The 44548-nt window shown below is 64.0% G+C and carries 54 protein-coding genes and 5 pseudogenes; 27 read left to right on the top strand and 32 right to left on the bottom strand.

Annotation, left to right across the window (positions count from 1 at the left end; all coding sequences use genetic code 11):
* Positions 1–542, bottom strand: a pseudogene (locus MKK75_RS11180) (phytanoyl-CoA dioxygenase); the annotation flags it as partial.
* Positions 543–860: 318 nt separating this feature from the next.
* Here MKK75_RS11180 and MKK75_RS11175 point away from each other — a divergent pair.
* Positions 861–1193: pseudogene (locus MKK75_RS11175) on the top strand (transposase); the annotation flags it as partial.
* Positions 1194–1708: 515 nt separating this feature from the next.
* On the opposite strand, the gene MKK75_RS11170 reads toward MKK75_RS11175, so the two are convergent.
* The gene (locus MKK75_RS11170) at positions 1709–2050 is read right to left on the bottom strand and encodes a hypothetical protein (protein ID WP_244042650.1); all 342 of its coding nucleotides are present in this window, start codon (positions 2048–2050) and stop codon (positions 1709–1711) included.
* A 218-nt stretch (positions 2051–2268) separates the two neighbouring features.
* Here MKK75_RS11170 and MKK75_RS36080 point away from each other — a divergent pair, with 218 nt between their 5' ends.
* Positions 2269–2637 carry an SDR family NAD(P)-dependent oxidoreductase gene (locus MKK75_RS36080; RefSeq protein WP_313901853.1) on the top strand — a complete coding sequence of 123 codons (369 nt, stop codon included), beginning with the start codon at positions 2269–2271 and terminating at the stop codon, positions 2635–2637.
* A gap of 109 nt (positions 2638–2746) precedes the next feature.
* Positions 2747–3046: an SDR family oxidoreductase gene (locus MKK75_RS36075; RefSeq protein WP_313901852.1), complete on the top strand. Its 300-nt coding sequence runs from the start codon at positions 2747–2749 to the stop codon at positions 3044–3046.
* A gap of 13 nt (positions 3047–3059) precedes the next feature.
* Here the strand turns inward: MKK75_RS36075 and MKK75_RS11160 are convergent, their stop codons facing one another.
* The 4 genes and pseudogenes from MKK75_RS11160 to MKK75_RS11145 all read right to left on the bottom strand — a co-directional run.
* Complete coding sequence (locus MKK75_RS11160; protein ID WP_279593795.1) at positions 3060–3959, bottom strand: alpha/beta fold hydrolase; 900 nt, start codon at positions 3957–3959, stop codon at positions 3060–3062.
* 900 nt (positions 3960–4859) lie between these two features.
* Entirely contained in the window at positions 4860–5684 is an 825-nt protein-coding gene (locus tag MKK75_RS11155; protein WP_244042648.1) for a hypothetical protein, read from the bottom strand.
* Between the two features lie 633 nt (positions 5685–6317).
* A pseudogene (locus MKK75_RS11150) lies at positions 6318–6859 on the bottom strand (IS5/IS1182 family transposase); the annotation flags it as partial.
* Between the two features lie 34 nt (positions 6860–6893).
* Positions 6894–7246 (bottom strand): annotated as a pseudogene (locus MKK75_RS11145) (transposase); the annotation flags it as partial.
* 62 nt (positions 7247–7308) lie between these two features.
* On the opposite strand from MKK75_RS11145, the gene MKK75_RS11140 reads away from it, so the two are divergent.
* Genes MKK75_RS11140 through MKK75_RS36345 form a run of 4 tightly spaced genes read left to right on the top strand, consistent with a single transcriptional unit; the run spans position 7309 to position 10009 of the window.
* On the top strand, positions 7309–8247 hold the full coding sequence (locus MKK75_RS11140; RefSeq protein WP_244042647.1) for an IS1595 family transposase: 939 nt from the start codon (positions 7309–7311) through the stop codon (positions 8245–8247).
* Positions 8238–9398, top strand: coding sequence for an XRE family transcriptional regulator (locus MKK75_RS11135; RefSeq protein WP_244042646.1), 1161 nt, complete (start codon positions 8238–8240; stop codon positions 9396–9398). The genes MKK75_RS11140 and MKK75_RS11135 overlap by 10 nt, the downstream gene beginning before the upstream one ends.
* Positions 9382–9840: a DUF4411 family protein gene (locus MKK75_RS36350; protein ID WP_409567551.1), complete on the top strand. Its 459-nt coding sequence runs from the start codon at positions 9382–9384 to the stop codon at positions 9838–9840. Before MKK75_RS11135 ends, MKK75_RS36350 begins: the two co-directional genes overlap by 17 nt.
* The gene (locus MKK75_RS36345) at positions 9830–10009 is read left to right on the top strand and encodes a hypothetical protein (RefSeq protein ID WP_409567550.1); all 180 of its coding nucleotides are present in this window, start codon (positions 9830–9832) and stop codon (positions 10007–10009) included. Before MKK75_RS36350 ends, MKK75_RS36345 begins: the two co-directional genes overlap by 11 nt.
* 289 nt (positions 10010–10298) lie before the next feature.
* Here MKK75_RS36345 and MKK75_RS11125 read toward each other — a convergent pair.
* The 9 genes and pseudogenes from MKK75_RS11125 to MKK75_RS11080 all read right to left on the bottom strand — a co-directional run.
* Positions 10299–11051: pseudogene (locus MKK75_RS11125) on the bottom strand (IS630 family transposase); the annotation flags it as partial.
* A 295-nt stretch (positions 11052–11346) separates the two neighbouring features.
* Positions 11347–12507, bottom strand: a complete 1161-nt coding sequence (locus MKK75_RS11115) for a hypothetical protein (RefSeq protein WP_244042644.1) — start codon at positions 12505–12507, stop codon at positions 11347–11349.
* A gap of 97 nt (positions 12508–12604) precedes the next feature.
* A complete protein-coding gene (locus MKK75_RS11110; protein WP_244042643.1) occupies positions 12605–13864 on the bottom strand; it encodes a tyrosine-type recombinase/integrase in 1260 nt (419 codons plus the stop codon).
* Positions 13861–14133 carry a helix-turn-helix transcriptional regulator gene (locus MKK75_RS11105; RefSeq protein ID WP_244042642.1) on the bottom strand — a complete coding sequence of 91 codons (273 nt, stop codon included), beginning with the start codon at positions 14131–14133 and terminating at the stop codon, positions 13861–13863. The genes MKK75_RS11110 and MKK75_RS11105 overlap by 4 nt, the downstream gene beginning before the upstream one ends.
* A gap of 4 nt (positions 14134–14137) precedes the next feature.
* Positions 14138–14419 (bottom strand): hypothetical protein, encoded by a 282-nt coding sequence (locus tag MKK75_RS11100; protein WP_244042641.1) that lies wholly within the window; start codon positions 14417–14419, stop codon positions 14138–14140.
* Positions 14420–14556: 137 nt separating this feature from the next.
* On the bottom strand, positions 14557–15852 hold the full coding sequence (locus tag MKK75_RS11095) for an ATP-binding protein (RefSeq protein WP_244042640.1): 1296 nt from the start codon (positions 15850–15852) through the stop codon (positions 14557–14559).
* Complete coding sequence (locus tag MKK75_RS11090) at positions 15852–16682, bottom strand: toprim domain-containing protein (RefSeq protein ID WP_244042639.1); 831 nt, start codon at positions 16680–16682, stop codon at positions 15852–15854. The genes MKK75_RS11095 and MKK75_RS11090 overlap by 1 nt, the downstream gene beginning before the upstream one ends.
* Positions 16683–16771: 89 nt before the next feature.
* Positions 16772–17164 carry a hypothetical protein gene (locus MKK75_RS11085; protein WP_244042638.1) on the bottom strand — a complete coding sequence of 131 codons (393 nt, stop codon included), beginning with the start codon at positions 17162–17164 and terminating at the stop codon, positions 16772–16774.
* A 359-nt stretch (positions 17165–17523) separates the two neighbouring features.
* Positions 17524–17724 (bottom strand): helix-turn-helix transcriptional regulator, encoded by a 201-nt coding sequence (locus MKK75_RS11080; protein ID WP_244042637.1) that lies wholly within the window; start codon positions 17722–17724, stop codon positions 17524–17526.
* Between the two features lie 136 nt (positions 17725–17860).
* Here MKK75_RS11080 and MKK75_RS11075 point away from each other — a divergent pair, with 136 nt between their 5' ends.
* On the top strand, positions 17861–18547 hold the full coding sequence (locus MKK75_RS11075; protein WP_244042636.1) for a hypothetical protein: 687 nt from the start codon (positions 17861–17863) through the stop codon (positions 18545–18547).
* Between the two features lie 453 nt (positions 18548–19000).
* On the opposite strand, the gene MKK75_RS11070 is transcribed toward MKK75_RS11075, so the two are convergent.
* From MKK75_RS11070 to MKK75_RS11060, 3 genes are all read right to left on the bottom strand, one after another.
* The gene (locus MKK75_RS11070) at positions 19001–19237 is read right to left on the bottom strand and encodes a hypothetical protein (RefSeq protein WP_244042635.1); all 237 of its coding nucleotides are present in this window, start codon (positions 19235–19237) and stop codon (positions 19001–19003) included.
* 119 nt (positions 19238–19356) lie between these two features.
* Positions 19357–19779: a hypothetical protein gene (locus MKK75_RS11065; protein ID WP_244042634.1), complete on the bottom strand. Its 423-nt coding sequence runs from the start codon at positions 19777–19779 to the stop codon at positions 19357–19359.
* Between the two features lie 127 nt (positions 19780–19906).
* The gene (locus MKK75_RS11060) at positions 19907–20077 is read right to left on the bottom strand and encodes a hypothetical protein (RefSeq protein ID WP_244042633.1); all 171 of its coding nucleotides are present in this window, start codon (positions 20075–20077) and stop codon (positions 19907–19909) included.
* A 153-nt stretch (positions 20078–20230) separates the two neighbouring features.
* On the opposite strand from MKK75_RS11060, the gene MKK75_RS11055 reads away from it, so the two are divergent.
* Both MKK75_RS11055 and MKK75_RS11050 read left to right on the top strand, forming a co-directional pair.
* Positions 20231–20716 (top strand): hypothetical protein, encoded by a 486-nt coding sequence (locus MKK75_RS11055; RefSeq protein WP_244042632.1) that lies wholly within the window; start codon positions 20231–20233, stop codon positions 20714–20716.
* Between the two features lie 24 nt (positions 20717–20740).
* A complete protein-coding gene (locus MKK75_RS11050; RefSeq protein ID WP_244042631.1) occupies positions 20741–21262 on the top strand; it encodes a hypothetical protein in 522 nt (173 codons plus the stop codon).
* A 106-nt stretch (positions 21263–21368) separates the two neighbouring features.
* Here MKK75_RS11050 and MKK75_RS11045 read toward each other — a convergent pair whose 3' ends face one another.
* The 5 genes from MKK75_RS11045 to MKK75_RS11025 all read right to left on the bottom strand — a co-directional run bounded on the left by MKK75_RS11045 (position 21369) and on the right by MKK75_RS11025 (position 23615).
* Positions 21369–21686, bottom strand: coding sequence for a hypothetical protein (locus MKK75_RS11045; protein WP_244042630.1), 318 nt, complete (start codon positions 21684–21686; stop codon positions 21369–21371).
* 488 nt (positions 21687–22174) lie between these two features.
* Positions 22175–22447 (bottom strand): hypothetical protein, encoded by a 273-nt coding sequence (locus MKK75_RS11040; RefSeq protein WP_244042629.1) that lies wholly within the window; start codon positions 22445–22447, stop codon positions 22175–22177.
* A gap of 86 nt (positions 22448–22533) precedes the next feature.
* On the bottom strand, positions 22534–22866 hold the full coding sequence (locus MKK75_RS11035; RefSeq protein ID WP_244042628.1) for a hypothetical protein: 333 nt from the start codon (positions 22864–22866) through the stop codon (positions 22534–22536).
* Positions 22867–22939: 73 nt separating this feature from the next.
* Positions 22940–23224: a hypothetical protein gene (locus MKK75_RS11030; protein WP_244042627.1), complete on the bottom strand. Its 285-nt coding sequence runs from the start codon at positions 23222–23224 to the stop codon at positions 22940–22942.
* A gap of 94 nt (positions 23225–23318) precedes the next feature.
* A complete protein-coding gene (locus MKK75_RS11025) occupies positions 23319–23615 on the bottom strand; it encodes a hypothetical protein (RefSeq protein WP_244042626.1) in 297 nt (98 codons plus the stop codon).
* 97 nt (positions 23616–23712) lie between these two features.
* Here MKK75_RS11025 and MKK75_RS11020 point away from each other — a divergent pair, with 97 nt between their 5' ends.
* From MKK75_RS11020 to MKK75_RS11010, 3 genes are all read left to right on the top strand, one after another.
* The gene (locus MKK75_RS11020) at positions 23713–24000 is read left to right on the top strand and encodes a helix-turn-helix domain-containing protein (RefSeq protein WP_244042625.1); all 288 of its coding nucleotides are present in this window, start codon (positions 23713–23715) and stop codon (positions 23998–24000) included.
* A complete protein-coding gene (locus MKK75_RS11015; RefSeq protein WP_244042624.1) occupies positions 23963–24640 on the top strand; it encodes a hypothetical protein in 678 nt (225 codons plus the stop codon). Before MKK75_RS11020 ends, MKK75_RS11015 begins: the two co-directional genes overlap by 38 nt.
* 953 nt (positions 24641–25593) lie before the next feature.
* A complete protein-coding gene (locus MKK75_RS11010) occupies positions 25594–26613 on the top strand; it encodes a DNA cytosine methyltransferase (RefSeq protein WP_244042623.1) in 1020 nt (339 codons plus the stop codon).
* On the opposite strand, the gene MKK75_RS11005 is transcribed toward MKK75_RS11010, so the two are convergent.
* Both MKK75_RS11005 and MKK75_RS11000 read right to left on the bottom strand, forming a co-directional pair.
* Positions 26614–27285 (bottom strand): MAE_28990/MAE_18760 family HEPN-like nuclease, encoded by a 672-nt coding sequence (locus tag MKK75_RS11005; protein WP_244042622.1) that lies wholly within the window; start codon positions 27283–27285, stop codon positions 26614–26616. It lies immediately after the preceding gene.
* Positions 27282–28385 carry a DUF262 domain-containing protein gene (locus tag MKK75_RS11000; RefSeq protein ID WP_244042621.1) on the bottom strand — a complete coding sequence of 368 codons (1104 nt, stop codon included), beginning with the start codon at positions 28383–28385 and terminating at the stop codon, positions 27282–27284. Before MKK75_RS11000 ends, MKK75_RS11005 begins: the two co-directional genes overlap by 4 nt.
* A gap of 45 nt (positions 28386–28430) precedes the next feature.
* On the opposite strand from MKK75_RS11000, the gene MKK75_RS10995 reads away from it, so the two are divergent.
* Positions 28431–28868 (top strand): very short patch repair endonuclease, encoded by a 438-nt coding sequence (locus MKK75_RS10995; RefSeq protein ID WP_244042620.1) that lies wholly within the window; start codon positions 28431–28433, stop codon positions 28866–28868.
* Here the strand turns inward: MKK75_RS10995 and MKK75_RS10990 are convergent.
* The 5 genes from MKK75_RS10990 to MKK75_RS35680 form a co-directional block, all read right to left on the bottom strand.
* Positions 28865–30037 (bottom strand): DUF3800 domain-containing protein, encoded by a 1173-nt coding sequence (locus MKK75_RS10990; RefSeq protein WP_244042619.1) that lies wholly within the window; start codon positions 30035–30037, stop codon positions 28865–28867. The two genes, MKK75_RS10995 and MKK75_RS10990, sit on opposite strands and share 4 nt — an antisense overlap.
* Before the next feature lie 35 nt (positions 30038–30072).
* Entirely contained in the window at positions 30073–30381 is a 309-nt protein-coding gene (locus tag MKK75_RS10985) for a helix-turn-helix domain-containing protein (RefSeq protein WP_244042618.1), read from the bottom strand.
* A gap of 93 nt (positions 30382–30474) precedes the next feature.
* Positions 30475–30837, bottom strand: coding sequence for an addiction module toxin RelE (locus MKK75_RS10980; protein WP_244042617.1), 363 nt, complete (start codon positions 30835–30837; stop codon positions 30475–30477).
* Positions 30838–30931: 94 nt separating this feature from the next.
* Positions 30932–31477 (bottom strand): hypothetical protein, encoded by a 546-nt coding sequence (locus MKK75_RS10975; RefSeq protein WP_244042616.1) that lies wholly within the window; start codon positions 31475–31477, stop codon positions 30932–30934.
* A gap of 43 nt (positions 31478–31520) precedes the next feature.
* Complete coding sequence (locus tag MKK75_RS35680; RefSeq protein WP_279593793.1) at positions 31521–31649, bottom strand: hypothetical protein; 129 nt, start codon at positions 31647–31649, stop codon at positions 31521–31523.
* Between the two features lie 168 nt (positions 31650–31817).
* Between MKK75_RS35680 and MKK75_RS10970 the strand changes: the two genes are divergently transcribed.
* From MKK75_RS10970 to MKK75_RS10960, 3 genes are all read left to right on the top strand, one after another.
* On the top strand, positions 31818–32117 hold the full coding sequence (locus tag MKK75_RS10970; RefSeq protein WP_244042615.1) for a hypothetical protein: 300 nt from the start codon (positions 31818–31820) through the stop codon (positions 32115–32117).
* On the top strand, positions 32114–32557 hold the full coding sequence (locus MKK75_RS10965) for a hypothetical protein (protein WP_244042614.1): 444 nt from the start codon (positions 32114–32116) through the stop codon (positions 32555–32557). The genes MKK75_RS10970 and MKK75_RS10965 overlap by 4 nt, the downstream gene beginning before the upstream one ends.
* A gap of 120 nt (positions 32558–32677) precedes the next feature.
* Complete coding sequence (locus tag MKK75_RS10960) at positions 32678–32872, top strand: hypothetical protein (protein WP_244042613.1); 195 nt, start codon at positions 32678–32680, stop codon at positions 32870–32872.
* 139 nt (positions 32873–33011) lie between these two features.
* On the opposite strand, the gene MKK75_RS10955 is transcribed toward MKK75_RS10960, so the two are convergent.
* Positions 33012–33764, bottom strand: coding sequence for a GntR family transcriptional regulator (locus tag MKK75_RS10955; protein WP_244042612.1), 753 nt, complete (start codon positions 33762–33764; stop codon positions 33012–33014).
* Positions 33765–33930: 166 nt separating this feature from the next.
* Between MKK75_RS10955 and MKK75_RS10950 the strand changes: the two genes are divergently transcribed.
* The 8 genes from MKK75_RS10950 to MKK75_RS10915 all read left to right on the top strand — a co-directional run bounded on the left by MKK75_RS10950 (position 33931) and on the right by MKK75_RS10915 (position 41034).
* The gene (locus MKK75_RS10950) at positions 33931–35355 is read left to right on the top strand and encodes an MFS transporter (RefSeq protein WP_244042611.1); all 1425 of its coding nucleotides are present in this window, start codon (positions 33931–33933) and stop codon (positions 35353–35355) included.
* 370 nt (positions 35356–35725) lie between these two features.
* Positions 35726–36517 carry a sterol desaturase family protein gene (locus tag MKK75_RS10945; protein WP_244042610.1) on the top strand — a complete coding sequence of 264 codons (792 nt, stop codon included), beginning with the start codon at positions 35726–35728 and terminating at the stop codon, positions 36515–36517.
* Between the two features lie 64 nt (positions 36518–36581).
* A complete protein-coding gene (locus MKK75_RS10940) occupies positions 36582–36971 on the top strand; it encodes a hypothetical protein (RefSeq protein ID WP_244042609.1) in 390 nt (129 codons plus the stop codon).
* 28 nt (positions 36972–36999) lie between these two features.
* Positions 37000–37218, top strand: a complete 219-nt coding sequence (locus MKK75_RS10935; RefSeq protein WP_244042608.1) for a hypothetical protein — start codon at positions 37000–37002, stop codon at positions 37216–37218.
* On the top strand, positions 37215–37511 hold the full coding sequence (locus MKK75_RS10930) for a DUF6166 domain-containing protein (protein ID WP_244042607.1): 297 nt from the start codon (positions 37215–37217) through the stop codon (positions 37509–37511). Before MKK75_RS10935 ends, MKK75_RS10930 begins: the two co-directional genes overlap by 4 nt.
* Positions 37512–38538: 1027 nt before the next feature.
* Positions 38539–40272, top strand: a complete 1734-nt coding sequence (locus MKK75_RS10925; RefSeq protein ID WP_244042606.1) for a thiamine pyrophosphate-binding protein — start codon at positions 38539–38541, stop codon at positions 40270–40272.
* Positions 40273–40276: 4 nt separating this feature from the next.
* Positions 40277–40753 carry a hypothetical protein gene (locus MKK75_RS10920; RefSeq protein ID WP_244042605.1) on the top strand — a complete coding sequence of 159 codons (477 nt, stop codon included), beginning with the start codon at positions 40277–40279 and terminating at the stop codon, positions 40751–40753.
* Between the two features lie 14 nt (positions 40754–40767).
* Positions 40768–41034 (top strand): hypothetical protein, encoded by a 267-nt coding sequence (locus tag MKK75_RS10915; RefSeq protein WP_244042604.1) that lies wholly within the window; start codon positions 40768–40770, stop codon positions 41032–41034.
* Between the two features lie 144 nt (positions 41035–41178).
* Here the strand turns inward: MKK75_RS10915 and MKK75_RS10910 are convergent, their stop codons facing one another.
* Entirely contained in the window at positions 41179–42543 is a 1365-nt protein-coding gene (locus MKK75_RS10910; protein WP_244042603.1) for an amidohydrolase family protein, read from the bottom strand.
* Positions 42544–42718: 175 nt separating this feature from the next.
* Between MKK75_RS10910 and MKK75_RS10905 the strand changes: the two genes are divergently transcribed.
* Both MKK75_RS10905 and MKK75_RS10900 read left to right on the top strand, forming a co-directional pair.
* Positions 42719–43681, top strand: coding sequence for a TAXI family TRAP transporter solute-binding subunit (locus MKK75_RS10905; RefSeq protein ID WP_244042602.1), 963 nt, complete (start codon positions 42719–42721; stop codon positions 43679–43681).
* 95 nt (positions 43682–43776) lie between these two features.
* Positions 43777–44548: 6-bladed beta-propeller (locus MKK75_RS10900; RefSeq protein ID WP_244042601.1), on the top strand; the 772-nt coding region annotated here is incomplete at its 3' end.

Here is a 44548-nt window from a genome sequence, read left to right as displayed (position 1 = left end):
AAGTTGTCGTTTTGGAAGTTGGTCTGCGGGTCCGGCGGGGCGTCGCTGACGAGGGACAGGTTCGTCTGCACGGTCGGGATCGGCTCGCAGTTGAAGCTCGGCACACAGCGCAGCAGATTCTTCCAATCCAGCATCGCCAGGGGCTGGCGCATCGCCTGCATCCGCTTCAACGTCTCCGGGTCGAGGGGGCTGCGGCGGGGGACGGTGTCGCCCTGGACCTGCTCGCGGCCTTCGGCGGCCACGCTGGTGACCTCGGCATAGACCGCCTTGTGTAGTTCGGCCGGCATGAAGTCGGCGCGCCGGATGAATCCGTCGCGGGCGAAGTCAGTCCTGTCCTGGGCGCGGACCAGATGAGCGAGCTGATGGCGACGGAAGCCCGCCATGGCATGAGCAAAGCGCACCCGCACTGTGTGCAGACCAACTTTGTTCAAGCGTTCAGAGCCAAGAATTGGGTTGTCGACGAATGACTTAGAGCCAGTCGCCAGCTGGGCCAGCCATAGGGGTGTCATCAATGTGCCGCGAAACATCTGCGCGATTGACATAGGTGCTGCCCACGGCTCGCTGCGCCGACCCATGCATTGCCGGCACCATAAGTACAGCGTCGAAGCAGGGCGAAATCGCGACACGAGATACCGCGTAGCGCCTGTTGAAACCTCACGATTGCGTCATGAGCATAGGCCTCTACCTCATCGACGACCTGGAAGCAGACCTATCTAGGGCGCGCGGTGGGTCACGCAGGCCGTAAAACGCCGCGGCGTTCCCTAAGCTGCCCGACACTGTTGGCGAAGTGAGCGTGGCCAGCCTGAGGGGCGTTGAGAAGGTTTCCAGTCCGGAGGCCGCCCATGTCGCTCCGTTCACACCCATCCCGGACGTGCTGCACGTCGGCCCGCGGGCAAGGGCGGCAGCTAACGCTGCACCCGCGCGCCGAGCACGAGGCGCTCGTGGCGGCCCGGGCCCGGCAAGCCGGCGAGACGAGGCATCTCTATGCCCAGCGGCGCGGTGTCGAAGGCACGATCGTCCAGGGCGTGCGCGCGCTCGGACTGCGCCGCTGCCGTTACCGCGGCTTGGCCAGGACCAGCCTGCAGAGCCTCGCCACCGCGGCCGCCCTTAACCTCGATCGACTCGCCGCATGGCTCGCTCGGCGCCGCCTCGCGACAACCCGCACCTCTCGTTTTGCTGCCCTCGCCGCGTAGCCGCTGACTTCGTCAACAGTGTCCTGCCCTTATGCGAACAATTGGTCGCGGTCGCTGGTGTCCGCCTATTGGACCGGGTCAAAGCCGTCTGAATGACCGAAACGGGCGCATCACCGCCATAGCAACGGCCTAGGGTACGTCTGCTTTCCGGAACAGCACGGTCACGCGTGAACGACTAAGTTGGGTCGAGGCTGTGTCAAAACTCAAGGGCATTGCGAGCCCGGAGAAGAAATGCCTTTGCATCGTTCGTAAGCGATCCCCGAAGCGGCTGTCGGGGGGCAACACGAGTTTCGCTCGGCCGGTGTCACGCGCCTTCGGGGAAAAATTGGCGACAGCGACCGATGACATCCGAGTTTTGACACAGCCTCGGTGAATAGGAGGCCGTCCGCTTTCCAGTGGGCCTGCTCCGAAGCAGACAGGCTGCTTACGGCCACAAGCAGTCGACCGCCGCCACTCGAAAGTAGCGGTCGCCCCATCCTAATCGCGGCTGCCGAGCCGGCGGTCCCCAGCAGCCTTCAGAGATCATCGGAAGCACCGGCCGGCGCCCACGTCAGGGTCCCATCGTCCGTCTCGGTAACGTGTCCCGCGCTCGGCTCGCCGGGACAAAGCTGGGCGAGCTTGAGAACATCGGCGAGCATGACGGCGCAGGCGGCGATGCCCCCTCGCGTCTCCTCAGTAAGAGCTTGCTCGCGGAAGGTCTTGAGCTCCAGTTCCTTCAAGTCGAAAGCGGCGTCGGCCAACAGCACCGTAGCGCCCGCCAACGGCGAGTCGGCGCGCAAACCGAGGTCGTACCGTTCGACGATGTCCCAAACCCATTCGGCGAAATCGTCGGCGTCGAGAGGTGTGTTGTCGTTCATCGGCGTAGCTCCGTCGCGCACGACGCCGGTCGCCGTGCCTAACCCTTTACGCGAGCGATCGCAGGGTAAAGCGGCTGAGCGGCCTAACGAGATCGGCGGGCGCGTGGACCGTCGCGGCAGGTTCTCAAACCGCATCACCGCGGCGGAAGAGGCCGCGCAATTGCTGATCCGAACACGAACGCGATGTGAGAGGCCGGCGTCGCCGAAGGGACAGAACGATGGAACTGGACCTCAACGGTAAGGTCGTCCTCGTCACCGGCGGCTCGAAGGGCATCGGGCTGGCCTGTGCCCGCGCCTTCTGTGCCGAGGGCGCCAAGGTCGGGATCGTCTCCCGCTCGCAGGCCAACCTCGACCGAGCGCGCGAAGTGCTTGGCGAAGTCGCGGGGTACGCCGCTGACCTTGGCGATCCAACCCAGGCGCTTGCCGCCCTCGACGCGCTGGAGGCCGAACTCGGCCCAGTCGACGTGCTGGTCAACAGCGCTGGCGCCGCCCGCCGGACGCCGCCCGACGAGTTGACCCCGGAGCACTGGCGCGCCGCCTTCGACGCCAAGCTGTTCACATCGTCAACATGTTCAATCCGGCGGTGAAGCGCATGGCAGCCCGGGGCAGGGGTGTGATCGTCAATATCTTCGGAAATGGGGGCAAGGTGGCGGCGCCGACCCATCTCGCGGGCGGGGGGCGGCCAACGCGGCGCTGATGCTGGCCACGGCCGGTCTGGCGCAAGCCTACACCGGCCGCGGAGTACGGGTGGTCGGCGTCAACCCCGGGCTGACGCGCACCGACCGGGTTGCGGAGGGCATGCAGGCCGAGGCGAGACTGCTCGGCATCGGCATCCACGAGGCGCAGGTTCAGGCTGAGGCGGGCATCCCACTGGGGCGCATGGCCCAGCCGGAGGAGGTGGCAGCGACGGTGGTGTTCCTGGCCTCGGCGCGGGCCAGCTACGTGACTGGTGTGACGGTGACAATGGACGGTGCCAAGGTCGCAACCGTGGTCTGAGCTATAGTGCGGGCTAATGCTCCGAGAGGAATTCGAGAACGGCCTTGTTGAACGGTTCCGGGTTCTCGCGGTTCATGGCGTGCGCGGCGTTCGGTATCACGATAGGCGCCGGGGCGGCGGCGTTGCAGCGGTGAGCGGCGGCGAAGGCCTCGGCGTAGCGCATCGGGCTGCGCTCGCCGGTGAGCGTTAGAACCGGGACGTCGAACTTCGAGATGTCGGCGCAGGTGATGTTGCCGCGCTCGCCGCTGTCCACACCAGTGCCCATGTTGTCGAGCAGGATCTGCCGCTGGGCCGGCGAGCGTTTGGCCCAGGTCCCGGGTCCGCCCAAGCCATCCGTGAACTCCTGGGCTGCCTTCTCGACGTTGCCGTCAGCTAGATTGCGGCGCAGCTCAGCGACCAGCTCCTTGGTCTCAGTGGCCATTTTCCTGCTCTCGAGCGTGTCGGGCAGCAGGCTCTCCATGCCGCTCGCATCCTCCAAGACCAGGGTTCTGATCAGTTCGGGATGCTCCTTGGCGACCATCAGCACGACGGCGCCCCCACGCGAGTGCCCGAGCAGGTGCACCTTGTCCAGCCCGAGCTGTTTGATCAGGGCCGCGACGTCGGTTGCGTGCTGGCTGACGGAGAAGTCATCGCCCTTGCCGTCCCATTTTTCAGGGTAGTAGTGGCGCAGGCTCATCGTGATAACACGGTACTTTCTCGCAAATTCCGGCACCTGCGCGTACCAGATTCGGTAGTCGTTCAAGGACCCGTGTACGAGGACGAGGGGCTCGCCGGACCCGGTCTCCTGGTAGGTGATCGGGTACCCATTCACCTCGACCCGCTGGGTACCTTCCGGTGAAAGCCAGTCTGGTTGAGCTTGTACAGCAAACAGGACGCCAAGTGCTAGCGCCAGAACTGGCAGAGATCTCACCATCGCCTCCCTGATCTACCTTTTCCGGGAAGTCTGGCGCAAACAGCCATGCTTGTCACTAAATCGGCTATTGGCACCGCTCGCGTGAGGGTGCCGTCCTGCATGTGAGGGTTTATCAGGTGTGATTGAGGACTTTGCCGGCTTCGGCCTTGACGAGCCGTTCAAGGGGCATGCGCATCAAGGTGGTGCCGGCATGCCTCGAAGCTTGTTAGGGCTTCTGGTGGACAGGTGACACTCCACTGCTCTGCCAAGCTTTGAGCGTAGCGCAACCTCGCCGCGCTCAACGGTCGGTCCGCCCCGGATTATACTTCGATATTTTGTCGCCCCCTTGATGAGCGCCATAAGAGTAAAAGTTTCGCTCCTCAGACCAGTTGTTTCGCTTGCGGAGGCCAAGCTGCGTAATACCGCAGTGAGCGGCCAACCTTTATAGGCGGGCCGGTCCGGCAATCCTCGTGTCATAGCCCTCGCACCTACTGTCGTAGTGGCGTATGCTGTTGCCCAACAGGAGAGCAATTATGTCGGGCTCAAAACGTGAATTGGAACGCTTGGAAAGTTTGCGTGATTAGGCCACAAACGTTCTAAAACAGAATGAGGCGATTGTTTATTGCCCCAAATGCGGTGAGCTTGAGATCAACAATCTCGATGAGGACGGAGTTGAATACTTATATTCTCAGGTCACAAACGACTTTAAGCGCGGCAAAATCGATGGAACTCTACAAGAAATTCGTGACGCAATTCATAGTCCAATTGAGAACGTTGATTGAGAATGCCCCAACCGCGCGCGCAGCACTTTTGGTGAGTAGGACATGTAGCGCCTGATATTGAACCCAGATTTGCCATTCTAACCGATGATCCGGTTTAGCGCCGGCGGTGCATGAAGCGGGCGTCATAAATCTCACTAAATCATCTTTCCTTCATATAGCCTTGTTGCGCCTCCCAGCGATCAAACGCGGCCAGTGCCTGCGCATTGATTCCACGGAGAATTTGGCGACCATCACCAGCGGCAAACGCTAGTTGAGTAAGATCCCGCTCAGCGAAAACCACCGACATGTGAATCCAATCGCCGGGCCTGATCGGCCGGCTCCTCACCCTGAAGCGACCGCTGAAACTTTGAAAGATCTCCCCAGTTTCGCTGTCGAAGCACTCTTCCCTGCGAGCCCATACCCGGTATTCGGTGAGGGGCGCCTTGCAGACATAAAGGCTTCGGCCGAAGACATCCTCTTGCTTTAACGCACGGTAATGAGCAGCAGGCACACCCTCGACCACGGTGACGTAACGCCCGTTGATCTCATTGCAGCGGGCGGCCAGCTTAGCTTCAGTGATGCCCCATAGCAAAACGTGAGTGTGCCACGAGACATGCCGGCGCTCGAAAGGGTCGCGCAACCGCAGGTTTGAGAAATAGGCGGCCTCGACCATGCCCACATAGCTGGTACCGTGGAGAACCTGATGAACCCAGCCCTTGACGCGGGCGATGTCGAACGCTGCAGCCGCCTTCCGGGGGACCGTGTGCTCGCGGTTGACGAGGGTAACGAGGAAGATCGGTTCACCCGCAGTAAGCCGAGCAGCGAAGCGTTTGAGGTGTTCTGCGAACGCCCCCGCGTAGCGCACGCGCGCCCACATGTTGTTAGCGGGCAGGAAGAGGGCTTGCCGTTGTTCGAGGGTAGCCTGCGTCGCTCTATCGAGCGACGGCCGGCTCTTGTAGCCGAGGTGCAGGTAATCGCGGCGCACCCAATGAGCCTCCATATGGGCAGCAACGAACGTGTTCCAGGTAGTGAAAGCGCTCAGGTTGACACGGTCGACAGGGGGCTGGGGGGTGGTAGGGGCTGTTTTGCTGCCTTGGCGTCTGGTTGGGGGTGACGGTGGGGTAGTGGGTGCGGTGGGCGATGTCGGGGTGCGAACGGCGGGGTCAGGTTGTATTACAAGGCGAGCACCAGCATTTTCATCATTCTGAATATCGTTTCGCAACGAAACAACCCTGAAATTTTTTAATATATTATAGCGCTTTACAATATTATGCGGGAGATATAAAAAAATCATCGCTATGCTCCGTGTTTTTACGATATTAATTTATCCGCGCTCAGCCAAATAGCTTCAAAATCTTGATCAAAGGCCCGCGACTATATTTACCTGAGCTCTCATTATATTGATATGTCCCGTTGGCACGGAACAAGCGGCAGAGGTTTGGGAAGCCGCTCAAACTGGCGAGATCACTGAGGCTGAAGACCCCCGTACATGCGTCGAAAAGCTGACAACGTGGTATAAAGCCACGATGCCATCCAAACTTCCCGGTCAAATTAGCAACGCAAAACGGGAAGTATAGTTGGTGAGGAAAAGCCGTCCCGCCTAAGCTTGAATCAGAGCTCAGGCAATAGTGGTAAAGACGAGAAGAAAATTGGCGTGTCGCTTCTTGCGGATTGCAAAGTGGCGGAGCCGGGCCAGCCATGCTGGCCGGCGCTTCAAGATTCAGCGATAGCTGACGAGGTCCTCGCAGCTCTCGATGCCGCGGCGTGCAATGCGCGGTTTGATGCTGCGGGCGACGATGATCGTAGTTCCTGTCAGCGTGCAACTTGTCGGGTCTTCGCCAGGAGCAACCACGCTGGCCGGGGCACTCCCCCGGTATCGTGTCGAGCGTGGTCGCCAGCATACGGCTGTCATGGCAATTGGACACGCCCAGCCTCAGGCAGATAGTTCGACAGGCTCACTATTCGGGCGTGCCACTTCCGAACACGACGAGATAGCGCGTCAGGCCCGCCTTGCTCCACTCCGTCGGGTTCGGGCCCGTCGCTGCGCTCCCTTCTCAATGGCAGGTTCGCGATGTCGAAGGCCGCGCGTGCCCACTGGAGCGCATCTGCGTCCTGAAGCTGCTTGAAAATAGTGAGGTGGCAGGCCGCCCAGACGCCGGCCGTCAACTACGCGCCTCATACCAATCCTCATCGATCAGGACCCATGGGCCCATGGGCGCCATCCGATGGACATGATGCGCCAGGGCCGGTCGATGAGGGTGTTCCAGGCGTGGCATCAGTGATCGAGGATGTCGGCGTAGGAGTTGAAGATCCGATTGCCGAGCCAGTTGTCGCGCATGAACTGCTACAGGTTCTCGACGGGGTTCAGTTCGGGGGAGCGAGCCGGCAGTGGCAAAAGGGTGATGTTGTCGTGCACGACGAGTTTCTTGGTCGTGGGCCACCCGGCCTGATCGAGCAGCAGCACGGTTGCGCGCCGGGCGCGACGGCTCGGGCGATCTCGGCCAGATGCAGCCCCATCGCCTCGGTGGTGCAGCGGGGCATAACCAAGGCGATTATGCCTTTGACAAACACAAACGGCTGAGATAGGTTGTCGGACAGAGGGTTAGGCCATGTCCGTCCTGTCTCAGCCGCACTTTCACGATGAGGTTGCCGCCGTCGCGCGGCTAGAGGCTATCGTGTGGCCGAATGGCCCCGTCTGCCCCCACTGCGGCAACGCCGATCCCAAGCGCGTCTACTCCATCAAGGGCAAGACGGCTCGCCCCGGCCTGCGCACCTGTGCCGAGTGCCGGAAGCAATTCACGGTCAAAGTCGGCACCGTGTTTGAGGACAGCAAGGTTCCGCTGCACAAGTGGTTTCAGGCCGCCCACCTTCTTGCGTCCAGCAAGAAGGGATTTAGCGCCCACCAGCTTCATTGCGTCCTAGAGGTCACGTATCGAACGGCTTGGTTCATGATGCACCGCCTGCGTGAGGCGATGCGTGAGGGCTCCCTTGCCCCAATGGGCGGCGTTGATGGCATGCCCGGCGCCTCTGGCACCGTCGAGGCTGACGAGACCTTCATCGGCCGTGAGCCCGGCGCCCCGAAGAAGCGCGCGTATCACCACAAAATGAAGGTGCTGTCCCTTCTCGACCGTGAGTCCGGTCAGGTCCGTTCCGTCGTGGTTGACGACATCAAGCCCGAGACGATCCGGCCGATTATTGAAGCCAACATCGTCAAGGAAGCGAGCCTCTACACCGACGAGTCCAGCATCTACACGAAGGTCGGCGCCACCTTTGCCGACCACCAGATGACCGCTCACGGCGCCAAGGAGTACGTCCGTGGCATCGTCCACACGAACACAATCGAGGGCTACTTCTCCGTGTTCAAGCGCGGCATGAAGGGCGTCTACCAGCACTGCGGGAAGCAGCACCTGCACCGCTACCTCGCCGAGTTCGATTTCCGATACAACCACCGGATTGCGTTAGGTATTCATGATCCTGAGCGGACAGAAAGGGCGCTCCGTGGTATCGTCGGGAAGCGCTTAACCTACCGGGACTCACTATGGCGGTGATTGCCGTCAAGCCCGCATTGATCGTCTGGGCACGGGAGCATCGGGGTCTCACGCGTAGTGAGGCCGCGGTGAAGCTTTCTATTCCGGAGCCGGATCTTTTGGCGCTTGAACAGGGCAAGAAACCGCTCAACCTGACCCAATTCAAAAAAATATCTGACCGGCTTCGCGTTCCGCGGGCGACTTTGTTGCGACAAACGCCGCCTAATATTCCGCCTATGCCGACTGATTTCCGCACGATTGATGGGCGCCGCCCTCGCATCGATTTCGATACACGTATAGCGATCAGCTACGCACAGACTATCAACGCCAATATATTGGAATTGGTTGAGGCAGGCGCGGCGCCGCCGACGCCTGTGCTAGCTCGCGTCAGCCTGACAGAGAACGCAAGCGAGGCAGGCGAGCGTGAGCGCGAGCGGCTCGGCATTTCTCCGGCCACCCAATTTGCGTGGCCGTTCAAAGATGCCGCCAACAACTGGCGTAGCGTTATCGAAAATCTCGGCGTATTCGTTCTTCTACAGAAGTTCGATCTAGAGGATTGTCGCGGATTTACAACGTATGAGAACCCAAATTCTCCGATCATCGTTCTCAACAAGAACGAGCCTCACGAGCCTGCAAGGATTTTCACTTTAGTACATGAATACTGTCACTTGCTCCTCCGGCAGCCTGGGTTATCCGATCATAACGATCGCAACCCAGTCGAGGCATTCTGCAATAGGTTCGCGGCAGGATTTCTTATGCCCCGAGCGGCCCTTCGGGCGGCCCTTCCGACTTGGCCCAACCAGCCTATAGAGTGGGAATTTGAAGACATCCGCAATTGGGCTAGGAGGTTCAAGGTAAGTCAGCAGGCATTCGCATTGCGGTTGGAGGAACTAAACTTAGCCCCCGCCGGATACTACGCTCGCTTTGTCGCGTCCCAACAAGAGATAACTTTGAGGGAGCAGTCCGGAGGCGATCACGTAGCCACTCAAATGAGCGAGATGGGCGCCCGCTACCTGCAAACAGTGATGAGCGCGACCGACGCTGGTCAGATTGGGCAGGTTGAAGCAACAGATATGTTGCAACTTTCTCCGCAGCATTTTGACCGCGTTCGGGAGCAAGTAGCGAGACGGTTTAGTCGCATAGGCGCGATCCCTAGTGTCGTATCTCATTGATACCGACGCAATTGTTCACGCCAGCCTTCGGCCAGATGCCGAGACCATCCTCTGTGGTATAGAGCATCAAATTGACTGCGATAAACTTAAAACTGTCGAGCAAGTGTTGGATGAATTAAGGAGATGGCCGGACCTTAGGTCAAGATTAGTCCGAAGGAAATCAAAGTTCGTTATTAAAAACCAATATGGCCCGGGGATCGCTGCAATTGCCGGCTCGATATCGGACGACTTTGAGTTTTTGTTCGACATGAGCGGCTCTCGCAATCCGGATCCGGCGGACCCTTGGCTCATTGCAGCCGCGAAGCATCATGGGTGGTGTGTCATCACAGATGAAAGGCAAGCCAGTACAAAGAAAATTCCCTACGTTTGTCGGCAGCAAAGCTTATTGGTTCGCTGCATCGACGGGCCGTCTTTCTTTGCGGAGGTTGGAATTGTCACGTAAGAAAGTCGAACCGGAAGAACAGTACGCTCGTTTTATCGAAGCCGCCAAAAAAGCGGGTGCGGATGGCGAGAGTTCCGCTGCCGATGCATTGATGGGACGATTGGCAAAGACGAAGCCTGCCCCGAAAACTAAACGCCGCCCACCAAGCGGCGAGCGGCGTTCGGATTGAGCCCGGCGTCCTGACCGCTAGACCAAGCCCCGTCATGGTCGGGGCTACGGGGATCGAACCCGCGTCTCCGGGTAGCTCTCGCCCGACACACTTTGTCGGGAAACTCGGTGAGGAACGCAGGATCAGTTGCGGGCTGGCAGCCGGCCATCTTCTTGTGACGGAAGCATGGGTGCCGGAGCGCTTAAAAGAGCCCCCGCGCTTTTTGCTCTGAGTGTTCCTCAGGCAGTCAACTCAAGCGAGCCAATCCAGTTCCGGCCGACTTCGTTGTGTTTGTCAAAGGCATAATCGCCATAACCAAGCCCGCCCCTTTGTCGAGGGTGGGGCAGATCGCGCCGAAGATATAGGCCGAGGCTGTGCGCTGGTCCTTGGGTGCCGTGGGGCGCGTGCCGCGTTTGGCCCAGTGCCGGGTGATCGTGTTCCTCTGGCCGACCCGAGCCTCGTCGGCGAACCAGACTTCTGTCGACTTGCCTCCGACGGCCTGCGCGTTCTCCGCCAAGCGGGCGGGGAAGCTTTTTTAAAATCCGGGATGGCGTCCGGGTCCTAGGCGTGGTGGCGCGGACGGGCCGAGAGCTTCCGATAGCCCATGCTCCGCAGCACCCGGCTCAGCGTCTGTTCGGACACCGAGACGCCGTGATCCTCAAACAGGATCTAGGCGAGATCGATCAGCCGCCAGCGCACCACCCCGTGGGCGGCTGGCATTGGCCCCTGCTCGACCAGCGCGCGCAGCGCCTCGCGCTGCGCGGCGTTCAGGCGCGGACGCGCAACCGGGTGCCTTGCCGCCGATCAGCCCGTCCGGACCGGACGCATTGAACGCCATGACCCAGTCCCACACCGTCTGAAGCCCGATTCCGCCGAACGCGGCGGCTTCCGTACGCGAGCCACCCGCATAGATCGCAGACAAAGCCAGCTGGCGACGGGTCTGAGCGGGATCGCATGCGCCCTTGGCCAGGATGCGCAAGGCTTCGGCGTCGAAGTCCGAGCGCAGCGGCACCGGAGCGGCCATGCCATCCTCCTCCGGCTCCAAACCCAAGGACAGAATCACCAACGGTCCGCCGCCGCTACCCCTCGTGAGTCCCACTCAACGAGGGTTGGTATAAATGCCGCCAGAGTGTCTTGACACTGCGTCCTCGTCAGAAGCTGCGGGTGCTTCCGCAACATGCCGGTGTGCAGCACGATAATGATGCCCGCCAGCGCCGCCCGATCTGAGGCAGGCGGCGGCCCAGTCTTTGACTTCTGAGGATCGGGCGGCAGAAGCAATACAACCACCGCCCGCAGGCCATCGAGAACACTAGCGTTTGTGGTCTCCTAATACGCTAACCGCGTCTATGTGCCAGTTTTTAGACCTCAAACAGAAGATTACGAAGCGCGACAATATCGGAACATAAAGATACCGTCAGAGCAAAAGCATCTTTCTGTTGAGTAGAATCAAGATTTTTCTTTGAAATTTTTTCTCCAACTAACATTGCTTTCAGCAGTATATCACCCAAATTGCTGTCAATAACTTCCCCGTCAATAGTTTCGTCAAGATCGTCGCTGATTGATTGGCCCTCGGTTAAAAGCTTATTTTGATCTTGAGTTCCGTCGGAACTACCAGAATTTGATTTAAGAAAATTGGTCCCATCAACTAATTTCTTATTATGCTCTAAATTGGGTTCATTATTCGGGAGCTCCGCCGGTAAATCAGGTTGGTTGCTCGAATTTGGATTGATCCAAACACCCCCAAGTGAATTTACGGAACTTCGACCCGACTGATCATCATCGGCAAGCGTGGCATTGTCCTGCCGTATTGCGGCCTTCTCCTTTAACAAATCGGCTACGATCTCATCGATATCTAACGATGCCGTGATTTGGGAAGGTCGATCTGCTAAATCTCGCGCATTGGAAGCGGTTTTCCACTTACCTGCAGCTTTATAAAGCAGCGTCGGGCCATGTGACAAAAGACGATGCCTCACCTCTTCATAAGTCAAATTCGAATCGAAATAGGGCTGCAGTGCCTCTGCATATCGTGTCGCACGGTCGCGAGTTACTAGTCCACTTTGATGAAATATGTATATAAACAGGTAATGAAGGAGAGAGTTTTCAACTTTAGCGGGATCAAATCCCGATTTGCGTCGATTATCGATCACCTCTTCCGTAAGAAATTTAATTTGATTCGGCCTTCCTATAAATTTCCTTGCGATGTAAAATCCTACGCACAAATATTCACGCAACCGGCGCTGATGGCCCGCGTTGAGATCTCGGCAAGCTAGGTGGCAGATCTGTGCCGCCATCATTGGCGTTTCTTCAGTTGCTGCCATAATTCGTAGTGGATGTAAAAACGATCCATTTACGACTGATTGCGACCCATACCTTTTTTCAAGCACTTCTGAGCGAAATTTTTCTAAGAGGGTCAGGTCCTGCGGATCGCCGCCAATCGCTACTTCTTCGAACTTGGGCGTTGAGCCTTTGGATTTGTAAACTCTATCGAGTCGAGGGTTAGTCATGGCTGTGCCTACCATCGCTGGCGAGATCGCCGAAGGTCGAGATTCGGTGAGTCGCAACGATCTATCAAGTAGCTTGCGCTTGTTGTCTGCATACAGGACTGATATACACGGCTTAATCGGATTGCTCGTAAGTGCTTGATATCAATGCACATGATAAAACGGGTGGCACAGTCCTTTCCTGGGCACCAATCGCTGAAATCGACGCTGATTTCATTGCGGTTTTCCCACTGTAAGTCCCACCGGCTCGTTGAGCTTCTAAAAGTGGGACACTACCTGAGCCCGAACAATCCAGGTCGATCAGGTGCATGGCACCGCCGGCGAGCCGCTTCTGCTCCGCTTTACGGGTGTAGTGCTCTGCCATCTTGGACGTCCTCCAACCAAACATCGCCATCAACTGCCGCTCGGTCGCGCCGTTCTCGGCCGCGAGGGTCGCGCCGGCCTTTCGAAGCCCGTGCGCCGAGCAGTGGGGCAGCGCAGCTTCCCGGCACCGATCCTTGAACCAGTTGCCGAATCCGTTCGACGTGAACGGTTGGCCGCGCTCGGTCACGAGGAACGTTAGGTTCTGATTCGGGCACGCCTCGATCGCCGCGCGCAAGATCGGCAGCATCGGCACCTCCAGCGTCATCGGCTTGGAGTTCCGGCCCTTGTGTTGCGTGTACCGGAGCCAGGCACCCTGCAGGTGCTGGCGACCGAACACGACAGCGTCGGACCGACGGCCGCCGGCGAACAATAGCAGGCACAGCGCGAGGTAGGCGCGACTGCCCGGCGGATGGCGTGCGATGTAGCGCAGCACCTCGTCGACGCTCCAGGTGTGGAAGCCCTCCGACGCGGTGGCGATGTAGGCCACGTCCCGCGCAGGGTTGTGCTGGACCAGGGCCACCTCCGGGTGGATCGCCCATTTGAATACGGCCCGGATCGCCTTGACCGTGTTGTTGGCTCCGTCCGGCACGTCGGCCTTACGGTCGCGCAGGATCCGAATCGCGGCTGGCGTCAGGCGGGCGAGGGGGAAGTCGGCGAACACAGTCTTGGCCCCGGGCTTCGTCGGCTCCTCGTAGGTGGCCTCGAGGAGCGCGCGGCGCCGCCGCTGGGTGACGGGGTCGAGACCCTTGAACTTGGTCGAGGCGAGGTACTGCTGGCACAGCCATCTCCAGCTGTCGGCCTGCGTCGCATGCCGATCGCGAGGTTTATCCTCGGGCGTGCCATCGAGTGCGGCCCGGTACGCCTCCATGAACAGCTCGGTCCACGGGAGGCCCTGGATCCGGACCTTCGGCCAGCCCTTACGGCGCAGGTAGACCCGCACATTCCCGTGCCGGTCCACGTCCTCGACGCAGTAGCGGGGAAGACGCCCCGGCATGTCGACCTCGATGCTCATACAGCGAGATCCCCCCAGGCGTCGGGCACCTTCGAAGCGGTCTCGTGGTCGCCGTCATCGGGCAACGCCAAGAACGCGGCGTCAAGACGGAGCCGATCCCAGACCGTGCGGGCGTTGATCCGCTTCGGCGGCGGCATGCGGCCATCCTTGACCATGATGTCGAACAACGAGGCCGAGACGCCGACGTAGGCGGCCGATTCAGTGCGCGACAGCCCGCGAGGCGGCAGCGAGACCGGCAGCACGTCGGCATGGTGGCGCTCGCGAGACATGGCGCTATCGGCCTCCCGCGGTGAGCGTGGGATCGGACCGGGCGAGCGCGGCGTAGGCGGCCCAGATCTGGCGGCGATCGTTGGCGGCCATCGCATTCAACGCGCGGTTCGCAGACTCCAGGGACGCCGGGTCGGTCTCGGACCGGGCGAGGAGGCGGCAGGGTTCGACCGCGCACGGACCTGCCAGCAGTCGAGCGGTCGCCCGGAGACCGCGAAGGCAGGCGCGGCGTTCGGCCTCGTCCAGATCCTTCCGGAATGGGCCCCAGCGATCGGCAGTGGGGATCATCGGGCGTCCCCTCGTGGACAAACCGGACAAAGCGGACAAAATCCGGAATATCCGACCCGTCCGAGTGGACCGGACATTTTGGACGGACAGGACACGAACACTAGAGAGTGTCCTGTCCGTCCGGGCCACGAACCGCATCACGGGACATTGGCGATGATCCAGTAGTGGTCGAATCCGCTCATCTCGCAGCACCCGATCAGCCCACTCTCGGTGGCCACCAGCACCGCTCGATCAAAGGCCTTCCGCTTGGCGTCGGACCTTTTGGCGTCGGTGTCGGATGCAGCCGCAGGGTAGCGGGCGACGAATTCAGCGCGGACCATCGCGGCCTCAGCGGCGACCTGCTCGGCCCCCTCGCTTCCGAACGGCCGAATGCGCTTGCCGCGGCTGGCGACCGTCGCCTCCAGGGCCGTGCGGAAGAGCTGCAGCTTCTTCGGCCATGGATTGCGAGCGGGCGGCGCTGGTGCGTTCCCGTGCTCCCGGTCCTGCCAGTTCACGACACAGGTCGTGACCGGCTCGCGATTGGAGGACTCGCCGATCTGCACCACGTCGAGGGTGTAGGGCGTCTCCATCCCGATCCGGCCACCGCGGAGCTTCCGGACGGCCATGCGGGTGTTGCTGACGTTGCCGGCCTCATCCCGGTTGGCGAGGAAGGCCAACACCGTGTCGGCGGCGCCCTCTTTGGCCGAGCTGCCTCGGGTGCCGGTCTCGCTTGTCTTGCCGAAGTGGTCGACGCCCATAACGAAGGCACCGGTCTCGCGGCTGAGCGCCTGCATGGCGTCCATCACCTTCTGGGTTTCGGCGGCACTGTTCTCGTCGTTGAATCCGGCTCCGGCAGCGATCGTGTCGATGATGATGAGGACGAGCGGCAGGTCGAATTCCTGGCGCAGACGGTCTCGAACTTCATTGCCGACGGTCAGCAGCGTCGCGAGGGCACTCCGCTCGACGAGACGAGGGCATTCTTCGATCCAGGCGAAGGGCAGGCGGTCGAGCGACGTCGGCTGGCCCGTCATCGCCCTCGCCTGTGTGAGCTTGCCTTCGATCAGGCCGCGCAGGCGGATCGGGATCTCGAAGGCGCCCTCCGGCGCGATGAAGAGGACGCCGCCCTGACGCTCCGTGCGGCGGTTGGCAAACTTGGTCAGCGTCATTACCGAAGCCGACAGGTCGAGCGCACCGAAAGTCTTGCCCGCCCCCCACTGTCCAGAAATCAGGCCCTTGCCGGTTTCCGGGACGAGATCCCGCACGAGCCATGGGCGATCAGCGTGAGGGTCAGCATCGCCGTGCCAGAGGATTTCAGGGATCTTCGGCGCTGAAGCGGTGGGTTGCCCTTCGAAAGGAGGAAACCGCCCGTCGTCGGGTTCGGCGTCCTGCTGTGCGCGTCGGAACGGGTGGACGATTGCCGAAGCATCGAGGTCGGGCTGCTTGGGCGCGTCCATCAGCGGTTCGCCTCCCGGATCGCATCATTTAGGTCCGAGCCGTGGCGGGGACGGCAGATCCGCACCTCGCGCCCAACCTCGGTCCAGCGGTTGCCGACTTCCTCAACGGCCTTCTCGCTGGCGGGTCCGGTCTCGGCGCAGATCGTCAGGGCCTCGATGCCGGACAGGACCGGGAAGGCCGCTATCCCGCCGACGCTGCCCATGGCCCACATCGGCACGAGGCCGAGCGCCATGCCGGCAAGCGCGGATTCGACGCCTTCGGCCAGGGCGAGGCCCATCGTTACCTCGGCGTCGGGGGTAAGCTTGATCGCCGCGCCATTGGCCCGGCCGAGCATCTTCCGGCCGACCTTCCGGCCGGTAACAGGGTCGAGGCGGGTGCGATGCAGGCCCACGACATCGTTCGTGATGATGTCCCGGTAGGCGCAGAGCATCATTGGGACGCGCTCGCCCTCCCACGGGCCTCCCGGGTGAAACCGGATCGCGTGCCCGCAGACGCCTTCAGGAAGGATGAGACCGCGCTCTTTGTTGAGGTACGGATCCTCTACGAGGGTCCCGCGCGGGTCGGCCCGCGCCTCATGCCAGATCCGCACGACGCGTTCGGCCTTGATCCGGGCTTCGGCCTCGCGGGCGACTCGCTGCTGCTCCTGGGCCCGTTCCTGACGGGCGAGCTCGCGCGAGTTCGGCTCTTGCCGACGCTCACGCTCCTCCCACCGGGGAAGGCCACACTGTGCGTCGATGAAGTCGCGCAGGGACAACGGATCGTCGCCCGCGAACGACGTGACGGTGTAGCCGTTGCGCTTGTCGGCTGCGGGCAGGATCCGAGCCGACATGTCGCCAGCGCCGTGCCCTGGGGCGCGGAACGAGACGCCGTCACTGATGACGCGCCCTCCCGGCAGGCAAGAGGCCGCATGGTGCAAGTTCAGCACGCGCGCCGGTCCTCCCATACGAGGCGGTCGGTGAGGGCGGCGAGGCAGTCGCCCTGGCGGAACGTGAGGTTGCCGTGCTGACGGGCGATGCCGTCGAGGAACCCGCGCTCCCGCGGCGTCAAGCGCCACGAGCGGCTCTGGCAGAAAGCGACCCGGGCGCGGTGCTGCTGTTCCTGCCGCGACGTGTAGGCCCGGCGCAACCGGTACGCATGGAACTCTGGGACGGTGGCGGCCGGGGTGCGGACGGGCGTCTTAGGTGTAAAAGTTTTTACGCCCTGAGCGATCGAAGGTGCAGGAATCGCGGCGGCGAGGTCGGTGAACCCAAGCCCTGCGCCGTCGAGGACGCGCCCGATCGCCCGCGCGGCGCCGAGGGCTTCACCATCCATCGGTGAGCCGAGGACGGGGATGAGCCGTTGAACCTTCGTGTGGATCGAGCGCGTCCGAGTCATGCCTTAGCGCCCCAAGTCTCGGGGACAGCGTAGGCCAGTGTCGCGACAGCAGCGGCGACGGAGGGACTGAAATCGAACTGAGACCGCAGTCGAGCAGTCTGGATTTCGATAGGATCGGGTGCTAAATCCGAGGTGTCGAAAGCGCCAGCAACGACATTCCCCGGAGCCCCCGAGCGCTTGCCCGCGCCGGGGGTTCCTTCGTTCCGAGACATGAGGCAATTGACCTCGTGGTGAGCGCGTCGGCCGCATCGACGCGGGAATGAGCGGCCCGCGGGGCTCGCCCGCGGATGGTGGAGTCAGGCGGCGACAGCGCCCAGCTTCTCGGCAATCCAAGTGGTCGGGACGCGGTACTTGCGAGGTCCGAACTTCACGCACGGGATCGTCTCGTCCCGAATGCCCCGCCGGACAGTTTTCTCGCTGAAGCCGATCGCTGCCGCGGTCTGCTTCACGTCGGCTGTCGTCTTGAGCAGCAGGCGCTTCAACTCATCCTGATTCATCACGGGCCTCCGACGCGGTAGAGCGGCGGACTTTCATGCACGCGCTACAGAAACGGAAACTAAGGGAAGTCGAGGCCCAGGTCTAGCCTTTCCTGCACTTTTCTTGTAACGGTATGTGGACACGATGGGGCCACGAATGACCGACGATGCCGACGCCACTCCCAAGAAGCGCATGGGCCGCCCGCCGAAGCCGGCTTCGGAAGTCAAGCGGCATGGCGTTGCTTTCCGGGTCAACGACCGGCTGCGGGAACAAATCCACAAGAGCGCTGAAGAAAATCAGCGGTCGGTAGCCGAGGAGGTGGAATATCGCCTCCAACTTTCGGCTGCGATTATTCCGTTGGTCGAGGAAATGTCCTCCGACAAGATTACGAAGGAGCTGTTTCGGACGATTTCCAAGACTTTGAAGAACGTTCGAATCATTGCGAAGCGCGCCAACCTCAATGAAATTGATACACGAGTGGCTTTGAAGCGAGCTTTCGACCATATCAGCGACATCTATTTTTGGACCGGTGGAGAAATCGCTTCGCCGCCCACAGATTACGCCGGAAGCATGGACCGGCATCCCCGAAAAAAACACGAGATGTCGCCGGCCTCGATTGGCTTCTCGGCGGCGTCCGAGATCATGATCTCAAATTCGATCTGGGACGAGTGCGTAGCAATAGACGACTTCAACGAAGCCATTGTCGACTACTGGTCCGGCGATGGCAAAACGTCCTTGAACGTGCAGCCTGTTTCGGCGCCGGAGCCTTCGGGGCGGTCCCTCGAAGAGATCTTGGCCGAAATAAACCCTCGCGACCGCAAGCCCAGCGCAGAAGGGGCGTAAAACGCCGTCACGCTCCAAATACAATAGGGTCACGATAGGACCCCTTCGTGTTCTACTCAGTTGCTGATCGAGCGATGGAGTAGACGAACATGCGCCCGGCCCGGTTCCCCACCTTAATCAAGCTGAAGTGCGAGCCAGAGCTGCAAGACGCTATCGAGGCCGCGGCCGAGCGCGACCATACGACAGTCTCTGAATTCCTGCGTCGCGAGCTACGAGCCATTGTGCGCGCAGCCTGATCGCGACCTGCCCCCGCCAGCCGGCCCCGCCGCCGCAATGCGGGTTGCCGCGTGATGAGCGGCCCCGGCGACCTGCCCGAGGGATTCGTGGTCGACGAGGCGCCCGCCTCGGCCAGCGAGAGCGAGGACCTGAACGTCAACGCGCTGCTGCGCGAGGTGGAGGCGATCCCTGAGCTGCAGTCGATGCACGAGAAGGTGGCTGCAAAGCATCGGAGCCTCACGCCTGGCAGCAGCGCCACCCGACCGCGGCGAAGGCCAGGAACGCCGGCTGCGGATTCGCGGGCTTGTAGAGAGCACTGGCGACGAGCGCAGAGACGGCGAGGAACACGACAACGGCGACGCCCCTCACCATGCGCCCCGCATTGGTCCAGCCGATCACACCCCGCGGCGGCGGCTCCTGCGGGTCATAGGTTTGGCCGCGATGGTCGGGCATCACATGAAGATGGCCCCTCATCTCGTGTTCGACAAACCGTCCGGCTTCAGGCGCTCAGCGCATGGCTCGACCGCCTTCACCACCCGCGCTGATTCTTGTGCGGTCTGATCGGTTGAGGTCGCCCGCTGCGGGCGTAGCCGCTACTTCCTGCGTCGACCGCTCCTGCTCTTCCGCTCGATCCGTTGGCGCTCGTGCACCTCTGCGGGAATGGCTGGGAAGGTCATGGACTCCGCACGCATATCTTCGAAGGTCGGCCGGGTCGTCGATGCGTTGGCACGCGAACCGTTCTCAGGATCTCCAGGCCGATCGGCGGCACGGATCAGGCGCGTCGTCGGCTCGAACGGCTCGCGGCACTCGCCGGTGACGTAGCCGGGCAGGTGCCTCACGCGTCGATGACGGCGACGCTCGGCAGCCTCGGCAGCCTCGGCAGCGGCGGTATCTGCCTGGGCCCTGCGGTCCCGTCGGGCCTGCACGGACATCCCTTCGGCGACGAGGCGTAGGTTGAATTGGCGCCGCAACAGGTGCGCGCGGGCCTCCCGGCCCTGGTCGGGGATCTTGGGCAATTCATGGTCCTCGGCAATCGGATCAGCGCCCCTCGAAATGCATGGGGGCGCGGTCACCGACCGTGATGCCAGCCCAGGTCGCGCCGGGTCAATATTCTTCTGCCAGCGGGCCGGCCGTGTCGGCCGCCTACGGCATCTCGGCCTTCAAATCCCGGATCTTGGCGGCTGATCGGGTGCGCTCGTCGGCGACGCGCTGCTGCAACCGCTGCTGGCGGCCGCGGCGCTTTTCCGCCTGGGCCGGCGTCAGCGGCTTGATCGGCTTAATGATCCCGGCCTCAAGTATCTCGCGCAGCGTCATACAATTATTTAGCCGCTGCCCGTGGTGCGGCAGACCGCCGCGGCGTGAAATTAAAATGGACGCTGGGCGTCGCGACTCGGTAAGCAGAACCCACGTGCCGTTGCGGCGCGGATCACCTCATATTTTAAAACTATCCATTTTCAGGCAGCGATTATGAACGAACTTAATCTTGATATTTCCAAGATGTGGGCGGATGTGCGAGCGAACCTACCGCGCGCCACTTATTTTGTCCTGCAGGCTTACACGGAATTTGGGGATCACGACCTTCTGGCCTCGATCGAGGACGCAGAGGATGAAGGTGGGTTCGCGATCCATGTCGGGCTGCCTGACCGACCGGATCACCGCTATGCGATCCTTCTCAGGAGCTTTGAGGCTGGCGTGGTCGCGCTCGCCGCCTTCCGCTCAACACACCCCCACGCTGGCCTGTGGCTGTCAACGCAGGAATTGCTGGCCGAAATCCAGGGCGCCGACCTGTGGCGCGGCGTCGTCGAGGCCCGGGCAAGCTGCGATCCGACCGATACCGACTGCGACTGGAACCTGCTCGCGGCCGCCGTCGCCACCAAGGCCGTCACCGGCGCGCCGATCACCGTACACCCGTCCGCCCATCCGGTGATCGCCGGTCTCGCGGCGCGGCTCTGAACCTCGATGATCGGAGCCACAGCCATGATGACGACCCTCGACAATGCCACCGTCGCTGAGATGCGGCAGAGCGCCCCCGACTTGTTCGCTCAAGTCGACGCCTTGCGCGCGGCAGGCAAACCGATCGCCCGTGTCGTTCTCGACGAGGACACCGGCGAGGTCTTTCTGAGTGAAGGACCGGACCAGCCTTACGTGAAGGCGAACGGGATAATCCGGGAGATGATGACCGGCATCCCTTGCCCTCACCCGGGCCGGCTCAACCCCTTGGCGTCCAAACGCGCTCTGGGGGATCCAGGCCGCAAGGCGCGCCACGACGCGAAAGCCCGATCGATGCTCGTCGATCTCGTCGAGTACTACGCGCCGAAGCTGGCCCGTGACCCACGGGCGGGCAAGGTCTTCGACATCATCGTTGCCAGCATTGAGCGGAACCGCTCCGTCCTCACCGGTCTGCTGAACAACTACGCGCGATGGGAGGTGATCGTCGAGAACACCATAGACCTGCTAGAAGGGATGCAGGCCGCTGGGCCGGTTCAGGCAGAGGACTGATCAGGCCCTGCGTAGGGCGCGGAAATCCTCAGGGCGACCCGCACATGCGCGACCTGCGGTGGCTCCGAGCCGCCGGCTGCGGCCTGACAATGACGGGTGGGGCCAGCTAGGGCCGCCCCCGCTCCGCAACCACCGCTTTGAGCGCGGCTACGACGGACCGGTCGTTGTCCTTCTGGACGATCGTCACCTTGATCCGATGGGGTGGCGGCCCATGCTGGCAGGTGTGGGCGATCTCGCCGGATGTCAGGTCCGTGCACCGAATGTAGCCCATCAGCATCGGACGCGGGGAAGCGACTCCCACGCCGCCACTGGTGCTGCCGTAATGCAGCCCGTCCAGGCACCGGAACGGCACGGTGCCCTGCTTCCAGTCGTTCCAGTGCCGGCGAACGGTGATGGGGGTTTCTGGATCCAGCATCACGGTCATGGCCTCCGCATTGTGTCTCGTACCTGGGCAACCTCTGGCAGTTCAGGCGTCCTGAGAAGGGCGCTCATCGCCTCGTGCGTTTCCATCCAGCGGTGCGCCGTGGCGAGCAGCGCCGGGCCGGCGGCGTCGAGGCCGTCACGTTCTACGCGGCGGTGATCTGCCTCAAGCCGCCGGTTGAGTCGGCACACCCGTAGCAGCAGGACCAGAAATCGAGCCGTATCGGGCCAGGATAGGCGCTCCACGGCCGCGGCGTGCCGGGAATGGTTTGCGAGTAGGGTCGGCATCAGGACCGCCGCGCGCGAGCAATGAGCACACTGCCAGCCACCGCCGACATGTCGATGGAAGTAGAGCCCGCCAACGCCACTACGTTGCCCCTGCCGCCCCACCGCAGCGGTTCGATGTCGATAGCCGTCGGATCGGCATTCAGGTCGGCCGCTGCCGCTGACGGGGTCTCTACCCGGGCCTCAGGTATCGCGATCTCGGGCGACTCACCCCCCGTCCCGGTCGCTGCCCCGCATCCACACCACCTGCGATCCGGTAGCGTTCTCCGGCGCGGCCAGCGTGGGTTCGGCGTCTCCGCCGTCCTCGTGATCGGCATCGCCATCCATGCGGTCGAGCACGGCGATGATGCGGTCCGCCGCGTCGAGGGCGATCTGCGCTGCCTCCTCCAGGCTGGCGCGGAGCGTGGCCCCGGCCAACGGCTCCAGGTTCTCGGAAGCCGCCGGTTTCGAACGCGGGGTGAAGGTGAGCACGTCGCCCATAGTGTTGTCTCGGGATGTGACGGGGTGCCCGGCTGGACCCGGCCGGAGCGGTACGCAGGGCTACGGAAGCAGGAGAGGGGCGCTTGTCAGCGCCCTTCAAACTCGGCCTGAGCGTGGGCCATCAGCGCGCCGGCCAATGCCGCGATCTCATCCGGATCGCCGTTCTCAATGGTCGGACCCGCGAGGACCGTCAGACGAGTTTCGCGCTCGTCCGGTGTCTTCGGCTGGCGCCGCTGCGCCGCCTTGCGGGCTTCATCCGCCACGTCGGCCAGCGCGTCGCCGAGCCACTGCATCAGCTTGCCGGCGGCGTTGTGCTGCTCGCCTGACTCTCGGGTGTGGCACCGCCCCGTCCAGGCCGTGGCGTAGGCCACATCTCCCACGACGTTCGCGATATCCCGGAGCGACCGCAGATCCTCCATCGAGCTGGAAGCGAAGTCGATCTGAGAGACGAGGCCGGTGCCGGTCGGCCGGCCCGCTCGGTTGCGGGTCGGGTCAGAGCAGCGAGGCGAGGCCGGTGAGCACAATGCCGCCGCCGATGATGGCGATGGCGGCCAGCAGTTCGCCGGCAATGTCCATGACCCGCAGGGCGCGTACCGTTGCGGTGTCGGGACGGTATGGCTCGACGGCCTGCCAGGGCTCGATCTCGCCCGGGATCGGCTCGTTCGGCAGGTTGAGGTAGCGGGCGTCGGCGGGAGTCCGGCGACGAGCGGAACGAGCTGCGGTCGTGCTGCGGACCGGAACGGGCTGGCTGAAATCGGGGATGCGGGCGTGCGTCATCGTTCGCGCTCCTAATGGGGCTCGTGGCGGTGGGTCGGGGGTGAAGGGGGGTGGGTCCCTATTCGGCGCCGATCAGCGTGGCGCGGTCAGGGGATCAGTGGGCGGCCATGTGGCGGGCCATCTTCGCGGCGCGCCACGCGGCGGTGAGGCAGACCGACATGGCCTCGCCCCAGGTGCCGCCGAACCGCTCCTGATGGGCGCGAGCGGCGGATGAGGCGGCCGACATGATGGCGCCGCGGTCGAACTGGCCGGCCTTGAACAGCGGCCGGCGGGTGGTGCGGACGGTGAGGTCGATGCGGGCCTTGGCCGAGAGCAGGCCGGCGGGGATCGCGGGGCAGCTGTCGCGGCCGGCGCGGTCGATGTGGGTCCAGGAGACGGTGCGGTACGGCATCGGTACACCACTTGCGGCGGCTTCGTTACACCTATAGTTAGGGGAAGCCTCCTAGGGCGTCAAGCCATATGTGTAATTAATCAGCTATAGGTGCAATATGGTGGTGACCGGGGAGCAACTTCGCGGTGCTCGGGCGATGGCGCGGATTGAACAGTCCGAGCTAGCGCAGAAGGCTGGGGTATCGGTCGATACGATCAAGCGCCTCGAAAGAACGGTTGGCCCGATCTCCGCGAACGTGAACACGATGGCGTCAATCGTTCAGGTGCTGGAAGCCGCCGGCCTGGAATTCATCCCTGAGAATGTCGGCGGCGAGGGTATCCGGTTCCGCAAGCGAAGGGACGGGACACGTGGCGGCCATCACCAGTTCGATGATGCCCAGCCCTAAAGGACGCCGCCTTCTCACCTGCTACCACGAGGGCGGTCATGCCCTGTCGCGCTGGTACTTCGGGTTTCACACCGAGCGGGTCTTCGTTCAGACGATCGAGGATCTTAGCGCCGGCAAGTGGAAGCAGGATGGTCGGGGCCGCCGCACGTATGCTGAGGGCTGTGTCGTCGGGCATGACATCTGCGAGATCCAGCCCATGCCGACCATGAGGGCGCACGGCAGTGCGGTCGTGCGGGATCATGCCCTACGGCGCGCCGCCGCCCTGATCCATGATTTCGCGGGTGCCTGCGCCGAGGCGCACTTCCGAGAGATCCCGATCGACGACTGCCTTGAGGGCGGTGGCGAGGGCGATACGCAGCACATGAACCTACTTCTAGACGCCTGGGGCTTTCACGGCGGCAATCGCTGGGCCCTCTTGGATGCGGCCCGAGACCAGGCAGAAGCGCTCGTCCAGTCGCCGATGGGCTCGACAGCGATCAAGGCCATTGCCGACAAGCTGATGGAGCGCGGTCATCTCTCCGGCGATCAGGTCGCCGCCCTGTGTCGGAAAGCCTACGGCGGACGGGAAAGCCGGTACGGAGCATGGATCAATCACGGACCGCCGACGCTGGAGCAGATCCGCGTCGGCTTCATCCCCTAGTCACACTTGGCCTTGGCTGAAGGCCAGCGCACGGCTGGACCGTTGAGGATCCGGCATGTTGCAACCTCCGTCCGGGTGGCGCATTCTTCCTGTGGTCGCGCGTGACCTGTACTCGCCCGAAGCACCCCAGAGCCAGAGCACCCATCGCCATTGCGGCACCGGGTCAGCGCCAGAGGGTCAAAGCGAGCCGCGACCTACTCCCCCCTCTCTTGCGTCCGCGCGCTTGTTCAGGCGTGCGCACCGCTATGGATTAGGCTATGCGCTCCCAATCCCTACGTGCATTCGTTGAGATCTTGCCGGACTGCTTTGTCCCCCGTGAACACCTAGCCCTTGACGCCAACGCGCTTGCGGGCGCGGCCGACATGCTCAAATCCGACCTGCGAAAGGCAATCGGCGGCATGGCGCCCCTGATGGGTGAAGACACCATCCTGAGGATCTGCCGTGAGGTGATGCCGGAGGACCGCGGACGGCCTAAGCGCCGCCGCGCCTAACGCTTTCGGCCGGGCGGCCATATCATCACGGCTCGGCGCCCTCGCGGATCCCGAGGGCAGCCATTCGCTCACGGCCGGCCGGCGCCAGGTGCCATGCATACCGGCCAGTCCGTCCAATTCCAGCCTAGACCGACCGACATTACCAACCGGCATCCCGATCCGGGACCGGGCTTCGGGCCGCTGTTGAGGGCCAACTAACGAGGCTTCGGCATCCTGCATCTCGAGCCACGTCGCGTATCGGCTCGGCTCACGCTGGTGAGATCGGACGCTCCCCCGCCTCGTGAGCAGATCGGGGCGGGGCCGAGCGGGCGATCGTTGGTCCGCTTCCTCTCTGACTGTTCACAACTCCAGCTCGGCCCTATGCGGTTGCGGGTTGCGGCATAGAACGGAGGGCTGGAGATTGAGCCTGGAGCCATGGCACTAGCACCAGCCGACATACGCCGGATTCGACGTGAAACCGCGGTGGTCGATGTGTTCTGCGGCGCGGGCGGCCTCTCGCTTGGGCTCCGAGATGCCGGCCTCACGATTGCCGCCGGGATTGATCTGGATCCAGCCTGCCGTTACCCCTTCGAACACAACATCGGCGCCAGCTTCCACGGTCGCGACATCATGGAAGTGTCCGCGACCGAGGTTTCAGCGATGTTCGGCGAAGCTCCTATCCGGGTGCTTGCCGGATGTGCCCCATGCCAGCCCTTTTCTGGCTACACGACGAAGCGGCGCGAGAGCGACGGACGATGGCGTCTGCTGCTTGAATTCCTTCGCTTCGTCGAGCTGGTGCGCCCTGAGATTATTACGCTGGAGAATGTGCCGCGACTGACGCTGCTGCCGCTCTGGGGCGAGTTCGTCCGCGCCCTTGAAGCCTTGGGCTACCATGTCGTCTGGAAGGTCGTGGATGCGGCTGACTTCGGCGTTCCACAGAACCGTCGCCGCGTCGTGCTCCTGGCGTCCCGCCTCGGCACGATCGAGATGCCCAAGGGGACAGAACAGCAGCATAGGACCGTGCGGGACGAGGTCTTCGACCGCCCGCCTGTCGAGGCGGGAGAGTGTGATCGCCAGGATCGGCTGCATCGCGCTCGCGGTCTTACGGCCATCAACTTGGAGCGGATCCGCATCGCAGAGCCGCATGGTACATGGAGGTGCTGGCCCGAGCACATGCGCGTAAAGTGCCATACCGAGCTGACTGGCCGAACCTACCCATCCGTCTACGGTCGCATGGCTTGGGACAAGCCGTCGCCCACGATCACCACGCAGTTCTATGGATTCGGCAACGGCCGCTTCGGCCATCCGGAACAGGATCGCGCGCTGACCTTACGCGAAGGCGCAATGCTGCAGTCGTTTCCGGCGAACTTCCAGTTCGTACCGCCAGGCAAGCCGATCGTGGCCCGCACGGTCGGTCGATTGATCGGCAACGCGGTCCCGCCGGCGCTGGGCCGAGCCGTAGGCAAAGCCATCATCGACCACATTAGATCGCAGGAGAACTGATCAGGGTAGCGGCGACTGCCCAACTGCTAGATAGCCGGACGCCTCTAGATAATCATCGACGTTCTCAAGTATAGCTTCTATGTAAGCCAGTGAGCGGACGCTGATCTCCAAAAGTGCCCTAGCGGAGTAGTTGCGGCCGATCTCATCGTATGTTTTTAGGCCGTGCGCGAGGTCGTTCCTAACGTCCTTGATCGTCAAGAGATCGGCTCCGTCTCTTGTACGAGACTCGTCCGTGTAATGGCTGAATCCATACGTGCCGGCGATCTTGCGAACAAGTCTGGCGTCTACGTTGCCTGAGAATTGATGGTCAGCATCTAGAGACATTGCGACAAAATCTATTGGAATGTCCTTGAGAAGCACATGGTCATCCGGATTTTTCTTGCGTCGGAATCCTTTCACGACCTCGCGTCGCAACGAGGGCGACAAACCCGCAAACCCTACCCGCTGACCGATCATCGTGTCGTGCACGCCGTCCAGGGCGCCTCGGGCTGACGCCTCGATCAGGTTGTAGAGGATCAGGAACGTCCCAGCTCGCAGGACGTGCAGCCGAGTGAGATCGACGGGCCGTCCGCCGCCGGCTTTCGTCTCGCGGTCGGCCTTGGCGACGACGGAGAGATAGCGGCGCACCTGTGAGCGGCGGCGCCGGAAGTCCTCTACGAAGGCGCGAGTCATCGGCCGAGAAGCCGATCGCGAACGTATTCGATCCGACCGGTTACCCGGTTGCGGTTGTTGGCAGCATCGGACGTCGTCAGTTCGCGGAATTCAGGTTTGCTCAGATGCGAAACAAGGTCCCAGGTGCCGGGTAGAGCCGGGTCCTTCTGCATAGCCAGCGCGATCCCGACGGCGATCGCCTCGAACCGCACCCGCGGCGTCGACTTCGCGCTCGGGCTCTTCCGAAAGCCGTTTGGTAGAATCTCGGATACGAAGCGTATCATGCCCTCCCATGCGGCTCGCAATCGAGCCTCAGTCGGACCGCCCGGACCCTCGGCGAGCATCGCGGCGTTCGCTCGCCTCGCATAATCGTCGACGAAAAGAGACACGACCTTGCCAGACTCCGTTTGGCCGAAGGTGGAATAGTCGTCCATGTATGCGAAGAAGCGGGCTGCCAACTCTTCCCGCTCAAAGCGCTTCTCAGCAGCTTCGGACAAGGGTGCAAGCGCCTTGAAGGCTTCCTGCCGAGCGACTTCTCGAACGAGGTCTACGAAGGGCCCGGGCATCCGGCCGCGTCTGCTTTCCATGTCGTTTAGTCGGACTGGGCCGGTGTTGATCCGGTCGAACATATCTCGACGCGTCTCCTCATCCGCCTTCTCGGTCAGCTCAATGAGGCGCAAAGTGATGCGGCCGAACCGACGCTGCCGCGATGCGAGCATGTCGCCAAACGTGAATCCGTTGAGGCCCGGAAGCTTCTCAAGGCCGTCGAGGACCAGTTCGCCAGTGAGGAATCGTGCCAGAGTCCGGATGCGCTGCGTGCCGTCGACTATCTCTAACCGTCCTTCGAGGTCGGGATCCTCGTTGCCCACGTCGGCCACGAACAGGTACGGCACGGGCAGGCCGATCAGCAGCGACTCGATGAACTTCGATTGCCGCTTGTCTTCCCAGACCAGATCGCGCTGATAGTCGGGGACAAAAATTTCGTTCTCGCCCGCCAGCTTGCCGGTCAGGTGCTTCTCGACCAGCACCTCGACCGGGTATTCCCGGACGGTGTAGTCGACGACCTGCTGCACGGTGCGGATCTGCCGCTCGGCCTCGTCGATCTCGTCCTTGGTCTTCACCGTTGATCTCCGCTGCCACCAAGCTGCCTGCCGAGGCCGTCGCACATGGACCGCCTTTCGCCGACCGACCGCTCACGGCTGATGGGGAACGTGCGCGGCAAGGACACTACCCCCGAGATGAGGGTCCGCAAGCTGGCGCACGCGCTCGGCTACCGGTTCAGGCTACATCGCCGCGATCTACGCGGCAGTCCGGATCTCGTGTTCCCCAGCCGGCGCAAGGCGATATTCGTGCACGGCTGCTTCTGGCATCGCCATCCTGGCTGTCGGAAGGCATCGACGCCCAAGACGCGCATCGAGTTCTGGCAGGCCAAGTTCGCCCGAAACGTCGAGCGCGATGCCCGCAACGAACGGGAGCTGCGCGCTGCCGGGTGGGACGTGCTGACGATCTGGGAATGCGAAACGCGCGACCCCGAGATCCTGTCGTCGACCCTGCGTACCTTCCTCGGCTCCGTAAGAAAGGACAGGTCGGCGGCAGATGCTTAGACGATCGAGGGCTGACGTGCCTGGTCGAGTCCCATGGCTCTTCGAGCGTCAGGAACAGTCCGCCGGACCACATCGTACATCGCCGCCATTCCGATCAGTGGATCCGCTCCGACGTCGGCTCGCGAAGCCAAATCCTCTAGGATAAGCCAGTTGACGAGTGCGTGGTCTTGGTCGAGGTCGATCCTAGTCATGTCGGGCGCCAAACATTCCTCGTTGAGGTGTTGCTCGGCACGCTCCGCGATCGTCGCGAGATCGGGCCGGCTCGCGGCTACCGGGACAATCGCTGCAGCTCCCGCGAGAAGATCTGCGATTTGGATGCCGGCATGCGTCTTCGATGAAGCGAAGCGGACGGGTCTCACCATGTTCCATGTCAATCTACTTCGCTTTCCGCCCAACTCCATGAATGCCTCGTCCGTACGGCCGATCATGTTGTCGAACGCATTGCTTAGATCCTTGATCGGCTTCGAGTCATCGCACACCACGTCGAGAAGCGGATACCGGCCGCCCCAATCGCGCAGATGGCTCGCGACCGCAGATATCGAAAGATCCAACACCCACTTGCCTGCCTTGGAGCGGCCGAGCGCGCGGGTCTCGTTTGCGATGACGACGTTGTAGCCCCTCGCGAAGCGTAGAATTTGACCGAGTAGCGGATCGGCACCGGCGCCGTCAGCACTACCGAATAGCGTCGGCGCCGCCGTGGGATCGAGCGTACGCATGAACGACTCGAACTCGGCGGCCGTGGCCTCCGCGGACGCGCCCTTTGCCAGCATCTGCATATAGAGATAGTTGGCGACGAATAGATGAAGCCCGTTCTCGTAGAAGAGAAGACTGTTCTTCGCGAGAACGGGTTCGTAGATGTATTCGAACAGCTTACACGCCAAACTCATCCGCTTATCGTAGATCGTTGCGATGTATCGCCCGTCCAATCTGTCAAGAACGAACGACAACAGCTCGCGTCCACGCGGCGACTTCATCAGCTTCCAGGCCTTGAGCTCCGGCATCTGAACCGGAAACCGCGTTCGAGCCTCCTTTAGAAGTTCGTCTGCCTCGTGCAGATCAAGGTCGTGCGATGCGTAGCTGAAGAACGGCTGTCCGGAGCCGAGCATGTCGTTGCCGCTGAATCCGGATTCGTCGCACGAGATCAGGCGGGGCAGAAGGGTGGAGGGCATGATGTCGGTCCGCGAGTGATCGCCGAGTGGCGTGGTTATCCCGCCGGCGCCGCAGTGGCGCTGCCGGGTTCGAATGAGCCTATGCCGAGCGTTTCCTCGACGAGGCGGGGGTTCTTCTCCAGCATCGCCAGCAGGACCAGCGCGGCGCCCTTCGGCTGCCTGCGGCCCTGCTCCCACTGCCGGACGGTATCGACCGGCACGCCGATGCTGCCGGCGAACACGGGCTGCGAGTTGCCGGTGCGTTTTCGGATCGCCGCTACGTCGACCGTCTTGGGCAGGTGGATGCGAAGTCCGTGATCCGGGGTTCCCGCATCGTGCCTTCGGATCTGCTCGAAACCTTCCATGAGATCGGTGAAGATCTCGCCAGTAACGTCAACCATGATAGACCACCAAAACAAAGAGTGCCGGCGTCGGCCGGCTCCAGGGTTCAGGTCGTCTCACTCGTTCTGCCGCTCGCGGCGAGCGTCCTTGACCGCTTTGATCTGTGCGTGGAGTGCCTTGATCTGAGCCGCCGTGAAGTTTGCCTGCTCGTTCTTCGCCAGGATCGCCATGAGGACGGCCGGCGAGTGATTGTCGAAGTACGCCACCAGGATACGGTAGCCGCCCGGTCCGCCCCACCGCACCTTGCGCAGGCCGCCCGAACCCTTGACGAGCGCCCCATCGCTCGGGTCGCGGGCAACCTGCAGCACCATGTCGTCACGGTCAGCCTCGGTCAGGCCGAGCCGCCCGCAGCGGGTCATGAAGGCCGTCGTCTCGTGGGTCTCGTGCAGCGGCGTCGTCATGGCCCCGATATAGGTCATCGACCGATATCGGTCAACGACCTATGGCGCGCTGCGTGATGATCGCCCGATAGCGCACATGGGCGTGATGCTACCCGGTGCCTACGCCGAACCCTCAGCTGTCGTCATCGCGGACGACGGCTGACCCGTATCTCTTCGACCACTGCCACAAGGCTCGGTCCAAGGTGCGCAGCGATGTCCCGGCCTCGAACGCGAGCGCGCGGCAGAAATGGAGGTAGGTGAGATAGAGCCTGAGGTCGATCCGATTGCCGAGCGCCCCGAGGGAGTCCAGCGCGCGCACGTCGATGATCGTATACCTCGCCGGGTCGATGGCCATCAGGACGGCGGAAGCGACCGGCAACTTCACTCCGGCGAGGCCACACAGCACCGATGCGGCCGCCCGATCCGTCTTCGCGGCGACGGCGAGCGCCAGCGCATCAGCGATCTCGACGTCGGTGTTCCAGCCGAGCCGCGAGCGGCCTCGTCCCTTGGTCTTCCAGCGGTGAATGGTCGTCAGGTTTGCGCGGGTGTGCTCGCCGGCTGCGATCGCCCGACCGGACGTCATCGCGGCGCTCTCGTCAGCGTACTGGTAGCGCGCCGCCAGATCCGGGATGTCCGCGATAGGAAAGCGGAGGGCGAAGGTGGGTGCGGGGCGAGGCATGGAGGCACAGGCAGGGTGAGACGCAGATCAGTCGCGCCACAGACTACTTCAGGAAGCCCTTCGCGCGGAGGTGATCGGTCAGGATGCGGCGGATGGCTTCGGCGCGAGACGGCTTCGGATCCGACTGCGCATCGCGCCACGCCTCGACCCCCGCGAGAAGCTCGTCAGACATGCGGACCCCCTGATGCGGTGTCACGCCCGTCGCCGGTCGTCCGCGCTTTTTCTGGGTATCAGGAATTGACATCCACATAACTTTTTGGGTATCAGAAAAGCGGGCCGCGCGGAAGAGGCAACTTCCGGCACGGCCCTCACCACCAACCGCATCTGGAGGATGCTGTTCATGGCTACCCACGCCTATAGCACGCGCACGCCCTTATTACCCGTTACCGACGCACCGCAGCGCTTATTACGAGAGGGGCCGAACCGACAGTTCGGCCCCGTGACCAACGCCATCGCCGCCATGCGCGCGGCCGATCCGGACGCCCGCGAGGCGCCGATCGACGGACGGCAGGCCGCGCTCGACGCCCTGCGGATCGAGGATCCCGAGGTCGAGCGCGTGCCAACTCTGCGCGCCCTGCGCCTCGCGCTGCTCGCCGCAATCGAGGGCGAGCTGCTGACGAACACCGGGAGGCGCGCATGACGTACGCCCATATCTCCGGCGGCGGTGTCGTCCACTTCCCGCCCTTCGGCAGTCTCAAGGACGCGGTGAGCACGATCGAGCCGCCCGCCCCCGACCTCCTGCCGGCCATCGCGGCGCTGATCCGTCCGACCGAGCTGATGTCGTTCTCGCAGCGCCTGCTGAAAGCCGCGAGCAAGCGGCGTCACAACGTGCGGTGGGAGAAGGTCAATCGCAGCCGCATCGTCCTGGCGCAGCTCTGCCTCGACCGGGCGCTCGGCGTGATGCCGGCACCGGTGGCGGACGACGCCGCGGACGCGGACCCCGAGGCCATGCGCGAGCTCGTCGTCGAGGCCTACGAGACCTTCGGCGCCAGCGTGGCCCGCGAGCTGGCCGCACGGATCGGCATCGCGTTCGACACGTGCGGCGAGGCGATCGAGCGCTTGGAGCGCCGCTCGTCCTGATCCGCCGGCCCGGCCGCGGGTCGCCTCATCGCCCTCGTGGCCGGGCCTCACCAGCGCCGCTCTTCAATCCCGAGGGGCGGCTTTTCGCCGTTCGATCCGGCGAGATCGCGTGAGCACCCCATGAACGACCCATCCCGAACATCGAAGCCTGTCCGGGGCGACCGGACGCCCAGCGAGCCGCCGGCACTACGCCGCGCGTCTTACCGAGGGGACGCACACGACGCCTGGGTGGGCTGGGCCGTCGACGTCTACGACCCGCTCGGCCGTCGTCGCATGACGCTGCCCTTCGCCGACGTGCCGCGCGAGGGCCGCTGAGCACTTCCGCGCCGGTGCGGCTCGTCCCGCCCGGTCCGCGTCGATCGACGGCCGCCGCAATCCGGCGGCCCGGCGCACGAGCCGCTCTCGTAGGGGAGCCGAGCGACCACCTCGGCCGTCCAGTCGCGCTTGGCGTCGACTAGACGTCGAGCGTCTTGCGGGCGAAGCTCTCGATGTAATCGACGAGCTTGTCCGAGGCGGCGCCGGCGGCATCGACGTCACGGCGCGCGACCGCCTCGCAGACGTCGGCGTGGAGGTTTGCGGCCAGCGGCAGATCGGCGGCCTGCTTGTAGTGCTGGTACCAGAAGCGCCGGGACAGGCCCGCCATGCTCTCCAGCGCGCGCACCGCGAACTCATTGCGCGAGGCCGTCGCGATCAGGTCGTTGAATTGACGGTCGAGGCGCATGAACGCCAGGTCGTCCGACGCCGTGGCCGCCTCGCGCATGTCCTGCGCGAGGCCGGCGAAGACCTCGCGCTCCTCCTTGGTGGACCGTTCCGCGGCGAGGCGGGCGATCAGGCGCTCCAGCACGCGGCGGGTCTCTAGCAAGCGCAGCTGGGTGCGTATGTTGATGTCGGAGACGAGGATGCCGCGCCTCGGCATGACCACGACGAGGCCGTCGCGGGCGAGACGCTGCAGGGCTTCCCGAATCGGGGTGCGGCCGATCCCGAGGCGCTGAACCAGGTTCTGCTCGCCGAGCACCATGCCGGGCGGGAGGACGAGCGTCGTGATCAGCTCCTCCAATTCTTGGTAGGCTCGGTCCGTGAGCGTCAGATCGGGTAGGTCTTCACGGTCAGCGGTCGCTTCGAGCGCCCCCTCGAAGGCCTTCCTCGCCCTCTTCTCGCCACGTGGTGCAGCACGGACCGACGTGGTCTTTCCGGTCACGAAGTTCATGGCCGACAACCCCCTTGCCCTGGCCGTTCCGCGCACCGCGGCACCGTGGATTTGCATGGTGCGAGGCCTATTCCTGCGCAAGGGCATACGCCTGATATATCTTGCGCCGATCAGAAGTATCCTGCATGAACATCCCGCACATACCAGAAATGCAGGGAGGCAGGAGATGGTAGGGCAAATCGCGATACCCGCCGGCGACGTGCTGCCGGAACGCGCTACGACCGGCACCCCCGCCCGCGTTGCGAGCGGGTCGAGCGCGGTGATCGCGGCGCGCCTCGAGCGCCTGCCGATGACCCAATTCCAGCGCAATATCTTTCTCATCATCGCGACGGCCTGGTTCTTCGACTCGATCGACCTCGGCTCGCTCACCTTTCTGCTCGGCTCGATCAAGACGGAGTTCGGGCTCTCGACGGCCCAGGCCGGGCTCCTGTCGAGCATGAGCTTCATCGGTATGTTCGCCGGCGCGGCGCTCTCCGGGATGCTCGCCGACCGCTTCGGCCGGAAGCTCGTCTTCCAGATCAGCATGATATTCTGGGGCTTGGGCAGCGCGTGGTGCGCCTACGCGCCTGACGCGACCATGCTCGGCTACGCCCGCCTGCTCCTCGGGTTCGGCATGGGCATGGAGTTCCCGGTGGCCCTGGCCATCGTGTCGGAGTTCCTGCCGACAAATAAGCGCGGCCGCTACCTCGCGGTCATGGAGGGCTTCTGGCCGCTCGGCTTCATCGCGGCGGGCTGCCTCAGCTACGTCCTGTTGAGCTACTTCGACTGGCGTGCCGTCTTCCTGGCGCAGGCCGTGCCGGCCCTGTTCCTGTTCGTGATCCGCTTCCTCGTGCCGGAGTCGCCGCGATGGCTCGCGGACCGCGGACGGCACGACGAGGCCGACCGCGTGATGGCGACCATCGAGACGAAGGTGGCCGCGCGCCTCGACGGCCGGGCGCTGTCCGAGCCGGAGGTCCTGCCCGAGCAGGCTCAGGGCGAGCGCCGCTTCTCGTTCCTTGAACTCTGGAGCCCGGGCTACGCCAGCCGCACGGTCATGATCTGGCTGACGTGGTTCTTCGCACTGCTGGGCTTCTACGGGCTCACCACCTGGCTTGGAGCTCTGCTGCAGGATGCGGGCTACAGCGTCGCCAAATCGGTGACCTACACGATCCTGATCTCGCTCGCGGGCGTGCCGGGCTTCATCGCCTCGGCCATCCTCGTCGAACGCTGGGGCCGCAAGCCGACCGCCGTCCTGATGCTGCTGGGTAGCGCCGTGGCAGCCTACCTGTACGGGCATTCCCCGAGCTTCGGCTGGCTCATCGCGTTCGGGCTGATGATGCAGTTCTTCCTGTTCGGCATGTGGTCGGTCCTTTACGCCTACACGCCCGAGCTCTACCCGACCCGTGCACGCGCGACCGGAGCCGGCTGCGCCTCGGCCGTCGGCCGCGTCGGCTCGCTGATCGGCCCCTACGTCATCGGGCTCATCCTGCCGACGCTCGGTCACGGCGGCGTGTTCGCCCTGGGCGCCGGCTCCTTCGTCATCGCCGCGGCGAGCGTGGGCATCCTCGGCATCGAGACGCGGGGCAGGTCCCTGGAAGCGATCTCACACTGACGGAAGGGGATGGGAACGCGAGGCGACCCGCATTCCCAACCTGTGATGACGTCTGCCCTCAACTGTTGACATCTGATATATCAATGATATTCACATGACGACGTGGGCCGAGCGAACACGTACTGGGTGGCACGCGGCGGGAGGAACGCCGTCTCGCGCTGTCCGTCGAGGATGAGCTGGATACCCGGCAAGCCAGTCCGCGAGGGCCGCTCGCCTCGCCAAAGATTACGTGGTCACACGGTGCAGTTTCTGCCGCCGCGCGACCAACTCATCTGTTGAGCAGCGCTTCGCCGACGATGGCCGACTGAACAGCTTCGCCGGAGCGATCGACACGACCGCCCAAAGAGCATTCGGATAGGGGAGAGGTGCAATGGAACTCGCGGTCACTAAGATGAGCGCGCGGCAGCGGAACTACCGGGCCAACTACCGGCAGCGCGTCGCCGGCTGGTACAACGGCTTCCTGCACATCGCGATCATCTACACCATCGGCCTGACGGCGCTGTACATCTACATCTCCAACATCAAGGCGCCGACATGGGCGGAACTCGCCACGGTGCCGGTCGTGTTCCTGTTCTGCAACTTCTTCGAGTGGTGGCTGCACCGCTATGTGATGCATCGGCCGCAGAGCAATCCGATCGGCCGGGCCGTCTACAACCGGCACACCCTCCAGCACCACCAGTTCTTCACCGATCACGAGATGCGCTTCGCCGACCATCGCGACTACCGGGTGACGTTCTTTCCGCCCTACGCGCTCGCGACCTTCACGCTGATGTCGATCCCCGGCGCGATCGTGCTCGGCAACGTGTTCACAGCCAACGTCGGCTGGCTGTTCATCACCACGACGACGAGCATCTACATGATCTACGAGTTCATGCACTTCTGCTGTCACGTCGAGGACAACTGGTTCGTCCGCAACATGCCGTTCATCAACACGAACCGCCGGCACCACACCGCGCACCATGACCAGTCGATCATGATGGAGCGGAACATGAACCTCACCTTCCCGATCATGGACTGGCTGTTCGGCACCTCGGACCTCAACCGCGGCCTCATCGGCACGCTCTTCAACGGCTACGACACGCGTCACGTGAGGACCGACATGCGCAAGACCGCCCGTACGCCCGGGGCCTCCGAGCCCGGCGCGATGCAGCCGGCCGAGTAAGCCCCCCGCTGCACGCGACGTGCGGCGCCCACGGGGGGGTGCCCCGACACTTGGAAGGTTCTCCATGAACATGATCGAACCGAACGTCGCCGCGCTGGCGTGGTTCGCCCTCTTCGCCGGCGTCGCCAGCGTCGGCTTCTACGTCCTTGCGGGCATGTTCCCGCTCGAGACACGCCCCGACCTGAGGGGTCGGCCGCTCGGCCTGCTGCTGCTGGCGGCCAACGTCCTCATGCTGCTGGCGCTGGTCGGTGGTGGTCTCGCCTACGGCGCTGCCAACCTGCGCTGGACGAGCCTCGTCATCGTGGGCGGCCTGGCCGTCCTGTTCGCCCCGGGCCTGTTCAACGTCTGGCCCCAGCGCTGGCGTGACGGCCTCGCCGGGCTCGCCATCGTGCTAGCCGGGCTCGGCGGCGCGCTCGGCCTGCTCCAGCAGGTCAGCTCCGTCTTCACCCTGTAAGAACAACCACCGGTCCGGGAGGAACGCGATGCCGTTTCCCATCAAGTTCGGCTTGTCCGTCGCCGTGGCCTTGGCCGCGCTCGCGGGGTGGTTCTACATGGGCCACCTCGATCAAGTCGGCCCACGCTGGGCGGTGGCGTTCCTCGGCCCGTTCATGGTGGTCAGCCTCTGGATCTTCCCCGAGGTGATGCGCAACCGCTCCGACGGCCGCACGCCGCGGCACCAGATGAGGGAGGCGCGCCCGTGAACAAGGTCTACGTGGGGGATCGCACCATCGATGGGATCGTCGTCACTGTCGACGGCGAGCCGCTCGAGGAAAAGACCGAGACGAAGTGCTATTCGCGCAACGGCTTCGAGTGGAGCTACGAGGGGCCGGAGCCGTCGCAGCTCGCGTACGCGCTGCTCGTCGACCACCTCTGCGACACGGCTGAAGCCGAGCGCCTCCAGCCGCAGTTCATGCGCAGCGTCGTGGCCAACTTCCAGAACGAGTGGGAGATGACAACGGCCGACATCGACCGCGTCCTGCAGCGCCTCCGTTAGGTAGACATGACGGGAAGCTCAGGCCGAGCGGCGCGCGGCCGGGTCTCGCTGCAGCGATGCGCGTAGATCGCGTCGGATCGGTCCGCCCGAGATTTGCTCCGGCTCTGGACCGTTGAGCCTGGAGAACCACTTCCCTGGCCAGAGTACGCCTTTACCTGCCGTGACGACCAGAGCGGCCAGGGGCGTCCGATCATCGGTCGTCCGCGATGCTCCGATAGCTGCGGCGATGACAAAGACGGAGGAACCGCCATGGTCCGTAGCCCCCTGTCCCGCAGCCTCGCCTGCCTGCTCTCCCTTTCCATACCCGGGATCGCCGCAGCTCAGGATAATCCGGCCGGCGACAGGCCACCCATCGCCGGCAGCGCGACACAAACCAGCGCTGAACCGGGCAGAAACGGCGAGAACGCCCCGCGAAGGCCCGAGGTCAAAGGCACGGCGGACGTCACGCCGGGAGTGGGAACGGTCGAGGGCGCAGACGGCAAGCCACCGATCCCGAACCGGCCGGGAAAGTAGCGGGCCCGGCGAGAAGCGGGCGCACCGGGCGGCCGATCGCGCCCGGGTGCCGTTCAGCCGATACCCCACGCCGTGAGCAGGTGGCATTGTTGGCTAAGATGCCGTCGCGACAGCTTTATCGGAATTCTAGCACGGTGAAAGGCTCGAGCTCGGCTCGGCGTACTGATGTTTGCCTCCGCGAGTTATTTGCAGAGATGGCCGTTACATATGGACCATTGTGCAACATCGGCCCCATCCATTCGATTGACGCTCCGTCCGCGTTCATGATCTGCTTTGCTTGATAAATAACAATACCTTCCGGGAGGTCATGATGAGCCAGGATCCTGCCTCGGTCAGTTCGCGGCGAAGCTTCCTCCGCGCTGCGGCAGTCGGGGCGGGAGCCGCTGCCGCGACCGCCGTCTCGCGGGCCGATGCCGCGACCCAGGAGAACGGGCGGCCGGCAACCCCGGAGCCAAAGGTCCCGGACGAGGTCGCCTCTCGCGCCACAGCCCCACTCCCGAACATCGACTTTCCGATGACCGGGGCGGACGTGTTCGCGCGCGCCTGCAAGGCCGAAGGCCTGGCCGCCCTGTTCTGCTGCCCCGGCAATTATGAAGTCATCCACGCTATCGCCGACCAGGGCATCCCCGCCTACTCGGGTCGCAACGAGGGCGCGATGGCCAGTGCCGCGGACGCCTTCATCCGGGTGACCGGCGAAGTCGCCGCCTGCTCCGGCACCGAGGGTCCGGGCTTCACCAACATGATCGGCGCCATCGCCGCCGCCAACTCCTGCCGCACGCCCATGCTCGTGCTCGCCAGCAACCGCGACCTGCGCGGCGAGGATTCCGAGCAGGGCATCCAGATGCTGTACCAGCAGCCGCTCACGGAGGGGATCAAGAAGTACGGCAAGCGCCTCATCCTGCCGTCCCGGGTCCACGAATACGCGGCCTACGCCTTCCGCCAGTTGCGCACGGGCATCCCGGGACCGGTGCACCTGGACTTCCCCAAGGAAGTCGCCGTCGCCCGGTTCCGGACGGCCCGGGACATCGCCTACAACGTGGAGAAGGATCGCTATCGCACCGAGAGCCGTCCCGGACCGGCCGCCGCCGACATCCGCAAGGCGGTGGCGCTGATCCAGCAGGCGCAACGGCCGATCATCGTGTCCTCAACCGGCGTGTTCTACAGCCGGGCCTGGGATGCCTTGCGCGCCTTCGCCGAACAGGCGCAGATCCCGGTCGTCGAGTCCGGCCCGGTGCGCGGGCAATTCCCCGACAACCACCCCCTGACCGCGAGCGATGCGCCGAGCGCGCTGCCCAGCGCAGACCTGGTGCTTCTCGTCGGCCAGTACTGCATGCCGACGGTGGGCGAGTACGCGTTCGGGCCGGACGCCAAGTACATCCGCATCGAGCCCGAGGGCGGGGACATCGGCCGCAACCTGCCGATCGACCTCGGCATCGTGAGCGACGAGCGCTTGGCGCTGGAGGCCCTGGCGGAGGCCTGCCCCAAGCTGGCCCACGACCCGTGGCTGAACGAGATTGCCACGGCCCGCAAGGCGTTCCTCGCGGAGAACGACCGGTACTACGGGCTCGGACGCAGCTACACCGATGCCGTCCACCCGGCGGTGATCGGCAAGGAATTGGCCGACTTCCTGTACCGCGGCGACATCCCGCCCGATCAGACGACCGTAGTCTCCGGCGGCTACGGCATCGCCCGCTACACCCGCCGCTGGCTCCAGGCCAACCGCGCCGGACAGATCTGCAATGGAGCCTACCAATACGGAGCGATCGGACCGGACGTCGGCTATGCCGTGGGCGTCGCCGCGGCCGTCCAGAGCGGCATCGGCCCGCAGGCAGCGCACAGGGGGCACCCGATCGTCTGCATCACGGGCGACGCCGGCTTCGGCTTCACCGGGATGGAGGTCGAGACCCTGGCGAAGTACCGGATGCCGGTGGTGATCATCGTCTACAACAACAATTCCTGGGGGACGTGGTACCCGGCTCGCAACGAGGCGAACCGCGCGCCCCTTCACCTGTTTCAGGAGAACCTGCGCTACGACCGGGTCGCCGAGGGCCTCGGCGGGCACGGCGAGTACGTGTGCACCCCCGAGGCGTTCCGTCCGGCCCTGGAACGCGCCTGGAAGGTGGCCGAGACCGAGAGCCGGCCGACCGTCATCAACTGCCAGGCCAAGAAGGACTTCTGGGTCAAGGAGGCCTACGAGCCCGGCTTCCTCGGCAAGGTCGAGCCGGGCGTGATGGCCTATTACCACTGACGCCGTGAGCACCAACCCCGCACAGCAGGCCGCTGCCGTCCTGTATCGCTATGCGGATCGCGGCGTGTTCTTGGAGTTCGAGGAGCGCGCCGGTCGCGACGGCGTCTGGACGGCCGAGTTCCGGTGGATGCTGCCGCGCCGGCTGCGCGTCGTCGCCGATCCGCGACAGGGCCGGCTGGCCTGCCCGGACCTGCTGCTCGACATCGAGGCGCGCTCGCCCCTGCGCGCGGCCATCGACGCGTTCCTAGAGGAGCGCCATGCCGAGGGCCTGCCGGAACATCGGCGCATCGATCCATCGCGCGCCAAGGTCACCCCTTCGCTGCGGGCACGGCGCCTCACCCTGGCGTTGCGCGTGGCGGACGATCGGGACTGGGCCTACGCGACCGGCAAGCTCGTCAATGTCGTGCACGAGTTGGTGTTGTTTCTGAACATGTACTGGACCGACTATGCGCATCGGTCCCTCGGAGCACCACAGGAATGAAGTGCTGGCCGCTCATGCTGCTCCTTGCCAGCCCGGCGGCTGCGCAGGACACGTCACCCTTCCCACCGGGTGAGAATGCCGCTCTGGTCAAGCAGACCTGCTCGGGCTGCCACGACGGCCGATTGGTGGTCAGCAAGCAGTACGACGACCAGAGCGCGCGTCGGTATTGGCGCGTGATGATGGGCACAGATCCGGAGTCGGACGACGCCCGCAAGGTCATCGCGTATCTCACGACGGTGCTGGGCGTCTCGGACGACGGCGGCCCAGACGCGATTCGATAGCAGCAGCCAACACAGCCGGAACCGAGCGCGTGCGGGACGATCAGCATCTCACCGCGTATTCATCGCCCGTTTCGCCTCTCTCACGGATACGCAAGCCCCTGCTGGCGGCGGCTCGGCCGATCGCGCTGAGTGTCGCGAGCTCACTCAGGGCGTCGCCCCTGAGGCTACGGCCTGCTGACGACCGCCTCGCCACACCTCGACGATCTGGGCGCTGTTGGCGATATCCTCGGAGGGATCTGCAGCCAGGACGACAAGATCGGCCCGGCGACCGACTTCCAAGCTGCCGCGATCGGCGAGATCGAGAAGGTCGGCCGCCCGCGACGTCGCGGTGATCAGGGCCTGCATGGGCGTGAAGCCCGCCTGGACCATCAATGCCAACTCGCGATGCTCCGCTACGCCTGGGACGCGTTCGGGCGCCGCGCCGCTATCGGTCCCGAAGCCGATCCGCACGCCGGCGTCGGAGAGGCGCTTCAGGTTGGCCAGGTTCATCGCCAGCGAGTCGCGGGCGGCCTGCGCCTTGGCGCTCGCGCGCGTCTCACGCTGCCAAGCAGGGTCGTCGAACCGAGCCTTGAGAGCGGGCGCGAGCGCGCCCCGAACAAAAGGCGTCTGCGCCCAGGCCGGTGCGTCAGCGTAGGCGAAGGTTGCCTCGTCCAGGGCAAGCGTCGCGATGTACCAAGTGTCGTGCGCCTTGAGCAACGCGATCATGTCCGCGTCGACCGGCTTGTCGCGCACGCCGTGCGCCAGCACGTCCACGCCGGCCTTGGTGACTGCCCGCGCATCCTCCAGGTCGTGCACGTGCGCGGCGACCCGCAGCCCGAGGCGGTGGGCCTCGTCGATCACGGCGGCGTAGACGGCCGGCTGCATCCTGGCCGGCACGGAGCCGCCGAAATCGTCGAGCCAGAGCTTTACCATGTCGGTGCCGCGCGCCTTCATCGCCCGGACCGCCTCGCGACCCTCCTCGGCGTCGGCAGGGCGAAAGAGCTGGTCGGCGCTCACGCGGATCATCGCCTGCGGTGGTCCCCCGTTGGGTACGCCGATGCCACGATCGACGCCGAACAGATCGGCGCCGGGGATCCGGCCCGCGTGCGCCTCGGCGCGGACCTCGGGCATGATCGCGCCGTTGAGCCCGAGCGCCATGACCGTGGTCACACCCCGGTCCGTGTAGGCCTTGAGCTGGGCAAGGATGTTCTCGCGCGTGTAGTTCTGGGCGCCGACATCGACGCCCTGCACGATGCCGACGTGGGAGTGGTCGGAGATCAGCCCCGGCATGATCGTGCGGCCGTGCAAATCCCGAATCTCGGCATCGGAGGGTACCGCGACCGCCGCGCGTGGTCCTGCAGCGACGATGCGGGCGCCATCGACGACCAGCACTGCGTCCTCGATCGGCTGAGCTGATCGACCATCGATCAGCCGAATGCCCGTGAAGACCAGCGGTTTCGCGACGGCGCCTCCGACGCAGAGAAGGCTCATGGCAGCCACCATAGCCGTCAGCAGCGCGTCCCGTCGCATCGCACACCCCTCCCCACCGAGTGCGGGACATTGTCGGTCGCTCTGGTTGGCGTGCGACCTTGGATCCCGCGTATGTTTCGACTGTGAATGTGAGAGCTTTCCGGGGCGATTGTCGAGATGCGCCGCTCAGCTCCAGCGTTGCCGGTCCGAAGTGAACGTCTCAGTGAGGGAGATCATGATGCGACGGCGTGAACTGCTCTTGGGGCTGACGGGTCTCGCCGCGACGTCGCCCGCATGGGCTCAACAGCTTGATTCTGCCCTCCGCCTAACCCTCGGGACCGCGACGCCGGGCGGTTCATTCCCGGCCTTCGGCCGCGCGCTCATTGCGGCGGTCCATGAGGTCGATCCGGGTGTGGTGATCGCGTCGAGGATTACGAAGGGCTCGACCGAGAACCTGACCCTGCTCAAGGCGGCCGAGCTCGACCTCGCGTTGGTGCAGGGCGAGTACGCCTACGAGGCCTTATCCGGCCAAAGTGCCAACGGCCTCAGCTTGAAGGTCGTGGCACCCATCGATGCCTCGCCCGGCCTGTTCGTGGTACCAGCCGAAAGTTCGATCCGGAGCGTGCAGGATCTGCACGGCCGTCCCGTCGCACTCGGCACGCGCGGCTCGGGCTTCACGATCATGGGACGAACCGTGCTGCAAGGCTCCGGCATCGATCCGGAGCACGACATCACGCCGATCCTCCTCGATGACGCTGGCGAGGGTGCCACACAGGTCCTCGACGGCCGAGCAGCCGCTTTGTGGGGCGCAAGCCTCGGCTGGCCCGGCTTCAAGACCCTCGCGGATGCGCCCGGCGGCGCCCGCTTCTTCGGCCCTGCACCCGAGGCGATCCCAAAGATCCTGGCCCTGCGCGCCTCAATGCGCCGCTTGACCGTCCCGGCTGGCTCCTTCCGCGGACAGGATGCACCCATCGAGACCGTCGGGTCTTGGAGTTTCATCCTGGCGCGCCCTGGCCTCGATGCTGCCGGTGTCACCCGGCTCGTGCACGCGATCGACCGAGGTCGAGAGACCTTGGCCCGGCTCTATCCTCAGGGCCGAGAGAGCGACCCCCGCAATCTCGTCTCGAACGTGCCGGCGGCTTGGCTGCACCCGGCGACGGCCGCATATCTGCGTGAGATCGGGGCCGATCCGCAGTGATCACCGAGCGTTGGCTTCCGAGCTGTCGGTTTTCGGGCTAAGCCGGCGTGGCCAAGCTCGGCGATCGAACCAGCTGGCCCGTGAGGAAGCCTGAGATGATCCGCTCCTTGTGCGTTGCTGTGGGCGTGCTCGCCCTGACGCTGCCGGCGGTGCGCGCCGACGAGATCAAAGCAGGCGAGGCACCTGCTTCCTCAGCAGCGTCACCTTCGTCCACCGCGACGCAGGTTTCCGAGATCGCGTTCGACTCGGTCCCGGACTTCCTCAAGCTGCCGCCGGACATCTTCTTCGGTGAGGTCGCCGGCATCGCCCTGAACTCGAAGGGCCACATCTTCATCCTGTCACGCGGGGCGACGCAGGGGCCCGCCTACGGCGCGGCTGCCACCCAGCTCTTGGAGTTCAATCCGGACGGCACCTTCGTCCGGGAGATCGGCCACGGCCTGTACGCCTGGTCCTTCGCCCACGTCGTGCGCGTCGACCACGAGGACAACATCTGGGTTCTGGACAAGGGCTCAGACATGGTGGTGAAGTTCACCCCTGAGGGCCGCGTCGCCATGGTCTGGGGCCGCAAGACCGAAGCCGCCGACGAGACTGCCGAACCCTGGAAGCATCCCATGCCGCCGCTGCCACCGGTGCAGGGCCAGTTCCGGCAGGTCACCGACGTGGCCTGGGACAAGGCAGGCAACGCCTACATCAGCGACGGCTACATCAACTCACGCGTGGCCAAGATCGACAAGGACGGCAACTGGGTCGACTCCTACGGCAGCTACGGCACCGAGCCGGGTCAGTTTCGCACCCTGCACTCGATCGCCTCGGACGCGAACGACAACATCTACATCGCCGACCGTGGCAACGCCCGCATCCAGGTGA

Source organism: Methylobacterium sp. J-030 (assembly GCF_022829545.1).
In the GTDB taxonomy this organism is placed as follows: Bacteria; Pseudomonadota; Alphaproteobacteria; order Rhizobiales; family Beijerinckiaceae; genus Methylobacterium.
This window is presented reverse-complemented; position numbering and strand designations above follow the sequence as displayed.

What these genes read in the sequence shown, in the direction of transcription:
- MKK75_RS11170 (WP_244042650.1), bottom strand. Translation starts at nt 2,050, where the DNA reads ATGAACGACAACACACCTCTCGACGCCGACGATTTCGCCGAATGGGTT.
- MKK75_RS36080 (WP_313901853.1), top strand. Translation starts at nt 2,269, where the DNA reads ATGGAACTGGACCTCAACGGTAAGGTCGTCCTCGTCACCGGCGGCTCG.
- MKK75_RS36075 (WP_313901852.1), top strand. Translation starts at nt 2,747, where the DNA reads ATGCTGGCCACGGCCGGTCTGGCGCAAGCCTACACCGGCCGCGGAGTA.
- MKK75_RS11160 (WP_279593795.1), bottom strand. Translation starts at nt 3,959, where the DNA reads ATGGTGAGATCTCTGCCAGTTCTGGCGCTAGCACTTGGCGTCCTGTTT.
- MKK75_RS11140 (WP_244042647.1), top strand. Translation starts at nt 7,309, where the DNA reads ATGTCCGTCCTGTCTCAGCCGCACTTTCACGATGAGGTTGCCGCCGTC.
- MKK75_RS11135 (WP_244042646.1), top strand. Translation starts at nt 8,238, where the DNA reads ATGGCGGTGATTGCCGTCAAGCCCGCATTGATCGTCTGGGCACGGGAG.
- MKK75_RS11115 (WP_244042644.1), bottom strand. Translation starts at nt 12,507, where the DNA reads ATGGTAGGCACAGCCATGACTAACCCTCGACTCGATAGAGTTTACAAA.
- MKK75_RS11110 (WP_244042643.1), bottom strand. Translation starts at nt 13,864, where the DNA reads ATGAGCATCGAGGTCGACATGCCGGGGCGTCTTCCCCGCTACTGCGTC.
- MKK75_RS11105 (WP_244042642.1), bottom strand. Translation starts at nt 14,133, where the DNA reads ATGTCTCGCGAGCGCCACCATGCCGACGTGCTGCCGGTCTCGCTGCCG.
- MKK75_RS11100 (WP_244042641.1), bottom strand. Translation starts at nt 14,419, where the DNA reads ATGATCCCCACTGCCGATCGCTGGGGCCCATTCCGGAAGGATCTGGAC.
- MKK75_RS11095 (WP_244042640.1), bottom strand. Translation starts at nt 15,852, where the DNA reads ATGGACGCGCCCAAGCAGCCCGACCTCGATGCTTCGGCAATCGTCCAC.
- MKK75_RS11090 (WP_244042639.1), bottom strand. Translation starts at nt 16,682, where the DNA reads ATGTCGGCTCGGATCCTGCCCGCAGCCGACAAGCGCAACGGCTACACC.
- MKK75_RS11085 (WP_244042638.1), bottom strand. Translation starts at nt 17,164, where the DNA reads ATGGATGGTGAAGCCCTCGGCGCCGCGCGGGCGATCGGGCGCGTCCTC.
- MKK75_RS11080 (WP_244042637.1), bottom strand. Translation starts at nt 17,724, where the DNA reads ATGAATCAGGATGAGTTGAAGCGCCTGCTGCTCAAGACGACAGCCGAC.
- MKK75_RS11075 (WP_244042636.1), top strand. Translation starts at nt 17,861, where the DNA reads ATGACCGACGATGCCGACGCCACTCCCAAGAAGCGCATGGGCCGCCCG.
- MKK75_RS11070 (WP_244042635.1), bottom strand. Translation starts at nt 19,237, where the DNA reads ATGAGGGGCCATCTTCATGTGATGCCCGACCATCGCGGCCAAACCTAT.
- MKK75_RS11060 (WP_244042633.1), bottom strand. Translation starts at nt 20,077, where the DNA reads ATGACGCTGCGCGAGATACTTGAGGCCGGGATCATTAAGCCGATCAAG.
- MKK75_RS11055 (WP_244042632.1), top strand. Translation starts at nt 20,231, where the DNA reads ATGAACGAACTTAATCTTGATATTTCCAAGATGTGGGCGGATGTGCGA.
- MKK75_RS11050 (WP_244042631.1), top strand. Translation starts at nt 20,741, where the DNA reads ATGATGACGACCCTCGACAATGCCACCGTCGCTGAGATGCGGCAGAGC.
- MKK75_RS11045 (WP_244042630.1), bottom strand. Translation starts at nt 21,686, where the DNA reads ATGACCGTGATGCTGGATCCAGAAACCCCCATCACCGTTCGCCGGCAC.
- MKK75_RS11040 (WP_244042629.1), bottom strand. Translation starts at nt 22,447, where the DNA reads ATGGGCGACGTGCTCACCTTCACCCCGCGTTCGAAACCGGCGGCTTCC.
- MKK75_RS11035 (WP_244042628.1), bottom strand. Translation starts at nt 22,866, where the DNA reads ATGGAGGATCTGCGGTCGCTCCGGGATATCGCGAACGTCGTGGGAGAT.
- MKK75_RS11030 (WP_244042627.1), bottom strand. Translation starts at nt 23,224, where the DNA reads ATGACGCACGCCCGCATCCCCGATTTCAGCCAGCCCGTTCCGGTCCGC.
- MKK75_RS11025 (WP_244042626.1), bottom strand. Translation starts at nt 23,615, where the DNA reads ATGCCGTACCGCACCGTCTCCTGGACCCACATCGACCGCGCCGGCCGC.
- MKK75_RS11020 (WP_244042625.1), top strand. Translation starts at nt 23,713, where the DNA reads ATGGTGGTGACCGGGGAGCAACTTCGCGGTGCTCGGGCGATGGCGCGG.
- MKK75_RS11005 (WP_244042622.1), bottom strand. Translation starts at nt 27,285, where the DNA reads ATGACTCGCGCCTTCGTAGAGGACTTCCGGCGCCGCCGCTCACAGGTG.
- MKK75_RS10995 (WP_244042620.1), top strand. Translation starts at nt 28,431, where the DNA reads ATGGACCGCCTTTCGCCGACCGACCGCTCACGGCTGATGGGGAACGTG.
- MKK75_RS10990 (WP_244042619.1), bottom strand. Translation starts at nt 30,037, where the DNA reads ATGCCCTCCACCCTTCTGCCCCGCCTGATCTCGTGCGACGAATCCGGA.
- MKK75_RS10985 (WP_244042618.1), bottom strand. Translation starts at nt 30,381, where the DNA reads ATGGAAGGTTTCGAGCAGATCCGAAGGCACGATGCGGGAACCCCGGAT.
- MKK75_RS10980 (WP_244042617.1), bottom strand. Translation starts at nt 30,837, where the DNA reads ATGACCTATATCGGGGCCATGACGACGCCGCTGCACGAGACCCACGAG.
- MKK75_RS10975 (WP_244042616.1), bottom strand. Translation starts at nt 31,477, where the DNA reads ATGCCTCGCCCCGCACCCACCTTCGCCCTCCGCTTTCCTATCGCGGAC.
- MKK75_RS35680 (WP_279593793.1), bottom strand. Translation starts at nt 31,649, where the DNA reads ATGTCTGACGAGCTTCTCGCGGGGGTCGAGGCGTGGCGCGATGCGCAG.
- MKK75_RS10970 (WP_244042615.1), top strand. Translation starts at nt 31,818, where the DNA reads ATGGCTACCCACGCCTATAGCACGCGCACGCCCTTATTACCCGTTACC.
- MKK75_RS10965 (WP_244042614.1), top strand. Translation starts at nt 32,114, where the DNA reads ATGACGTACGCCCATATCTCCGGCGGCGGTGTCGTCCACTTCCCGCCC.
- MKK75_RS10960 (WP_244042613.1), top strand. Translation starts at nt 32,678, where the DNA reads ATGAACGACCCATCCCGAACATCGAAGCCTGTCCGGGGCGACCGGACG.
- MKK75_RS10955 (WP_244042612.1), bottom strand. Translation starts at nt 33,764, where the DNA reads ATGAACTTCGTGACCGGAAAGACCACGTCGGTCCGTGCTGCACCACGT.
- MKK75_RS10950 (WP_244042611.1), top strand. Translation starts at nt 33,931, where the DNA reads ATGGTAGGGCAAATCGCGATACCCGCCGGCGACGTGCTGCCGGAACGC.
- MKK75_RS10945 (WP_244042610.1), top strand. Translation starts at nt 35,726, where the DNA reads ATGGAACTCGCGGTCACTAAGATGAGCGCGCGGCAGCGGAACTACCGG.
- MKK75_RS10940 (WP_244042609.1), top strand. Translation starts at nt 36,582, where the DNA reads ATGAACATGATCGAACCGAACGTCGCCGCGCTGGCGTGGTTCGCCCTC.
- MKK75_RS10935 (WP_244042608.1), top strand. Translation starts at nt 37,000, where the DNA reads ATGCCGTTTCCCATCAAGTTCGGCTTGTCCGTCGCCGTGGCCTTGGCC.
- MKK75_RS10925 (WP_244042606.1), top strand. Translation starts at nt 38,539, where the DNA reads ATGACCGGGGCGGACGTGTTCGCGCGCGCCTGCAAGGCCGAAGGCCTG.
- MKK75_RS10915 (WP_244042604.1), top strand. Translation starts at nt 40,768, where the DNA reads ATGCTGCTCCTTGCCAGCCCGGCGGCTGCGCAGGACACGTCACCCTTC.
- MKK75_RS10910 (WP_244042603.1), bottom strand. Translation starts at nt 42,543, where the DNA reads ATGCGACGGGACGCGCTGCTGACGGCTATGGTGGCTGCCATGAGCCTT.
- MKK75_RS10905 (WP_244042602.1), top strand. Translation starts at nt 42,719, where the DNA reads ATGATGCGACGGCGTGAACTGCTCTTGGGGCTGACGGGTCTCGCCGCG.